This is a genomic window from Streptomyces sp. NPDC020807 (assembly GCF_040641575.1).
In the GTDB taxonomy this organism is placed as follows: domain Bacteria; phylum Actinomycetota; class Actinomycetes; order Streptomycetales; family Streptomycetaceae; genus Streptomyces.
Genome location: NZ_JBFADU010000014.1, coordinates 111,916 through 168,146, shown reverse-complemented (window position 1 = coordinate 168,146; position 56,231 = coordinate 111,916). Strand labels below are relative to the sequence as shown.

Below are 56,231 nucleotides of genomic sequence, written 5' to 3'. Positions count from 1 at the left end.
TCCAGCACGTCGTCCACGTGCCGTACGGCGCGAACGAGCTGCCCGACACGCTCGGCTGGGGCGAGCTGCTCGCCGAGCCCGGCGCCGCCGTGTTCGAGCCCGTACCGTTCGACCACCCGCTGTTCGTGCTGTTCTCCTCCGGCACCACCGGCATCCCGAAGGCGATCGTCCACCGCCACGGCGGGATCCTGCTCGAACACCTGAAGAACAACGCGCTGAGCTGGGACCTCAAGCCGGGCGACCGGATGCTGTGGTTCAGCACCACGGCCTGGATGCTGTGGAACACGCTGGTCTCGTCGCTCCTCGTCCGCGCCTCGATCGTCATGATCGACGGCAACCCCGTCCACCCCGACCTGCGCGCGCAGTGGCGCATAGCGGAGGAGACGGGCGCGACCCTCATGGGCGTCAGCCCCGGCTACCTGATGGCCTGCCGCAAGGCCGGCGTCCGCCCCGCCGAGGAGTTCGACCTCTCGCGCCTGCGGCAGCTCGGCGCGGCCGGCAGCCCGCTGGCCGCCGAGGGCTTCCGCTGGGTGGCCGAGCAGTTCGGCGACCAGGTGCTCCTGAACGTCGGCTGCGGCGGTACGGACGTGTGCACCGGCATCCTCCAGGGCAGCCCGCTCCAGACCGTGCGCGCCGGCGAGATCTCCGGCCCGTGCCTCGGCGTCGCCGCGTACGCCTTCGACAGCAAGGGCGAGCGGGTCGTCGGCGAGCTGGGCGAGCTGGTGATCACCGAGCCGATGCCGTCGATGCCGGTCGGCTTCTGGGGCGACACCGACGGGGCGCGCTACCGTGCCGCGTACTTCGAGGAGTTCCCCGGCGTGTGGCGCCACGGCGACTGGGTGCGGTTCGCCGAGGAGGGCCACTGCGTCGTCGCGGGCCGCTCCGACGCCACCCTCAACCGGGGCGGCGTCCGCCTCGGCACGGCGGAGTTCTACGCCGTCGTCGAGGACCTGCCGGAGATCGAGGACAGCCTCGTCGTCCACATCGAGGACCCGGAGGGCGGCAACGGCGAGCTGCTGCTGTTCGTCTCGGGCCCGGCCGAGCTCGACGACGCGCTCCGCAAGAAGATCGCCGTCGCGCTCCGCACCGCCCTCTCGCCGCGCCACGTCCCCGACGTCGTGGCCCGGGTGCCGCTGATCCCGCGCAACCGCACGGGCAAGAAGCTGGAGGTCCCGGTGAAGCGGATCCTCCTCGGCTCGACCCCCGAGTCCGTCGCGAGCAAGGACGTCCTCGCCGACCCGCGCTCGCTGGACAGCTTCGTCGCGTACGCCGCCGAGCGCGCGGCCACCGCCGCGAACGCCACCGGTAGCACCGCCGGGAGCGCGTCGTGAAGGTCGCCGTCGTCGGCAGCGGCGTCATCGGCGCCTCCTGGACGACGCTCTTCCTCCGGTACGGGCACGAGGTCGTCGCCACCGACCCCGCGCCGGGCGCCGAGGACCGGCTGCGGGCGGCCGTCACGGGCGACCAGACCCTGCTGACGTTCACGGCCGACGTCGAGGAGGCCGTCGCGGACGCCGGGTTCGTCCAGGAGAACGGGCCCGAGCGGCCCGAGCTCAAGGACGGGCTCTTCGCCGCGCTCGACGCGGCCGCCCCGCCGGAGACGGTCCTGGCGAGCAGCTCCTCCGGGCTGCTCCCCTCCCGGATCCAGCAGGCGTGCGGGGCCCACCCCGAGCGGGTGCTCGTCGGGCACCCGTTCAACCCGCCGCACCTCATCCCGCTGGTCGAGGTCGTGCCCGGCGAGCGGACCGGCGAGCCGGCCGTCGAGGCGGCCATGGCCTTCTACCGCAGCCTGGGCCGCAAGCCGATCCGGCTGCGTCAGGAGCTTCCGGGGCACGTCGCCAACCGGCTCCAGGCGGCGCTGTGGCGGGAGGCGTACTCCCTGGTGGACCGGGGCGCGGCGACCGTCTCCGACATCGACACCGCCATCGCCCACGGGCCCGGGCTGCGCTGGGCGCTGCTCGGCCCGTTCCTCAACCAGCACCTCTCGGGCGGCGCGGGCGGCATCGCGCACGTCCTGGAGCACCTCGGCCCGCCGATGGAGGAGTGGTGGGCCGACCTCGGTGCGCCGAGCCTGACGCCGGAGCTCGCGCACCGGATCACCGATCAGGTCGCGGAGGAGCTGGCCGGGACCGGCGTGGAGTCGCTGGTCGCCGAGCGGGACGCCCTGCTGACCCACCTCATCGAAGCCAAGAACCGGACCGAGCACCTGTGAGCCCCCGATGACCACCCTGAACACCAGCGGCCTGACGGCGATCGACTTCCACGTCCACGTGGAGCAGGACGCCCACGGCCACCTCGCGCTCGACGCCGAGCTGATGGACGCGTCGGCCGCGTACTTCAAGTCCGGCCAGGACCGCACCCCGACCGTCGAGCGGCTCGCCGAGCACTACCGCGAGCGGAACATGGCGGCCGTGATCTTCACGGTGGACGCCACGACGGGCCTCGGCCACCCGGCCCTGTCCAGCGAGGAGATCGCGCGGGCGGCGGCCGACCACCCGGACGTGCTCATCCCGTTCGGCTCCGTCGACCCGCACCGCCCGGACGCAGTCGAGCGGGCCCGCTCGCTCGTCCGCGACCACGGCGTGCGCGGCTTCAAGTTCCACCCGAGCCTCCAGGCCTTCGCGCCGAACGACACGGCGTACTACCCGCTGTACGAGGCGCTCCAGGAGCTGGGCGTCCCGGCCCTCTTCCACACCGGCCAGTCCGGCATCGGCGCGGGTCTCCCGGGCGGGCGCGGCATCAAGCTGCGCTACTCGGACCCGATGCTCCTCGACGACGTCGCCGCCGACTTCCCCGGCCTGACGGTCGTCCTGGCGCACCCGTCGGTGCCGTGGCAGGACGAGGCGATCTCGATCGCCACGCACAAGGCGAACGTGTTCATCGACCTGTCGGGCTGGTCCCCGAAGTACTTCCCGCCGCAGCTCGTCCGCGCCGCCGGCTCCTTCCTCAGGCACAAGGTGCTGTTCGGTTCGGACTACCCCGTGGTCACGCCGGACCGCTGGCTGCGCGACTTCGACACGCTCGACATCAAGCCCGAGGTCCGTCCGCTGATCCTGAAGGAGAACGCGATCCGGGTCCTGGGTCTCTGACACGCCCTCACGACACGGGCCCTTCCGAGGGGCGCCCTGCGCGCGCCCCTCGGAAGGGTGAACGTGTTTGCCAGCGTGATCCACCGCGCCCTACCGTTCTGACCTGCTGAAACGCTCATCACCTCAGGACAGAAGGGCGCCGTCATGGCTGCCGACCCGCGCGACGAAGACCGACCCGCCCGCGCGCTCGGCAGAGCGCTGCGCGACCTCCAACGCCGCTCCGGGTGCACGCTGAAGGACCTGGAGGAGAAGGTCCTCATCAGCGACTCCTCGCTCTCCCGGTACTTCCGGGGGACGACGGTGCCGCCGTGGGAGACCGTGCGCGACCTGTGCCGGGCGCTGGACGGCGACCCGTCGGCGTACCGGCACCTGTGGCTGGCTGCGGAGGGCGGGCAGCGGGACGGGGCGGCGCCCGCGCAGGCGCCGGAGGAGACGCGGGGACCCTCGGAGACGCGGGGACCCGAGGAAACGCGGGGATCCGAGGTGTCGCTGGGATCCGAGGTGTCGCAGGGGCCGGAGGAAGGGCGGGCACCGGAGGCGCCGCCGGTGCGTAGGGGGCGCGTGGCCTGGGGGCTGGCCGGGGCGGTGCTCGGTCTCGCGGTCGGCATCACGGGCACGGCGCTCGTCGTCCGGCCGGGGACCCCGCTTTCGCCGTCCGCCGGCGACAAGGCGCCACCGAGCGCCGGGAGGTCCGGTTCCGCCGCCTCCGACGTCCACCGGATCTTCGTGAGCCGCGCGACGGGCTCCTGCCTCGACGACAGTCTCGACAAGGGCACCCGTTCCTACGCGTGCAACGGCATGTCGTACCAGCGCTGGACGGTGCACACCACGGCGGACGGCGGGCTGGAGCTGCGGAACCACGCGACGGGCCGGTGCCTCGACCTCACCCCCGATGGCCCGTCGGCCCGGGACTGCGGCACGGCCGCGAGCCAGCGGTGGACCGTGACCGCACGGGACGACACGGCGGTGGAGGTGCGGAGTGCGACCTCCGCGCTCTGCCTGGACGACGGCACGGAGGGCCTGCGCGCGATCCCGTGCGACCGGTCGGTCCGTCAGCAGTGGGGTTAGGGCGTGTGTCGAAAGTGGCGCCGCCGGGCAGGCGCCACTTTCGACACACGCCTTAGCCGGCCGGCCCGACCCGCACGGCGTCCAGCTCCGCGTACCGCTCCCCCTTCGTGAGGCGGACGGTGTTCCATCCCCCGACCAGGTCGACCGGGACCTCGCGGGAGCGCCACGCGTCCCAGCCGGTGTACGGGTAGTCGACGACGCCCGCCGAGGTCCCGTTCACCGTGAGGAAGTGGGTGGCGGGCGCCGGAGCCCCGGCGGCGTCGAGGGATCCGTTGCCGTGACGGACGCTCAGGGTGTGCCGGCCCGCGTCGGTGGCGAAGACGCGGAACTCGACGAAGCTGTCGGGGTCGTCGATGTGGCCGACGGCCCGGTCGCCCCAGGCGTCCCTGGCCTGACGGACGGTCGCCCGGTGGATCCGGGCGAGCTCCGCCTCGTACGTGACCCTGTTGCCGGAGACGTACGGGCGGCCGTCCTCGAAGGTGAGCTCGGCGGCGTACAGCACCCGTCGGGAGCGTTCGGGGCCGACGTACCCGTGGAAGAGGATCCGGTCCCGGCCGTCGGGTCCCGTGACGACGTCCTGTCCGCCGGGTCCGCCCACGGCGTCCGCCCAGGAATCGGTGGTCATGAGGGGTGCGTCGCCCTTCGTGTACGGGCCGGTGAGCGCGTCGGCGGTGGCCCAGCCCGTCGCGTACCCGTCACCGCGGTAGTCGCCTGCCGAGTACAGCAGGACGTACCGGCCGTGGCGCTTCACGAGTGTGGGCGCCTCGACGAGTCCGTTCTCCCAGGGGCGGTCCTGCCGCACGAGCCGCACCGCCTCGCCGGTGACGCGGCTGCCGTCCCGGGTGACCGGCTGGAGGTGGAGCCAGGTGTCCAGCTCGCAGCAGTTGCCGTCGCTCTTCCAGAGCAGGTACCGGGTGCCGTGCTCGCTGTACGTCGACGCGTCGATGGCGCCGCCCGCCTCGGTCGGGCAGACGAGCGGACCGTCCCCGGTCGGGCGGAACGGGCCGCCGGGGGTGGCGGACAGCGCTGCGCCGACGCACTGGCGTCCGCCGGCGCGGTCGCGGGCCGTGTAGAGGAGGGTGAAGCCGTCGCCGTTGTCGAAGACCTCGGGCGCCCAGACGTGCCCGGGCGGGTCGAGGGTGACCCAGGCTCCGACGGTCGGCAGCACGTCGGCCGGGTCGACGGTCCAGTGGACGAGGTCGGCGGAGGTGGCGTGCTGGACGTTGCGGCCGTGGGCGTTGGTGGCGTAGGCGTGGAAGAGGCCGTCGGCCGCCCGGACGACGTCGGGGTCGGCGAAGTCCTGGTCGAGGACGGGGGCCGGGGGCCCGGCGGGGGGCGCGGCGGTGGGGGCGGGGGCGGCGCCGACCGGCACGGCCGCGACGCATGAGGCCGCGCCCAGTACGAGGGCCGCGAGGACCCTTCGCCGCAGGGGTCCGCGCTTCCGTCCGCTGCCGTGGGGCACGACCACACTCACTCCTCACCGTCGGGCGCCCGCGGGCCTGTCGCGCGGGCGCACCGGGACAACGACCGCGACGGCGACGCGTTGTGGTGCGAGCGCGCCTCCGTCCCCGCCGTCCCCCGTCCCGGGACGCGCCCGTCCCCGCAGGTCGGAGGGGGCGGGATCCCGACTTGCCGGGACCGCCCGGGACACGCTTGCGGTCGTGTTCCCGGCCCCCGCATGCTGCGGACGTCGGGCCGTCTCCGGTACCTCGGCCCCCCTCCCCCACCTCTCTCCGCGAGGAGTCCCATGCCCAGGCACCCCCGTGCCCGCGTCCTCACCGCGACCGCGCTCTCCGCACTCGTCGTGCTCCCCGCCCTCACCGCGCTGGCGCTCCTGGCCGGCCCGGACGGACCGGCGGACGAACGTCCGCCCCCGCCCCTCCCCCGCGCGACCGGGCCGGCGACGGCGGAGGACCGCCTCCTGCACGACGCGGAACAACGCCTGCTCCGCGACTGCATGGCCCGGCACGGCTTCGTGTACCGCGTCTTCCCGCTCGACGACGTGCCGGAGGCGAGGACCTTCGCGTACGTGCTCGACGACGCGGCCTGGGCCGGGAGGCACGGCTACGGCTCCGAGCTGCGCCGGCGGCAACGGGAGCTCGCCCGGACCGACCCGAACCGCGCCTACTTCGCCGCGCTGCCGGCCGCCCGCAAGGCGGCGGCCCTGGTGGCCGCCAACGGGCCCTCCCCGGACGGCCTGACGGTGCGGCTCCCGGGCGGCGGAACGGTCCGTCGCAGCGACCGCGGCTGCGTCGCCGAGTCGCGGCGGCTGCTGTACGGGGACGGTGGCGCCTGGTTCCGTGCGTCGAACCGGGTCGAGGCCCTGGAGCAGCTCCGGCGCGGCCGCGTCACGGCGGAGGCCGTCTACGGCGCCCGGCTCGACGCCTGGCGCGTGTGCATGCGGCGCGCCGGGCACCCGTACGCCGCCCCGGCCGACGCCCGCGACGCCGCGCTCTCCCCCGTACGCCCGCTCGGCGAGCGGCGGGAGGTCGCCCTCGCGCTCGCCGAGGTGCGGTGCGGCGCGGAGTCGGGGCTCGCCCGGACGGCGCGAGAGCTCGACGACCGGCACGGGAGGCTCCTGGCCCGCGAGTACCGCGCGGACGTCGAGACGCGCGAGCGGCTCAGGGCGGCGGCGCTGCCCCGGGCGCGCCTCGTCCTCGCCTCCGGGAGCTGACACCACCCCGAGACCCCGCCGCGCGGACGTCGCCCGGCGGTCGCTCCACCCGATCCACCCGATCCAGCCGATCCACCCATCCCAGAAGGAGATCCCTCATGCGCGTCAAGCGTGCCCTCGTCACCGTACTCACCGCCGGGGCGCTGGCCCTGGTGACCGGCCCGGGCGCCGGGGCGGCCGGAGCCGCGCCCGCCTCACCGGCCGTGTCGGCCCCCGCTCCCGACGGCTTCCTCTACGCCTGGGAGCAGCCGCACGCCGGCGGCTTCCACTGCCGCTGGACGGAGGACAACGCCAACTGGGCGGGTTGCCGCAACAAGGTCTCGGACGTCTGGAACAACGGCTTCCCGGGTCGCGGCGAGGACGTCCGGCTGTTCTACGGCCTGGAGTGGACCGGTTCCTGGGTCTGCCTCCACCGGGGCGACTCGTTCCCCGACCTGGTCAACGACGACGTGCGGTTCTTCAGCGCCGGCGCGGGCCGGGGCGAGCGGGTGAACGACAACGTCTCGTCGCACGACTGGGTCGACCGCTGCTGAGGTCAACCCCGCATCGGTGCCGGCCCGACGGGACCCCCCGTCGGGCCGGTGCCCCGTGCGGCGGCCAGACGGGCCTGGGTGAGCCGGTTGTAGGGGCTGTCGGGACGCAGGCCGCTGCGCTCGCTGAGGAGGGCGCGGGCGAGGTCGTGGCGTCCGGCGGCGAGCGCCGATTCCAGGAGGGTCTTCTGGACGGCGTCGCGCTGGGCGTGGCTGCCGCCGTACTCGTGGAGGCGGCGGCGGATCGGTTGGAGGATGTCGACGACGGCGGCGTGGTCGCCGCGGGCGTGGGCGAGCAGGGCGCGGCAGACGGGGAGGCCGATGTCGGCGGTCATGGCGCGGTTGGAGACGGTGAACTCGCCGGGGGTGCCCGGCTCTCGCAGCCATCGCTCCCGCTCGGCGATGAGCCGTTCGGCGGCGGCGGGGCGTCCGGCGCCGACGTAGGCCATGACGGCGTGCACGTCGTTGAAGGCGTAGAAGGCGGGGTCGTCCCGCAGGGCCCAGGCGTCGGCGAGCGCCTCCCAGCGTGCGGTCTGCTCGGCGCCGGCCAGATGGAGCCGCCACAGCAGGGCCGAGGCGTCGAGGAGTTGCATGGCGAGACCGGCGGACTCGGACGGGTGCAGGGACGTGTCGTGGACCCGCAGGGCGGTGGCGGTGTCGCCGGTTTCGAGCGCGAAGAGCGCGTAGTGCCACCAGTTGTGGACGCTGAGGAAGTTGCCGTCGGTCCAGTCGGCGGTGCGCGCGTCGAGATAGGCGACGCCGTCGTCGAACCGGCCGCGCATCTCGTGGGTGTGGACGACCGCGTGGATGGCCCACACGTCGCGGGGGTTGCGGTCCACGGCCTCCTGGCCGACGGCCTCGGCGCGGTCGTACTGCCCCGACTCCTCCAGGCCGAAGGCGTACATGCCGAGCAGCGGGCCCCGGTGGGGGTCGTCCGCGTCCCAGGCGGAGAGCGCGCCGCCGATCCGGTCGCGCAGGCGCGGGGCGTCCCCGGTGAGGAAGTCGAGCTGGTGCCCGACGAAGAGGGCGAGCGCGTCGCGCGGGTACGCGAGGGTGAGCTCCTCCAGCACGCCGGAGGCCCGTCCGAGGTCGCCCGCGAGGAGCGCCTCGGCGGCGGCGGTGTGCAGGCGCTCGCGCGGCGGCAGCGCCGTACGGTCGAGGCCCGAGGCGTACGCGTCGAAGCGTCGTCGCGCGGCGGCGGCGTCCGCGGGCTCGGTGCCGAGCACGCCCAGGTAGGCCGCGAAGGCCTGCCCGACGGGCGAGGCGGGGTCGGCGAGGAGGAGTTCCTCGACGGCCGGGCCCACGTCGGGCCGGAAGAAGAGCAGCGCCTCGACGGCCCGGTCCAGGTGGCCGGCCCCTTCCGCGGTCGCCTCGTGAAGGGCGTGGCCGTAGCGGTCGTTCACCAACGCGGATCACCTCACGTGTCGCCGGATGCCGTCGGGATCACTATGCCGCCATCCCGTCCTCCGGCGCGGGAGCGAACTCGACTTTCGCCGGGGCGACTTGAAGGTGACAGCCTCGCGACACAGGACTGCAATTTCACATGGCACGTGTGGTAGATCTGCACGTCATGCGTTCACGCCCGTCCCTCCGTGTCCCCGTCCGAGGCCGTTCCGGCCGCACCTCCCCACCCGGCGCCCGCTCCCCCGCCGACACCGGATCCGCGTCCGGTGCCGGATCCGCGTCCGACACCGGATCCGCGTCCGGCGCGTACCGGCGGGTGCTCGGCACGCCCGTGGTCACCCGCACGCTCGTGGCGCTGCTCTGCACCCGGCTCGCCACGCCGGTGCTGAGCCTGGCGCTGATCCTCGCGACCGCCGGGAAGTTCGGCTCGTACGCCGTGGCCGGACTCGTGGGCGCCGTGCACGGGGCCTCCCAGGCGCTGGCCGGGGGCCTGTCGGGACGGGTGGCGGGCCGGTACCGGCCGGACCGGGTGCTGACCGGGTACCTGCTGGCCCACGCCCTCGCCTACGTCGTCCTCCTGACGCTTCTCTGGTCGCCGGGACCGGCGCCCGCGGCGGTGGCCGTCGGGGCGGGACTGCTCGGCGCGACCGCCCCGCCGTTCAGCGCGGTCGTCCGCTCGGCCTGGCCGCGACTCGTCGACGCCGAGTCGCTGCACGCCGTCTACGCCCTGGACAACCTCACGAACGAGATGATGTTCGTCGCCGGTCCCCTGCTCGTCACCGTGGCCGAGCGGTGGATGACGGCCGAACTCGCCATTGCCGTCGCGGGGGCCGCCCTGGTGACCGGCGGCACCGCCCTGCTGCTGACCCCGCGGCCCGCCCGGGAGACGCTCCTCCGGCCTCCGCAGGAGCCGCCCTCGGGCACCGCGGTCTCGCGGTGGAAGGCCCTCGCGGGGCCCTTCTCCCACCGGCCGACGGCCGTCCTGCTCGCCGTCGCCGGTCTCGCCACCGCCACGTACGGGGCGCTGCGCCTCGGGGTCGTCGCCGACGCGGGGGCCACCGGGCACGAGGACCGGTCGGGGCTCCTCCTCGTGGCCCTCTCCGTGGGCGCCGTCGCGGGCGCGCTCTGGTTCGGGCGACGGCCGCGCGCCTCCCGGCGGCGCCTGCTCGTCCGTCTCTGCCTGGCCGGGGCGGTCACCTGCCTCGCGGCGGCCTGGTCCCCGGGGCTCGGGGCGCTCGCCGCGCTCCTCGCCCTCTTCGGCTTCGTGGAGGGCTCCCGCGGCTCGCTCGAACAGGTCCTGGTCGCCGACCACGCCCCGGCCGCGCTGCGCACCGAGTCCTTCGCGTGGCTGAACAGCATGCTCTGGCTGGGGTACGCGGTCGGCACGGCGGTCGCCGGTCCCTTCGTCGGCGCGACCGGCGGCGCCGCCGCGTTCGTGCTCGCCGCCGTCGTCTCGGCGGTCGCCGCGGCGGGGGCGCTCCTGCTCCCCCGCGACCGGGACCCGGACGGTACGGCCTGACGGACGCTCAGGCCCCGGGCGCCGCCGTCGACAGGGCGTGCAGCCGCAGGGCGAGCTGGATCTCCAGGGCGCGGGCGGGGGACTGCCAGTCCGCGCCCAGGAGACGGCCGACGCGTTCGAGCCGCTGGGCGACCGTGTTGACGTGGACGTGGAGGTCGTCCTTGGTGCGGGCGGGGCTCATGCCGCTGGCGAAGTAGGCGTCCAGGGTGCGGACGAGGTCGGTGCCCCTGCGGTGGTCGTACGCGACGACCTGGCCGATCGTCCGGTCGACGAAGCCGCCGATGTCGCGGCTGTCGGCGAGCAGCAGGCCGAGGAAGCCGAGGTCCTCGGCTGCGGCGCCCTCGCCGGAGCGGTGCAGCAGGCGGAGGGTCTCCAGGCAGCGGCGGGCCTCGGCGTACGCGACGGAGACCCGGTCCGCGTGGTCGAGGTGCTCCGGTACGGGCGCGGAGGCGCCGACGGTGACCGGTTCGCGGAGGGTGCCGCCGAGGTGGCGGGCGGTCTGGCGGGCTAGTTCGGCGGCGGTCTCGCCGGGGCCGAGCGGCAGCAGCAGGACCGTGCCCCCGTCGCGTACGGAGGCGAGGCCGCGGCGGGTGGCGGCGAGGTGCGAGGCGGCGGCGCCGAGGCGGCGGCGGTCGGCTCCCTCCCTGCGGCCGGCGTCGGCCTCGGTGGCGCCGTCGGCCCGGTCGACGCGGGCGGCGAGCACCACGTGGGGCGCGTCGCTGTCGGCGCGGAGCCGGGCGGCCCGCTCGCGCAGGAGGCGGCGGTCGCGGTCGGGGGCGTCGAGCAGGTCGTCGAGGAGCTCGCCCCGGACCCGCTGCTCGGCCTCGCCCGCCGAGCGGCGGGCGAGCAGCAGCAGGGAGGTGACGAGGGCGGCCCGCTCCAGGGTCCGCTGGTCGACGGGGTCGAGCTCGGGCCGGCCGCGCAGGACGAGGGCGCCGAGCGTCTCGCCCCCGACGGACACGGCGGCCACCCAGTCGTCGTCCTCGCGGACCACGTGGCCGTCGGCGCGGCGCGCGGATCCGGCGTCCGCCTCGGTGAACTCGACGGTGCCGCCGATGACCTCGGAGACGGCGTCGGCCACGTCGTGGACACCGCCGCCGTGCAGCACGAGCTCGGAGAGCCGGTCGTGGACCTCGGAGGCCCGCTCGATGACCGCGCTGTGCTCGCGGATGATGCCGTTGGCACGCTCCAGGCCGGCGAGGGCCGCGCGGGTCTCGGCGAGGAGGTTGGCCGTGTCGATGGCGACGGCGGCGTGCGCGGCGAACGAGCAGAGCAGGGAGACCTGCTCGCGCTCGAAGACCCTCGACCTGCGGTCGGCGGCGAAGAGGACGCCGATGACCTGGCTGCCGAGGCTCAGCGGCACGCCGAGGATGGCGACGAGGCCCTCGTCCCGTACGGCCGTGTCGATGGTGCGGGTGTGCTGGAAGCGGGCGTCGCCGAAGTAGTCGGCGGTGACGTAGGGCCGGGCGGTCTGGGCGACGAGGCCGCCGAGTCCCTCGCCCATGCCGAGTCGCACCTGCTGGAAGCGGGCGGAGACGGAGCCCTCGGTGACGCGCATGTACGTGTCCCCGGCGTCGGGGTCGTTGAGGCTGAGGTAGGCGACCTCGGTGCCGAGGAGCGAGCGGGCGCGCTGGACGATGGCGCGGAGCACCGCGTCGAGGTCGCGGAGGCCCGCGAGGTCGTGGGCGGTCTCGAAGAGCGCGGACAGCTCGGCCTCGCGCCGGCGTCGCCCTTCGAGGTCGGCGCGGACGCTCAGGGCGAGCGCCCTGGCCTCTTCGAGCGCGGCCAGCTCCTCGGGGCCCGCGCCGGTCGCACGGGCCAGGAGCACGGGCCGGTCGTAGGCCTCCGTGGCGGCTCCTCGGGCGAGGAGTTCCAGGTAGGAGACGTGTTCGTGGGACATGGACCTAGGGATACCTGGCCGGGGCGGGATCGCACCAGCCCCCTCGTGCCTGCCTGTGGACAACCGCGTCGGCGCCCGGCGGCGCAGCTCAGTGGGCGGTCCAGCCGCCGTCCAGGGTGAGCGAGGTGCCGGTGACGAAGGCGGCCCCCGGAGTGCACAGGTAGAGGACGGCCTCGGCGACCTCCGCCGGCTCGATGAGTCGCTTGAGCGCCGAGTCCCTGAGGAGGACCTCGGTGAGGACCCGGTCCTCGGGGAGGCCGTGGGCGGCGGCCTGATCGGCGATCTGCCGCTCCACCAGGGGCGTCCGCACATAGCCGGGGCACACACAGTTCGAGGTGACGCCGTGGGGCGCGCCTTCGAGGGCGGCGGTCTTGGAGAGGCCCTCCAGACCGTGTTTGGCGGCCACGTAGGCGGACTTGTAGGGGGAGGCGCGCAGGCCGTGGACGGAGGAGATGTTGACGATCCGGCCCCAGCCCTGGGCGTACATGTGGGGCAGGGCGCCCCTGATGAGCCGGAAGGGCGCCTCCAGCATCACGGTGAGGACGGTGTGGAAGACCTCCGGCGGGAACTCCTCGAGGGGGCGGACGAGCTGGATCCCGGCGTTGTTCACGAGGATGTCGGTGCCCGCGGCGACGGCCTCGGCGGCGTCCAGGTCGGTGAGGTCGAGCGTCTCCGGCACGACGGTCCCGGGGAGGCCGGGGATCGCGGCGGCCTCCTCGGCCAGGGCGGCGAGCCCGTCGGCCGCCCGGTCGACGGCCCTCACCCGCGCCCCTGCCGCGGCGAGCCGCAGCGCGCAGGCGCGTCCGATGCCGCCGGCCGCGCCGGTGACGAGCGCGGTGCGGCCGGTGAGGTCGAGGGCGATGGCGGTACCGGCGGGAGAGCCGGTGCCGGGCTCGGGAGTGGGGGCGCTCATGCTCCGCACCCTATGAACGGCCCCCTCCCCCACACATGTGCGGCGGGCCCATAGTTCAAACGGTGGCTGTGGGCCGGAACCATGTGGGTTCGTCGACCAGCGCCTTCTCGATCCGCCGGTTCGAGAAGCGCTTCATCTCCGGAAGGTCGTCCACGTCGAACCAGCCGACCTCGGTCGACTCGTCGTCGTTCACCCGCGCCTCGCCCCCGACGGCCCGGCAGTGGAAGGTCACGTCCATGTACTGGCAGGTGTCGCCGTTGGGGTACGTGATGGGCTTGGACAGGGTCTCGACGAGGAGGATCCGCTCGGGCACGCACCGCACGGCCGTCTCCTCGAAGACCTCGCGCACGGCGCAGTCGGCGGGCTGCTCCCCCGGCTCGACGATCCCCCCGATGACCGCCCACATCCCGTTGTCGGACCGCTTGCCGAGCAGGACCCGGCCCCGGTCGTCGAAGACGACCGCGCTGACGCCCGGCAGGAAGAGCAGCTGGTGGCCGGCCGTCCGGCGCAGTTCGCGGATGAAGTCAGGAGTAGCCATGGCCCCGACCCTAGGTCATCTCCGGGTCGGGGCCACGGGCTCGTCGCCGCAGGACGTGTCAGCGCCGCACGCTCACTCCGCCGGCGTGCGCCGGGCACGTACCGCGCGGGCTCCCGCCCAGCCGAGACCGGCCACGGCGAGGGCCGTGAGCAGCGCCTCGGGCAGGGTGCCCATGCGGGTCGCCGGGGTCAGCGAGGACCGCAGCGGCACCTTCTCGACGAGGACGTCCGGGGTGAACATCTTCGTCTGGGCGACGATCTCGCCGTCGGGCCGGATGACGGCGCTGACGCCGCTGGTGACGGGCACGACCACGGACCGGCTGTGCTCGACCGCCCGCACCCGCGACATCGCGAGCTGCTGGTAGGTCATCTCGCTGCGGCCGAAGGTGGCGTTGTTGCTGGGCACGGTGATGAGCTGTGCCCCGTCGGTGACGGTGTCGCGCACGGCCCAGTCGAAGGCGGCCTCGTAGCAGGTGGCGAGGCCGACCTTGGTGCCCGCGAGGTCGAAGACGCCGACCTTCGTGCCGGGGCCGAAGTCGCGGCTGACCCGGTCGACGTTGCTGTTGAAGAGGCGGACGAACGACCGCATCGGGATGTACTCGCCGAAGGGCTGGACGTGCCGCTTGTCGTACGTGGCGACCGGGCCCTTCCCCGGCTCCCACTGGATCAGCGTGTTGCGGAGCTTGCCGGTCGGCGGCGAGATGACGGCGCCGATGACCGTGGGCGCGTCGACGGCCCGCACGGCCTCGCTGATGACCTCGGCGGCGTCGGGGTTGGCGTACGGGTCGATGTCCGAGGAGTTCTCCGGCCACAGGACGAAGTCCGGCTGCGGTTCGCGGCCCTCCTTGACGGCCGCGGCGAGCTCGCGGGTGCGGGCGGCGTGGTTGTCGAGGACGGCGCGGCGCTGGGCGTTGAAGTCGAGGCCGAGGCGGGGCACGTTGCCCTGGACGGCGGCGACGGTGGCGGTGCCGTCCTCGGCGGAGTCGTCGACGAGCGGCAGGGCCGCGACGGCGCCGGTGACCGGGACGAGCACGGCGAGCGCGGCGGCCGCGAGCGGGCCGCGCGGGACGGTGCCGGTGGCGCGGTGGGCGCGGACCTGCCGGTACGTCTCGTAGAGGCCGAAGCCGCAGAGGGCGACGGCGAAGCCGAGCACCGGGGTGCCGCCGACGGCGGCGAGCGGGAGGAAGACGCCGTCGGCCTGGCCGAAGGCGATCTTGCCCCAGGGGAAGCCGCCGAACGGCACGCGCGCGCGTGCCGCCTCGCCGAGGACCCACACCCCGGCCGCGAGGAACGGCCACGCGGGCAGGCGGGAGACGGCGGCGACGCCGAGACCGACGGCGGCGACGAAGAGCGCCTCGACGGCGGCGAGGGCGATCCACGGACCGGGGCCCACCTCCTCGCCGGTCCAGACGAGGAGCGGCAGCATGAAGCCGAGCCCGGCCAGGTAGCCGAGGCCGAAACCGGCCCTCGGCCGACGGCCCCTGAGGGCCCAGCCGAGCAGGCCGAAGGCGGGCAGCGCGAGCCACCACAGGGGACGCGGCGGGAAGCTCAGGAAGAGCAGGATTCCGGACAGCAGGGCCGCTCCGGGCCGCACGAACCGCCGCAGCCGGGAGCCCGCGGAGGGCTTGCTCCCGGCTTCCGCTTCCGCGGCGGGCGCGCCCGCGCTCGCGGGCGTGGGCTCGCCGTCGGGTCCGGGTTCGTCGACTGGGGTGATGGTGGCGCTCACCTTGCGGAGTCTACGTCGCGCCCCTGTGGGCCAGAAGGCGGGACCTGCACGCCCCGCGCGGGTCTCACCCGCCGGGTGCGACGGCCCGTGCGGCTGCGCCGTGGACCGATCGGATCCGGCCACACCCGCGCGGGCGCCGACGCTCAGGCGCCCGTGGGCGCGGGCGGCGCGGCGGGACCGGAGGTGGCGGGGCCGGACTCGGCGGGGCCGGACGCGGGCGGCGGCACGGGCGGCCGCGCGCGCAGGAGCTCCTCGATGACCCGTACCGCCGCGGCGGCGTCGTCCACGGTGACCGTGAACGTACGGCCGTCGTCGAGCCGCAGGACGAGGCCCTCGCCGCCGCGGACGATCACGCCGGTGCCGTGGTCGGGGCGCCAGCGGTAGCCCCAGCCGCCCCAGTGCCGGGGCGTGACGCTCGGCACGTGGGCGACCCCGGTGACCCGGGCGAGGGGAATGCGGCGGCGCGGCAGCCCCACGTGGCCGCAGCGGACCTCCATGGCGCGGTCGTCGACCTTGACCGCCACGTGGACGAAGGCGAGTGTGCCGAAGAGGACGAGCAGTCCGGCCGCCAGGCAGCCGACGACCGCCATGACCAGGGCGGTGATGCCGGAGGTCCACGCCGACTCGACGGCCAGCGTGATGCCGAGGGCCATGAACGCGGCGCCCGCGACGGCGGCGAGCCACTGGAAGCGGTTGGTGGCGCGCCCGGCCCACACGGTCGGCCTGTGCCCGCCGTGGTGCGCGCGGCCCCGGGAGGGGTCCCGGGAGTGCTCCCTCATACCGAGAACGGTACCCGCGTTCCTCCGGGGCAGCGCGCCGGAGAGCGATCACGCACCCACGGTCAGTGAGCGGTGGCCGCGGCTCCCAGGATGCGCGCCTCGGGGTAGGTGAGGGCGGCGGCGGGGAGCGTGCCGGGCCGTCCGCTGAGGAGGACGGAGAGGCGGCCGGTGGGCTCGGCGTCGGGCGCGGGCTCGGCGCCGATGCGGCGCAGCGCCTGCGCGGCGACGGCCTCGGCGGAGCCGTGGAAGACGACCCGCGGGAGTCCGGCGGCGCGGCCGCGCGCTTCGAGGGCGGCGAGGATGCGGTCCTCGACGAGCTCGTAGTGGGTGCAGCCGAGGACGACCGCGCGGACGTCGTCGGAGGTGAGGGCGGCCGCGGCGGCGACGGCCAGGTCGACGGCCTCGGGGTCGGCGTGCTCGACGGCGTCGGCGAGTCCCGGGCACGGCACCTCGGTGACCTCGGCGCCGTCGGCGAAGTCGCGGATGAGCCCGCGCTGGTAGGCGCTGCCGGTGGTGGCGGGGGTGGCCCAGATGGCGATCTTGCCGCCGCCCGCGGCGGCGGGCTTGACGGCGGGGACGGTGCCGATGACCGGGATCTCGGGTTCGAGGGCGGCGCGCAGGGCCGGGAGGGCGTGCACGCTCGCGGTGTTGCAGGCCACGACGAGGGCGTCCGGCCGGTGGTCGGCGGCGGCGAGGGCGACGGCGAGGGCGCGCGCGGTCAGGTCCTCGGGGGTACGGGGCCCCCAGGGCATGCCGTCGGGGTCGTTGGAGATGAGCAGATCCGCGTCCGGCCGCAGCCGGCGCGTCGCGGCAGCCGCCGGGAGCAGGCCGATTCCGGAGTCCATGAGCGCGATCTTCACCCGGTCACCCTAGCCGATGGGCCTCTCCACCCCGGCGAACTGGGGCAGACTGCGACGAATGACCACCCTCGCCTGGTGCGCGTCCGTCTCCCTGGCCGTCTGGGTCTGGCTGCTGTTCGGCCAGGGCTTCTTCTGGCGCACGGACCAGCGTCTGCCGCCCGCGCCCTCCGCACCGCCGGACGGCTGGCCGCGCGTGGTGATCGTCGTGCCGGCCCGGGACGAGGCCGGGGTGCTCCCCCTCAGCCTGCCCTCGCTGCTCGCACAGGACTACCCGGGCGAGGCGGAGGTCGTGCTCGTGGACGACGGGAGCACGGACGGTACGGGCCGGGTGGCCGCGGAACTGGCGGCCGGGGCCCCGGGGCGCGGCGGGGGGCTGCCGCTCACCGTCGTGTCGCCGGGCGAGCCGGAGCCGGGCTGGACGGGGAAGCTGTGGGCGCTGCGGCACGGCATCGCGCTCGCACGCGCGCGTGGGCCGGAGTTCCTGCTCCTGACGGACGCGGACATCGCCCACGAGCCGGACAGTCTGCGGCTGCTGGTGGCGGCGGCCCGGGGGAACGGGCTCGACCTGGTATCGCAGATGGCCCGGCTGCGGGCGGTGAGCCCGTGGGAGCGGCTGGTCGTGCCGGCGTTCGTCTACTTCTTCGCTCAGCTCTACCCCTTCCGCCGGATCAACCGGCCGGGCGGCCGGGTGACGGCGGCGGCGGGCGGCTGCGTACTGCTGCGGACGGAGACGGCGGTGGCGGCCGGGGTGCCCGAGGTGATCCGCCGGGCGGTGATCGACGACGTGTCCCTCGCGCGGGCCGTGCGCCGGGTGGGCGGGCGGATCTGGCTGGGGCTCGCGGACCACGTGGACAGCGTCCGCCCGTACCCGGGGCTCGGGGAGCTGTGGCGGATGGTGTCGCGGAGCGCGTACGCGCAGCTGCGGCACAACCCGCTGCTGCTCGCGGGCACGGTCGCGGGTCTGGTGCTGGTCTACCTGCTGCCGCCGGTGGCGCTGGTCGTCGGCGTGGTGGCGGGTGACGCCCCCGCGGCGTGGGCGGGGGCGGCGGCCTGGGCGGTGATGACGGGGACGTACCTGCCCATGCTCCGCTACTACCGGCAGCCCCTCGCGCTCGCGCCGCTGCTGCCGTTCACCGCGTTCCTCTACCTCCTGATGACGGTGGACTCCGCCGTCCTGCACTACCGGGGCAGGGGTGCGGCGTGGAAGGGGCGGACGTACGCGGCGCCGGGGGCGACGCGGGGCGCGGAGCAGCGGTTGGGCGGGGGCGCCGAGTAGCGGTCGGTCGGCGGGCGGGGCCACGGCCTCGGATCGTCCGGCCCGCATCCCCGGGGCTTACGTCAACGCCGTTGACCCTCGACGGGGGCGGCGGTTCGATGCTGCCAGCGCGGCGGCCGACCGCCCGCGACACGTACCCCCGCTCCAGGAAGGCACCTGCCATGACCGACCCCGGCGACCTCGCCTACATGCCGGCCTCCGAGGCCCTCGCCCGCTTCCGCGACCGCTCGCTCTCCCCGGTCGAGCTGATGACCGCCGTCATCGAGCGCGCCGAGGCGGTCGAGTCCAAGGTGAACGCCCTCGCGGAGCGGACCTTCGAGGAGGCGCTCGCCGCCGCGCGCGCGGCCGAGGCGCGGTACGCCGGCAAGGGCGAGGCGCCCCGCGCCCTGGAGGGGCTCGCGGTCGCGACGAAGGAGGAGCAGCCGATCGCGGGCCGCAGCGCCACGGACGGTTCGCTGGCCTTCCGCGACGAGATCGCCGAGGAGACGCACCCGGTGGTCGACCGCGTCCAGGCCGCGGGCGGCATCGTGCACGCGCGGACGACGACGCCGGAGTTCAGCTGCGCGGCCTTCACGCAGTCGCGGCTGTGGGGCGTGACGCGCAACCCGTGGAACCCGGAGTTCAGCCCAGGCGGTTCCTCCGGCGGCGCCGGCGCCGCGCTCGCGGCGGGCGAGACGACGCTCGCTACCGGCTCGGACATCGGCGGCTCCATCCGCATCCCGGCCTCCTTCACCGGCACGGTCGGCTACAAGCCGCCGTACGGCCGGGTGCCGGCGATGGCGCCGTTCAACCTCGACACGTACTGCCACGACGGCCCGATGGCGCGGTCCGTCGCCGACGTCGCGCTGCTCCAGAACGTGATCGCGGGCCCGCACCCGCTCGACGCGGTCTCCCTGCGCCCCAAGTTCACGCTGCCGGAGCGGTTCGAGGGCGTCGAGGGCATGCGGGTGGCACTCTCGGTGACGCTCGGGGACTGGCCGGTCGACCCCGACGTCGAGGCGAACACGCGCGCCGTCGCCGGCGCCCTGCGGGCGGCGGGGGCGATCGTCGAGGAGGTGGAGGTGCCGATCCGCCGCGCCGACGTCATGGAGGCGGCGAACATCCACTTCGGCTCCATCTTCGGCCCGTACGTCACCTCGGTCGCCGCCGAGCACGGCGACCTGCTGACCGGGTACGCGCTGGAGTTCGCCCGGACGACCGCCGAGGCCGCGAGCGCGCCGGGCAGCATCATGCGCGGTCTGGAGATCGAGGCGCGTATACAGGCGACGCTGGGTCTCCTCCTCGACCGGTACGACGTGCTGCTCTGCCCCACCACCGCCATCCCGGCACTCAAGGCCGACGACGACTACCTGTCGACGAAGGTCGTGATCAACGGCGTCGAGCTCGACTCCTACATCGAGGCCGCGATGACGACGGTCTTCAACATCGCCAGCCGCTGCCCCGTCCTGAGCGTGCCCTCCGGTCTCGCGTCGAACGGCGTCCCGACGGGCGTCCAGGTCGTCGGCCGCACCTACGACGACACGAGCGTCTTCCGGGTGGCCACCGCGATCGAGGCCGTGCGGCCCTGGAGCACCCGCCCGAGCCTCTGATCGATCGGAGTGATCGATCAAAAGGCCTTTTCCGGGGGTTGCAGTTACTGACGGTATCCCCTCGATAATCCTGCGTTTCGAACGCGCGGGAGCGAATGCCGTCCGCCCGCGCACGAGCGGGCGGACGGCACGTTCACTTCACCTTCCGCGCACAGGAAATCCCTCGTTGTTAACACAGTCTTTATCAATGTTTCGGCAGGTCAGGGCGGCAAAACCCGCGTAAATCGGATCGGCCGAAGATGGGGACTCCCCAACCGGCACATCGTGGGCTTAACTTATGTGCCATGACCTCCCCCCGTGCCACCTATGGAGGCGGTTTCCACACCGCGCCGTCCTTCCCGGACACCCCCATCTACGACTCCTTGGTCGCGGAACGGGGTACGCCTCAGATCGCCCCGATCCGAGTGCCCTCCGCCTACGACACCGGCGGCTTCCCCGCCCCCGCGGGCGGCTCCTACCTGCCGGCGCTCCCCTCGGCACTGCCCGCCCTCCCGGCCGCGCCCGTCCAGCAGCAGCACGCTCCCGTCTACGGCGGCGGTTACGGCTACCCGCAGCCCGCCCCGCAGATGGCCCCGGCGCCGCTCCAGCAGGCCCCCGGCCCGTACATCCCGCAGCAGCCGGTGGCCCCGCGCGGCTACCAGGGCTCGCCGTACCCGCAGCAGCCCCGCCCGGCCGCCGCCGGATACGAGGCGATGCGCCCGGCCGCCCCGCGGCCCGTACCGGCCCAGGTTCCGGCGCCCTCTCCGTACGACGACCCGTACAACCGCCCCTACCAGGGCGGGGGTTACTGACCCGCACGGCGATCCCCACGGCGATCCCCACGGCGACCCGCACGACGAACGGCACGACGAACGGCACGTGCCGAACGGGCGTCAGCAGGCCGGAGCGGCTGGCAGGATGACCGCATGTCCATACCTGTACTCCGCTCCGTCCACATCCACCCCGTGAAGGCCATGCGCGCGCTGTCGCGCACGGATGCCGAGGTGCAGCCCTGGGGGCTCGCCCACGACCGTCGATGGACCGTCGTCGACGGCGCGGGCAAGATCGTGACCCAGCGCAAGCACCCGCGGCTCGCGCTGGCCTCGGCGGAGCCGACGGCGGACGGCGGTGTCGTGCTGTCCGCGCCCGGGCACCCCTCTCTGGAGGTCGGGGTGCCCGACGCCGCCCTGGGGACGATCACCACGGAGGTCTTCGAGGACCTCGTCGAGGCCGTCCCCGCCGGACCCGAGGCCGCCGCCTGGGTCTCCGCCTACCTGGGGATCGACGCCCGCCTCGTCCACATGGACGCCCCCGAGCACCGCCGTCCGGTCGCCCCGAAGTACGCGCTGCCCGGCGAGACCGTGACCTTCGCCGACGGCTATCCGGTGCTCGTCGCCACCTCCGCCTCCCTCGACGCCCTCAACGCGCTCATCGCCCAGGGCGACCACGCCCACGAGGGCCCCCTGCCGATGTCCCGCTTCCGCCCCAACCTGGTCGTCGACGGGACCGAGGCCTGGGCCGAGGACGGCTGGACCCGGCTCTCCGTCGGCGAGGTCACCTTCCGCGTCGCCCGCGACTGCGGCCGCTGCGTCGTCACCACGACCGACCAGGACACCGCCGCACGCGGAAAGGAACCGCTGCGCACCCTCGCCCGGCACCGCACGGTCAACCGGCGGACCATCTTCGGCCAGCTGCTCGTCCCCGAGCACCGCGGCACGGTCCGCGTCGGCGACCCCGTGAAGATCCTCGACTGACATCCCGTCGCACGCGCGCGTGCCCCTCCGGCCGTCCCCGCCGCCGGCATCTCCCGGCCGCCACGCCGACTCGCCCGACGGGCGGGGAACGGTCGCCCGGTGCACACTCGTTGGAGCAGTGGCGATCAACGAGGGGGTCTTGCCGTGCCCGCAGCGACCGGAGTCTGGCGTTGGCGGCGCAATCCCCTGCGCCGCACCACCGACCTCATAGAGGCCTGGGTCGGCCTCGCCTCGATAGGCCTGCTCTGCGTCCTGGTGCCGCTGGCCGGCTGGGCGGCCGGTTCCACCGCGCACGCCTCCCTCCAGCGCGCCGTCAGCGCCCAGCAGGAGCAGCGGCAGCCGACGACGGCCCAGGTGGTGCGCCGCGACGAGACGCCCACGCGGGGCGGTTCCACCGCCGGGGCCCTCGGCGAGGAGCGGCTGCGCGCGTCCGTCGTGGCGCGCTGGACCGCTCCGGACGGCACGAGCCGTACGGGCACGGTGTCCGCCGTCCGTGAGGAGCCGCGCCCCGGCGACACCTTCACCCTCTGGACCGACCGGGAGGGGCGCCCCGCGGCGGCGCCGATGCGGTCGGGCACGGCCAAGGCGCACGCGGCGGTCGTCGGCGTGACGGTCGCCGTGCTCGCCGCCCTCCTCGTCGACACGGTCCGCCGTCTCGCCGTGCGCCGCCTGGTGCTGCGGCGGTACGCGCGCCTGGACCGCGCGTGGGCGTCGGTCGGCCCCGACTGGGGCCGCGCGGACACCGGCAGCTGATCCGACCGGATTCCCGCGCCCCCACCCGTACGGGTCAGCCCCCGCGACCCGTCAACCCCCGGGCCCCGCGCGCGCTACGGTGGGACATCGGTTCAACGGCTAGGCGCGAGGCGGGGGCAGGGCACACCCATGGCACAGGGCACGGTCCAGGTGACGCACACCGGCACATCGCGGTGGCGGCGCCGCACGGGCGAGTACGCCACGCTCGCCGCCGCCCTGGAGGCCGCGAGCGAGGGCGACGTCCTGACGGTCGCGCCCGGCACCTACCGGGAGAACCTCGTCGTGCGGCGCGCGGTCACCCTGCGCGGCCCGGAGGGCGGGCTCGGCTCGGTGCGGATCGCGCCGCCCGACGGCGTACCCCTGACCGTACGGGCCTCGGTCACGATCCAGGACCTGCACATCGAGGGACAGGACGTCGCGGCTCCCGCGCTGCTCGTCGAGGACGGCACCCCCGAACTCCTCGACCTGCGGATCATGACCCGCTCGGCCGCCGGGATCGAGGTGCGGGGCTCGGCCCGGCCGACGGTCCGCCGCTGCACGGTCGACAACCCGGCCGGGGTCGGCATCGCCGTCGTCGACGGCGCGGGCGGGGTCTTCGAGGAGTGCGAGGTGGTCTCCGCCGGGCAGGCGGGCGTCTCGGTGCGCGGCGGGGCGCACCCGCGCCTGGAGCGCTGCCGGGTGCACCACGCCTCCGGCGCCGGGATCGCCGTCTCCGGCGAGGGCAGCGGCCTGGAGGGGGTGGGCTGCGAGGTGTACGAGATCAAGGGCGCCGGCCTGCAGATCGCGGCCCGCGGGACCGCGCACCTCACCGACTCCTCGGTGCACCGCACGTCGGCGGACGGCATCACGCTCGACACGGACGCGGTCCTGACGCTCTCGGACTGCGACATCCACGACGTGCCGGAGAACGCGGTCGACCTGCGCTCGCGCTCGGTCCTCACGCTGACCCGTTCGACGGTCCGCCGCTTCGGCCGCAACGGACTGTCGGTGTGGGACCCCGGGACGCGGGTGGACGCCAACCAGTGCGAGATCCACGACAGCACGGGCGACTACCCGGCGGTGTGGGTGAGCGACGGGGCGACCGCGGTGCTCGACTCCTGCCGGGTGCACGACGTGCCGGACGCGCTCTTCGTGCTCGACCGGGGTTCGCGGGTCGACGTGGTCGACAGCGACCTGTCGCAGGTGCGGAACACGGCGGTGTCGGTCAGTGACGGGGCGACGGCCCAGCTCGACGACTGCCGCATCCGGGAGGCGTCGACGGGCGCCTGGTTCCGGGACCACGGCAGCGGCGGCACGCTCGCCGGATGCACGATCGACGCGGTGCAGACCGGGGTCATCGTCACCAAGGGGGCCGACCCGACGATCGAGCGGTGCACGGTCACCGGGCCCGCCGAGGCCGGTTTCTACGTCTCCGCCGAGGGCCGCGGCTCCTTCCACGGCTGCCGGGTCTCGGGCAGCGGCGGGTACGGCTTCCACGTGACGGACGGCTGCCGGACGCAGCTCCGGAGGTGCCGTACGGAGCGGTGCGCGCGCGGCGGGTACGAGTTCCCGGAGGAGGGCGCCGTCGCGGAGGGGTGCACCAGCGACGAGAGCGCGGTCCGCTCGTCCGTGCCGGAGGGCGGCACGGTCCTCACGGCGACGCAGGCCGCCCCGACGGTGCTCGGGGCGGTTCCCGTGCCGCGTACCGCCCCCGCCGTCGCCGTCGCGCCGGTGGTCGCGGAGACCGCCGCCGAGGCCCGCTCCTCCCAGGACGTGCTGGGCGAACTGGACGCGCTGGTGGGCCTGGAGAGCGTCAAGCACGAGGTGCGGACGCTGACGAACATGATCGAGGTGGGCCGCCGCCGTCAGGAGGCGGGGCTCAAGGCGGCGCCGGTCCGCCGCCACCTCGTCTTCACCGGGAACCCCGGCACCGGCAAGACGACCGTCGCCCGGCTGTACGGGGAGATCCTCGCCGCCCTGGGCGTCCTGGAGCGCGGGCACCTGGTCGAGGTCTCCCGGGTGGACCTGGTCGGCGAGCACATCGGCTCGACCGCGATCCGGACGCAGGAGGCCTTCGACCGGGCGCGCGGCGGGGTCCTGTTCGTCGACGAGGCGTACGCGCTGTCGCCGGAGGACTCGGGGCGCGACTTCGGCCGTGAGGCGATCGACACGCTGGTGAAGCTGATGGAGGACCACCGGGACGCGGTCGTGGTGATCGTCGCCGGGTACACGGCGGAGATGGAGCGCTTCCTCACGGTCAACCCCGGTGTGGCGTCCCGTTTCTCCCGCACCATCAGCTTCGCCGACTACGTGCCGGAGGAGCTGGTGCGGATCGTCGGCCAGCAGGCCGACGAGCACGAGTACCGGCTCGCCCCGGGTCTCGACGAGGCCCTGCACACGTACTTCGAGAAGCTGCCGAAGGGCCCGGCCTTCGGCAACGGCCGTACGGCGCGCCAGACGTTCGAGTCGATGGTGGAGCGGCACGCGGGCCGGGCCGCCGCGCTCACCGAGCCGAGCACGGACGACCTGACGCTGCTCTACCCGGAGGACCTCCCCGAACTCCCCTGACGTTCCCGCCCGTCGGGGTCGCGCGGGCTCGGCACGGCGGGCAGGAGTCCGTCGAGGAGGGTGGCGCGGCGCCGGGCGAACTCGGGGTCCGCCTGGTAGTCGGAGTGGCCCAGGAGCGGTTCGGGAAGCGGGTGCTCGTGGGTGCGGCCGTAGGCGACCGGGTCGAGCAGCACGGCCCCGTCGACGTCCGGCCGGCCGTCCTCGGCGGGGACGCGGACCGGTCCGCCGATGGGGTCGGTCGCGCGGTACAGGTTCGACCAGCAGTCGACCGTGCGGTGCAGGGCGCGCAGCGCGTCGGGGCCGAAGTAGGCGGGGAACCAGCGGCCGTAGAGCCGCTCCAGCGGTGACCCGTAGGTGAGGAGCGCGACCCGGCCGCGGGTGGCGGGCGGCAGCTGCCAGACGGCCGCGGCGGCGAGGACGCTGCCCTGGGAGTGGCCGGAGATGACGAGCCGGCCGCCGGTCGTGCGGGTCCAGGAGCTCATGCGCCAGGTGAGGTCGGGGACGGCCCGTTCGGCGTAGCAGGGCGGGGCGAAGGGGTGGGCGGCGCGCGGCCAGAAGGTGCCGACGTCCCAGAGGATGCCGATGGTGCGGCGTGCGGAGGCGTCCTTGTAGGCGCGGCGGCCCCAGGTGACGAAGAGCAGGAAGCCGACGCCGACGAGCCAGGAGCCGAGGGCCTGGGCGGCGGAGGCCGCGGAGGCGACGGCGGGGTGGGCCCCGTCGAAGGCCCTGCCAGGAACGTTTCCGCTGGCCCAGGCTCCGGCGACGGCCGCGGCGCCGAGGAGCAGGGTGGCGCCGGAGACCACGCCGACCAGGACGGGCGCGGAGTCGGTGAGGCCCGCGCGGGCCCGGCCGGACGCGATCTGCGCGGTGCGGACGGGGTCGGGCGCGTCCGCGGCGCCGTACTCGGCCTCGACGACGGGGCCGAGCCGTCGCGCGGCGAGCAGGGTCCGGACGACGAGCAGGGCGGCGGGGACGAGCAGGAGGAGGAGCAGGACGGGAATGACCGACGCCTGCCAGCTGAGGAGGACCGGCGGGGCGATGCCGGCTCCCGCCCCGGGGCCGTCGGCGGTGTCGAGCCAGTCGGCGACCCACTGGGCGACGCCGCCGGACATGACGCCGGCGAGGGCGCAGGCGAGCATGGCGACGGCGGGCCCGCCGAGTCCGCGCAGGGCGGTACGGGGGTCCGCGTCGGCGCGCCCGAGGAGCAGGGCCACCACGCCGAGGGCGAGGACCAGGACGCCCTGGGCGAGGGTGAGGGTGCCGAAGGCGGCGTCGCCGGGGAGGGTGCCGGACGAGACCCGGCCGGGGCGGGACCACGCCGTGTGCACGACGGTGGCGGCGAGCAGGGCGAGCGAGGTGGCGGGCAGCACGGCGACGACGCGCCCGACCCGCAGGTCGACGCGGCGCTCGCTGCGGCCCCGGCGGCAGACGACCCACAGGACCACGAGCCCGAGGCCGGCGGCGGCCGTCAGCAGGCCGAGCCCGAGGACGGCGAGGACGCCGGTGTCGTGGCGGGCGGTGGCGGAGGCGAGGGCGGCGGCGACGGTGAGGAACCCGGCGGCGGTGTGCGCGGCGCGCAGGCGGGCGACGAGCCGGCGCCCGTACCAGAAGCCGGGGCGGCCGAGGGCGGGGCGGGGGTCGGCGGGCGCCGTGGCGGCGGGTGCGGCGGAGGCCCCGGCGCCGGTGGGCGGACGCTGGGCCTCGTACGCGCTCCAGGTCCGGGTGGAGAGGTACCAGAGCAGTCCGACGAGCGCCGTCGGCACGAGGGCGGCGAGCGCGAGGCGGCGGCCCGGCGCGGACCACCAGCCGCCCCGGTCGGCCGCGAGGAATCCCAGCCAGGGCGAGCCCTCGGCGCACGCGGCCGTACCGGCGCACTGCCAGGCGGTCAGGTCGAGCGCGACCTCGCAGGCGGCGGCGGTGAGCAGCACGGTCAGGGTGAGGGCGACGAGCCGGACGAGGACCCCGTACAGCCGGACGAGGACCGGACGGCCGGGGGCGGGCGGGCGCATCCAGTGGGCCAGGTTGGCGACCATGAAGGGCAGGAGCAGCAGCCAGAGCGCGCGGGCGCCGTCGCCGGAGGTGAGGTGGGACCAGCAGTACGCCTCCGGGACCGGCCCCGCCGCGTACCGCTCGGGGTGGTCCTCGGCGTCGACGTCCTCGGTGCGGCGGTGCACGGCGGCGGTGGCGTCGCCGGTGACGCGGACGGTGCTCGGGGCGTCCAGCATGGACTGCGGGGTGGCCCCGCCGACGCCGTGGACGAGGAGTTCGAGCGCCGCGCCCGCGGACTGCGGGGCGGGTGTGGCAGGGGACACTTAGGGGACTTCCTCTCTGGATGGGAGGATGCGGAGTCGGGACCAGGATCGCGGACGGTGGTCGCACGCGCACCGCCCTCGCCGATTCCGGTCCGACTTCTCCCCTCGCTCCCTGCGGAAGGACCGGCCCCGGCGGTGACTGACAACCAGAACCTCCTCGCGGAACAGCGGCGCGCCCTGATCCTCGACGAGGTCCGGCGGCGCGGCGGCGTGCGGGTCAACGAGCTGACCCGGCGGCTCAACGTCTCGGACATGACGATCCGTCGCGACCTCGACGCGCTCGCCCGGCAGGGCGTCCTGGAGAAGGTGCACGGCGGGGCCGTGCCGGTGGTCGAGGCGAGCACGCACGAGCCCGGTTTCGAGGCCAAGTCGGCGCTCGAACCGAGCGCCAAGGACGACATCGCCCGCGCGGCCGCGGCGCTCGTCGCGCCCGGTTCGGCCATCGCCCTGTCGGGCGGGACGACGACCTACGCGCTCGCCCGGCACCTGCTGGACGTGCCGGAGCTGACCGTCGTGACGAACTCGGTGCGGGTCGCGGACGTCTTCCACGAGGCCCAACTGGCGGGCGGCGGGGGCGAGGCGCGGCGCGGGGCGGCGACCGTCGTCCTCACGGGCGGCATGCGGACGCCGTCGGACGCGCTCGTCGGTCCGGTCGCGGACCGGGCGATCCGCTCGCTCCACTTCGACCTGCTCTTCCTCGGGGTGCACGGCATCTCGGCCGAGGCGGGGCTCTCGACGCCGAACCTGGCGGAGGCGGAGACCAACCACTGCCTGATGCGCTCCGCGCGCCGGGTCGTGGTGGCCGCCGACCACACCAAGTGGGGGACGGTGGGCCTGAGTTCCTTCGCCGACCTTACCGAGGTGGACACCTGGGTGACGGACCGGGGCATGGACGAGGGCGTGCGGGCCGAGGTCGCGGAGCACGTGGCCGAGCTGGTGGTGGCGGGCGAGGAGCCGGCGAGGTGACGCTGTTCCGGGTCGAGCGGGCCGCGCCGCGGGCGCCGGAGGAGACGTGGGCGCGGCTCACGGACTGGCGGGCGCACGGCCGCCAGGTCCCGCTGACGCGGACGACGGTCCTCACGCCGGGCCCGAACGGGCCGGGGACCCGTTTCACCGCGCGGACCGGGATCGGGCCGCTCGCCTTCGACGACCCGATGGAGGTCGTGCGATGGGAGCCGCCGGAGGCCGGGGGGCCGGGCGCCTGCCGACTGGTGAAGTCGGGCCGGCTCGTCCGGGGTTGGGCCCTGGTCGAGGTCGTGGCGGCGCCCGGCGGCGGCTCGCGGGTGGTGTGGACGGAGGAGCTCTCCGTACGCGGCCTGCCGCGCCTCTTCGATCCTCTGCTCGCGCGGGCGGGGCGGTTCCTGTTCGGTCGGGCGGTGGACGGGCTGCTGCGGGAGCGCTGAACCGGCCGGGTGGCGCGCGATGCCGGGGCGGCGCTGTGTTCATGACATGACGTCAGTTAAGGTGCTGCTCCGCTGCCGTCCCAGGGGAGGTCCGGTCCATGGCACGCCGACTGAGGCCGGTGGAGCTCGACTTCACCGCGTCCGCGCCCGTCCGCCTGGCGTTCACGACGACGCTCGCCGCGCCCCCTTCGGCCGTCTACCGGGCGGTGGCCGTCGAGGTGGGCAGCATGCCCGCCTGGTTCACCGCCGTCTCCTCCGCCGTCCCGACCGGCGACGGGGCGGGCCGCACGGTCCGCCTGCGGGGCGGGATCCGCTTCGAGGAGACGGTCCTCGCCGCGGAGCCCGGTCTCCGCTACGCCTACCGGGTGGACGCGACCAACGCGCCCGCCGTGGCCGCCATGGCCGAGGAGTGGTCCCTCTCCCCCTCCGGGAAGGGCACGCGCCTGCGCTGGGTCATGGCCGTCGACGGCCCGGCGCCGTTCCGGGTCGCGCTGCGCCTCGCCGGTCCCGGCCTCGGGCTCTCGTTCCGGGACGCGGCGCGACGCCTGGACCGGCGGCTCACTCCGGCCAGACCCCCGTCGCCAGGAACCGCTCGATAGCCACGCTGTACGGGGCGATGTCGAGGCCCTGGGCCGCGAGCCACTCGTCGGAGTAGTACTTGTCGAGGTACCGGTCGCCCGAGTCGCAGATCAGCGTGACGACGCTGCCGGTACGTTCCTGCTCGACCATCTCGGCGATGATCTTGAAGGCGCTCCAGAGGCCGGTGCCGGTGGAGCCGCCGGCCTTGCGCCCTATGGCGGCCTCGAGGGCCCGGACCGCGGCGACGCTCGCCGCGTCGGGGACCTTCATCATGCGGTCGATCGCGCCGGGCACGAAGCTCGGCTCCATGCGCGGGCGGCCGATGCCCTCGATGCGCGAGCCGCAGTCGGCGGTCGCCTCCGGGTCGTCGTGGGTCCAGCCGTCGAAGAAGCAGGAGTTCTCCGGGTCGGCGACGCAGATCCGGGTGTCGTGCTGCATGTAGTGCACGTAGCGGGCGATGGTCGCCGAGGTGCCGCCGGTGCCGGCCGTGGCCACGATCCAGGTCGGCTCCGGGTACCGCTCCAGACGCAGCTGCTGGTACATCGACTCGGCGATGTTGTTGTTGCCGCGCCAGTCGGTGGCCCGCTCGGCGTAGGTGAACTGGTCCATGTAGTGGCCGCCGGTGCGGGCGGCGAGCGCCGCGGCCTCCTCGTACATCGTCCGCGAGTCGTCGACGAAGTGGCACTCGCCGCCGTGGAACTCGATGAGGCGGCACTTCTCGGGGCTGGTCGTACGGGGCATCACGGCGATGAACGGGACGCCGACGAGCTTCGCGAAGTAGGCCTCGGAGACGGCGGTCGAACCGCTCGACGCCTCGATGACGGGCTTGCCGGGCCGGATCCAGCCGTTGCAGAGACCGTAGAGGAAGAGGGAGCGGGCGAGGCGGTGCTTCAGGCTGCCGGTGGGGTGGGTGGACTCGTCCTTGAGGTAGAGGTCGATGCCCCACTTCTCGGGGAGCGGGAAGCGCAGCAGGTGTGTGTCGGCGGACCGGTTGGAGTCGGCCTGGACCTTGCGCACGGCCTCCTTCAGCCAGCTCCGGTACGCCGCGTCGCTGCGGTCGACGTCGACGGTCGACGGCGCCGCGATCACACTGTTCTCGGTGGTGCTCATCCGTCCCACTCCTCGTTGCCTGGCACCGGTCCTCGCACGGGCGCCTGCACTCGACGATACCCCTCTCACCTGGGCAAACGTTCTCTTTGATGTTCCATAGGAGTTGCTTGTGGACCGGCCGCTGGTGCGGTTGCGAGCCACCCGGCACACTGGTAAGTCGGCAGCGGACGAGAGGGGTGGACCGGCATGGCGGAACCCGAGTTCAGCGCGCGGGGCGTACGGATCGCACGGTGGCCCCGCTCGCTGACGCGCGCGGGCGAGGTCCGGATCGAGGACGGCAGACTCGCGCTGCTCACGAGCTACGGGAGCGAGATCGACAGCGCCCCGGTGACCGCCGTGCGGGCGGGGCGGCCGTGGTTCGCGAAGGCGGACGAGGCGGTGGCGACGGTGAACGGCACGCGGTACCGGCTGACGGGCGGGAAGGGGTTCTTCGCCGCGTTGAAGCGTGCGGCGGACGAGCGCGGCTGACCTGCGCCGCGTCGCCGCGGGTTGCGACTCGGTCACCGCTGGTTCACGCTGGTCGGGAGATCCGCATCTTCGTCTTCTTCCGGACTACTTCGGGGAGTCGCAGCCGTGATCAGCGAGCCCAGCAGGTACTACGCGGTGGAGCTCCACGCCCTGCCGTCACGGATCGGTCAGATCCGCAGAATCGTCAGCGCGCATCTGCGCCACTGGCGGCTCGACGCTCTCGTCGACGCCGCCGCGCTGGGGCTCACCGAGCTCCTGAGCAACGTCCACCGGCACGCGCGGCCGGACAAGCGGTGCACGGTCGAGATCGAGCTGCTGCTCGACCGGCTGACCGTCTCGGTCAGGGACCACGACCCCCGAATACCGGAGGCCGGGACCCTCTTCGACGACACGGAACTCGACGCCGCGGACCTCGACGGTCCGGACGCGTTCGAGGCGCTCGCCACCTCCGGCCGCGGCCTCGCCATCGTCGGTGCGATCAGCGAGAGTTGGGGCGTGCGCCCCTGCCGTGACGCGGGCAAGGTCGTGTGGTTCACGCTGGCCGCGCCGCCGTCGCCCGCCCCGACCGAAGGGCACGCCCGAAGGGCGCACGCCCCCGCGGCCGAGATCCTGTTCACGGAGTGCGACCTGCCGTCGACGGCCGGGCGTCCCGTTCTCGCCGGTCGCCACTCCTGACGCACCGCCGACTCCGCTACTTCTTGCCCCTGTTCACGCCGGCACGGCCGAACTGCTCCTCCAGGACGGTCAGTCGCCGCCAGTACTCGTCCTCGTCGATCTCCCCGGCGGCGAAGCGGTGCCCGAGCAGGGCGATGGGCGACCGCTCGTCCGGGCCTTCGCCGCGGAAGGCCCGGCCGCCGCGCCCGCGCCACCCGGCACGGCGGGCCAGACGGACGAGCCCGAAGACGACGGCGGCCCAGACGAGCGGCACGAAGCGGACCCACGGGCCGGGTCCCGCGGAGGCGCGGGTGTTCATCACGGTTCAGCTCCTCGATGCGATGCGATGCCGCGGACGTGCGGTGATGTCCGCGGTTCCACGGTCGCGCGAGGAGGGGGTGCGGGTCGTCGTACGGTCAGCGGCTTCGCGTGTACGACGGCGGGAGTACGGGGCGGGAGTACGGGGCGGGGCCGGCGGCCGGGATCAGGCCACGGCGACCAGGGTGAGGTAGGCGATGCCGAGGACTCCCCGGTAGCCGTTCAGCCAGGAGGAGCGCTGCCGGTCGACGCGCTCGCGGGTCTCGTCGGCGAGCGGGTGGCCGGGGTTCGCGGCGAGCCAGAGCTCGGTGTCGTACCGGTACCCCGACTCGAACTCCTCCCACTCGTCGACGCCCGCCGTCTCGATCCACGCGGGCCGGAAGCCCGCCCCGATCGCGAGCTCCACGAGGGCGCCGAGCGAGAGGTGGTCGCCCACCTGGGCGCCGGGCCACATCCGGGCCAGCTCCTCGTCCGTCGGCGTGCGCTCCCAGAAGCCCTCGCCGAGCACGACCCGGCCACCCGGGCGGACCAGGCGCCGCAGCTCGCGCAGGACGGCTGCGGGGTCGTACGGCTGCTCGGGGTCTCCGAGCGCCTGGCTCGACCCGAGGCAGAGGACCGCGTCGACGGGTCCGCGGTCGGTGCCGAGCGCCGACTCCTCGACGAAGAGGACCCGCCCGCCGAGACCGCGCTCGTCCGCGAGCGCCCGGCCGCGTTCCAGGTCCTCGGCGTTGATGTCGATCCCGACGCCCGTGGCGGCCGGTGCGTGTTCCAGCACGCGCAGGAGCAACTCGCCCCAGCCGCAGCCGATGTCGAGCACGTCGACGGGTCGCGTGGCGGCGAGCCGTCCGATCATGCGCGCGGCGCGGGCCTCGGAGAGGGGGCCGTGGAAGGTGAGGCTGCCGAGGCGCGGGGGAAGCGAGGAGGAGGCGTCGGTCTTGGGAGTGATCATGAGGGCGAAGCGTACGGGGCGGGTGCGCCCGGTCCCACCGGTTTTCCGCCCGCCCCGACCGGGCCCCGGAAGGGGGACCGCTCGGTGCCGGCGATCAGACCGGTTCGCGGCCGAGGGCGGTCAGGGGGTCGTCGAGGACCGGCTGCCAGGCGAGTTCCGCCGCGCCGACGAGGCTGTTGTGGTCCAGGGTGCACGGCAGGATCGGTACGCCTCCGCTGCGGCCCCACAGGCTGCGGTCGGCGACGACCGCGCGCAGGCGCTCGGGGTCGGCGTCGAGGAGTTCGCGGTGGAGCCCGCCGAGGATGATCCGGTCCGGGTTGAGGATGTTCACGAGGCCGGCGAGACCGAGGCCGAGGCGGTCGATCAGTTCGCCGACGGCCACCCGTACCCCGGGGTCGTCCGGGTCCGTCCGCAGCAGGTCGCGGGCCTGCTGGAGGAGCGAGACCTCGGGGCCGGGGTCGCGGCCCGCGGCGAGGAGGAAGGCCAGCGGGTCGGTCTCGACGTCGAGGCAGCCTCGGCTGCCGCAGTGGCAGGGCCTCCCCTCGGGGTTGACCGTGAGGTGTCCGACCTCCAGGGCGAGGCCCGAACTCCCCGTGTGCAGGCGCCCGTCGAGGACGAGCGCACCGCCGACGCCACGGTGTCCGGTGGCCACGCAGAGCAGGTCGCGGGCGCCGCGCCCGGCGCCGTGGCGGTGCTCGGCGAGGGCGGCGAGGTTGACATCGTTGCCGGTGAAGGAGGGGCTGTCGATGCCCGCGGCCCGTACCCGCTCGGCGAAGATCTCGCGCACCGGGGCCCCGGCGGGCCAGGCGAGGTGGAGCGGGTTGAGGGCGGTGCCCTCGGGTTCGGCGACCGCGGAGGGCGCGGCGAGTCCGGCGCCGACGCAGCGGCGGCCGCTCTCGCGGAGCAGGGCGGCACCCGCCTCGACGACGGCGCCGAGGACCTGCGCCGGGTCGGCGGAGACGGTCACGTGGCCTGGGGCGGTGGCGACGATCGTGCCGCCGAGGCCGACGAGCGCGGCGCGGAAACCGTCCGCGTGGACCTGGGCGGCGAGGACGACGGGGCCCTTCTCGTCGACGGCGAGCCGGTGCGAGGGACGGCCCTGGGAGCCGGCGGCGGCACCGGGGTTGGAGTCGACGCGGATGAGTCCGAGGGCTTCGAGCTCGGCGGCGACCGCGCCGGCGGTGGCGCGGGTGACCCCGAGTTCGGCGGTGAGGACGGCCCGCGTCGGCGCCCTGCCGGTGTGCACCAGCTCCAGCGCGGGACCGAGCGCGTTGCGCCCTCTGTCCAGCCGTGTCCGGGTCGTCGTCGCCTTGCCGTTCATGGGGGCGAGTCTCCCATGATCAGGCCCGGCACCGGACCCGAACCCCGGCCGCCGGCCCCTCGCCTGCGCCGCGGGGGCCGTGTCCAGGCCATTTGTTTCCGGGGCCCCGTGCCCCCTATCCTGAGTTTGTGCCGCTACTAAACAAAGTACGGACGGCCGCATCGGGGGGCTACGTCGGAGACACCGACGCCGACACCCCGACCCGCCTCCGCGTCGCCCTGACCGCCTTCTTCGCCCTCGACGGCTTCCTCTTCGCCGGCTGGGTGGTCCGCATCCCCGCCGTCAAGCAGCAGACCGGCGCCTCCGCCGGCGACCTCGGCCTCGCGCTCCTCGGCGTCTCGGCGGGCGCCGTCGTGACGATGACGCTCACCGGCCGGCTCTGCCGGCGCTTCGGCAGCCACGCCGTGACCGTCGCCACCGCCGTCCTGCTCTCCCTGTCGGTCGCGCTCCCCGCCCTGACCCGCTCGCCGCTGGCACTCGGCCTGGTCCTGCTGGTCTTCGGCGCCGCGTACGGCGGGATCAACGTCGCCATGAACAGCGCGGCCGTCGACCTGGTGACCGCCCTGCGCCGCCCAGTCATGCCGAGCTTCCACGCCGCGTTCAGCCTCGGCGGGATGCTCGGGGCGGGCCTCGGCGGCCTCCTCGCCGGGAGCCTCTCCCCCACCGCCCACCTGCTCGGCCTCACAGTCGTCGGACTCGCCCTGACGGCCGCCGCCGGACCCGTCCTCCTGCGGCACACCGCCCCCGCCCCGCCCGAGTCGCTCCCCCACGCCGCCGGGGCCGGTCGCAACGGCGGTACGGGCGGCACCGGCGGCCCGGGGAAGCCCTCGCGTGCGGCGCGCCGCACCGTCGTCGTCTTCGGCGTCATCGCGCTCTGCACGGCGTACGGCGAAGGGGCCCTCGCCGACTGGGGCGCCCTCCACCTCGCCCAGGACCTGGACGCCCACCCGGGCGTCGCCGCCGCCGGGTACTCCGTCTTCGCCCTCACCATGACCGCCGGACGCCTCTCCGGAACGCTGCTCCTGGAACGGCTCGGCCAGACCCGTACGCTCGTCGCCGGCGGCGCCACCGCGGCGGCCGGGATGCTCCTCGGGGCACTCGCCCCGACCGTCTGGGCCGCGCTCGTCGGCTTCGCCGTGACGGGCCTCGGGCTCGCCAACATCTTCCCCGTCGCCGTCGCCCGCGCGGGCGCCGTCGCCGGCCCCGCCGGCGTGGCGACCGCCTCCACCCTCGGCTACGGGGGCATGCTCCTCGGTCCGCCCACGATCGGCTTCCTCGCCGACTGGTTCTCGCTGCCGGTGGCGCTGACCACGGTCGCCGTCCTCGCCGCCGGGGCCGCCGCCATGGGGTACGGGGCGAGGAACGCGGGCGCGTGATCCCGGGCCGGGGCGGCGCGGACCTGCCACAATCCGCATCGGAGATCCGTACCGGCGTCCCGCCCGTGGACGCGGAGACTGGGGGAACGATGAAGACCGCGGAGCACCTCGACGTCCTGGAGGCGGCCGGCCGGGCCCTGGCCGACGCGGCCGCCGCAGCCGGCACCGACGCGGAGGTGCCGACCTGCCCGGGGTGGCGGGTCCGCGACCTCCTCCGGCACACGACCGCCGTGCACCGCTGGGCCACGTCCTTCGTGGTCGAGGGACACACCGCGCCCCGGCCGCTCGGCGACGAGACGCGGCTCGACGGGGACGAGCTGCTCGCGCACTACCGCGAGGGCCACGCGGACCTGGTCGCCGCGCTCCGCGCGGCACCGGAGACGCTGGAGTGCTGGGCCTTCCTGCCCGCGCCCTCTCCGCTCGCGTTCTGGGCGCGGCGGCAGGCCCACGAGACGGCCGTGCACCGGGTGGACGCCGAGGCGGCGCTCGGGGGCGAATCCGCGGCCTTCGAGGCGGAGTTCGCCGCCGACGGGATCGACGAGCTGCTGTCCGGCTTCCACGCGAGGGACCGCAGCCGGGTCCGTACGCCCGAACCGCGCACCCTGCGCGTTCGGACGACGGACACGGGCGACGTGTGGACCGTACGGCTCTCGGCGGAGCGGCCTCCCCTCACCGAGCGCGGCACGGAGGGGCCGGCGGACACCGAACTCACCGGCACAGCCGAGCGGTTGTACCTCACGCTGTGGAACCGCCTGCCGGTGGAACCGGTGACGGTCACGGGCGACGAGGCCCTCGCCCGGCTGTGGCGCGAGACCTCCGGGATCGGCTGAACGGGGGAGCCTCCGGGATCGGCTGACCCGGGGAACCTCCGGACCGGCTGACCCGGGAGCCTCCGGGACCGGCTGGGCCAGGAGCCCCTGCACCGGCCGGTCCGGGAGCTCCCGGACCGGCTGGACCGCGAGCTCCCGGACCGGCTGGACCGCGAGCTCCGGATCAGCTCACCAGGTGGATCCTCGGCCCAGCCAGCCGGGTCGCACGAGGCCCGACTCGTACGCCGTCACGACGAGTTGGGCCCGGTCGCGGGCGCCGAGCTTCACCATCGCGCGGCTCACGTGCGTCTTCGCGGTGAGGGGGCTGACGACGAGCCTGCGGGCGATCTCCTCGTTCGACAGGCCGATCCCGACGAGCGCCCTCACCTCCCGCTCGCGGTCGGTGAGCGCGGCGAGGGCGGCCGTCGCCGCCGGGGCCTTGGAGCGGGCCGCGAACTCCTCGATCAGGCGCCGGGTCACCCCCGGGGAGAGCAGCGCGTCCCCGTCGACGACGGCCCGCACCGCCCGCAGCAGCTCCTCGGGTTCGGTGCCCTTGACGAGGAAGCCGGAGGCGCCGGCGCGGATCGCCTCGAAGACGTACTCGTCGAGCTCGAAGGTGGTCGGCATGACGACCCGTACGCCCTCCCGGGACGGGTCGTCCGTGATGCGGCGGGTGGGTCGAGGCCGTCGACCCCCGGCATCCGGATGTCCATGAGGACGACGTCCGGCCGCAGCGCGGCCCGGCGTACTTGGCGGGGAGCAGGAGGACGGGCCCCGACGCGGGCCGGCCCGGGCGGACGGCGGGCGGACGGCGGGCGGAGGGTGGAGGGGGCGGAGGGCGGGCGGCCGAGGGCGGGCGGCCGAGGGCGGGCGGCCGAGGGCGGGCGGCGGAGGGCGGGCGGAGGCGGTCAGGTGCGCGGGAGGAGGCCGACGTCCTGGCCGAGGCGGCGGGCGGCGTGGGCGAAGAAGGTGTCGCGGTCCTCGACGACGTGGTGGAACTGGCCGAAGACCTCGAAGGAGACCAGGCCGAAGAGCTGCGACCAGGCGGCGACGAGCGCGACGGCGAGGGCCGGCGGGAGGTCGGGGGCGAGGTCGGCGGCCATGCGGGCGGCCTCGGGGCGCAGGCCCTCGGGGAGCGGCGGGAGGGCGACGCCCTCCCCCGCGTGGGCCTGGCGGACCAGGTCGACGAGGACGAGCCCGACGCGGGCGGCGGGGGCGACGGTGTCCTGGGGCGCGGTGTAGCCGGGGACGGGGGAACCGTAGATGAGGGCGTACTCGTGCGGGTGGGCGACGGCCCAGGCGCGGACGGCGCGGCAGACGGCGGTCCAGCGGGCGAGGGGGCCCTCGGCGCGCGTGTCGGCGGCGGCCTTCTCCGCGGCGGCGCCGACGGCGTCGTAGGCGTCGACGATGAGGGCGGTCAGGAGGTCGTCGCGGCTGGGGAAGTAGCGGTAGAGAGCCGAGGAGACCATGCCGAGCTCTCGGGCGACGGCGCGCAGCGACAGCTTGGCGGCGCCTTCGGCGGCGAGCTGGGCGCGGGCCTCGCCCTTGATGGCTGCGGTGATCTCGATGCGGGCGCGGGCGCGGGCTCCGGTGACGGCGGCGGTCATGGAGAGCAGTGTGCCATTAACGGAGCATCGATCCAATTCGAGAGCACTGCTCTTGCATGAGAGCAGTGCTCCGTGCAAACTGGACCCACGAAAGCGAGAGCACCGCTCACGCTTCACCCTCGAAGGAGCGCCCATGTCCGCCCACGCCGCCACCCACGTCATCAAGCCCGGCTGGTTCACGGTCAACGTGTTCAACCGCGCCGTCGCCTGGTTCACCCGCCGGGGCATCAGCCTCCGGGGCTCCCGCGTCCTCGCGGTCCGCGGCCGGAAGAGCGGCGAGTGGCGCCGCACCCCCGTCAACCCCCTGACCGTGGACGGCGTCGAGTACCTCGTCGCCCCGCGCGGCCACGTGCAGTGGACCCACAACATGCGGGCCGCGGGCGGCGGTCAGCTGCTCCTCGGCAAGCGTGCCGTGGAGTTCACCGCCGTCGAGGTGACCGACGACGAGAAGCCCGCCCTCCTCCGCGCCTACCTCAAGCGCTGGAAGGCCGAGGTCGGCGTCTTCTTCGACGGCGTCGGACCCGACTCCTCCGACGAGGAGCTCCGCGCCATCGCGCCCAAGCACCCCGTCTTCCGCGTCACGACGACGGGCCCCGCCTCCACGCCCGCGTGATGCGGCCGAGGAAGCGGAGCCCGTACGACGTCCCGCGGGGGGAGCCGATCCGTCAGGACCGCTCCGAGCCCTCCGGCAGCGAGTCACCGGAGGACTCTCCGGCCGCCGCGTCCGCCGCTCCGGCCGCCACCGCTCCGTCCGTCGCTCCGTCCGTCGCTCCTGCCGTCTCGTCCGCGCCGCGCTCCCGCCCGCCGACGCCCCGGCCCGCCGGACCGACGCCCGTCGTGGTGTCCATCCGCTTGTCGAGGATCTCCAGGGCCCGTCGGGCCATGCCGTTCGAGCGGACCATGCCGCCGAGGGTGGCCGCGCCGCGGGTGATGTCGGCGAACGCGTTCCACGCGGGCCGGAAGCCCGTGAGGGTGGCGTGCAGCAGCCCGGGGCGACGCTCGAAGAGGGCGAGCATCCGCCGGCCCACGGCCATCTCCACGCCGAGCCCCGCCTTGATGGCGAAGGCGTAGTTGAGCGCCTGGCGGCGCGCGTCGACCGCGTCGTTCGCCTCGGCGACCCTGACCGCCCACTCCCCCGCGAGCCGGCCCGAGCGGAGCGCGTACGAGATGCCCTCGCGGGTCCACGGCTCCAGGAGTCCGGCCGCGTCGCCGCAGACGAGGACCCGGCCGCGCGAGAGCGGCGAGTCGTCGTCGCGGCAGCGGGTCAGGTGGCCCGAGGAGATCGTCGGCTCGAAGCCGGAGAGGCCGAGCCGCGCGACGAAGTCCTCCATGTACCGCTTGGTGGCGGCGCCCTCGCCGCGCGCCGAGATGACGCCGACGGTCAGCGTGTCTCCCTTGGGGAAGACCCAGCCGTAACTGCCGGGCATCGGGCCCCAGTCGATGAGGACGCGGCCCTTCCAGTCCTCGGCGACGGACGGCGGCACCGGGATCTCCGCTTCGAGGCCCAGGTCGACCTGGCCGAGCTTCACCCCGACGTGCGCCCCTATCCGGCTGGCGCTGCCGTCGGCACCGACGACCGCGCGCGCGAGAACGGTCTCGCCGTCGGCGAGGACGACCGCGACCGTCCGCCGGTCCGGCACGGACGGGCCGTGCTGCTCCACCCGTGTCACGGTGGCGCCGGTGCGGAGCTGGGCGCCGGCCTTCTGCGCGTGCTCGACGAGCTGGGCGTCGAACTCCGGCCGGTTGATGAGACCGAAGAGCATGCGGCGCGAGCGGCGGGTGCGGGCGAAGCGGCCGTCGAGGGAGAAGGTGACGGCGTGCACCCGGTCCTGGAGCGGGAGTTCGAAGCCCGGCGGGAGGGAGTCACGGGAGGGGCCGATGATGCCGCCGCCGCAGGTCTTGTACCGGGGCAGCTCGGACTTCTCCAGGAGGAGGACCCGGCGTCCGGCGACCGCGGCCGCGTACGCGGCGGACGCGCCGGCCGGACCGGCGCCGACGACGACCACGTCCCAGACATCGGCCTCGCCGGATCCCTCGACGGCGGAGCTCTCGACGACGGAGCTCTCGACGACGGCCTCCGCCGCCGCCACCGCCACGACCTCGGCCGCCTCCGTCGCCTCGGGCTCGGCACCGGCCGCGTTCTCGATACCGGCGTTCTCTGCGTGCTCGCTGCTCACGATGTGCTTCTGCTCCTGATCCGACCGGTGAAGTCTGCTCTCGACGCATCCTACGGCGCGGTAGCCCGGGCCCCGCGCCGTAGGATCGACCGTGCGTTCGCCGTACCACGACCTACGACGAACGTCCCCCGTATGTCGTAACGTCGCACCCACCAGGAGCGTGCCCATGACCGCCCATCCGATCGCCGAGACCGTCCGGTCCCTCATGCCCCGGGCCAAGGCCGAGCTGACGGAGCTCGTGGCCTTCGAGTCGGTGGCGGACGAGGCCGTGGCACCGCGCAGCGAGTGCGAGGCCGCGGCGAACTGGGTCGCGGACGCGCTGCGCGCGGAGGACTTCCAGGACGTGGCGCTGCTCGACACGCCCGACGGCTCCCAGGCCGTGTACGGCATCCTGCCCGGCCCGGCCGGCGCGCCGACGGTGCTCCTGTACGCGCACTACGACGTGCAGCCGAAGCTGGACGAGTCCGCGTGGCTCACCCCGCCGTTCGAGCTGACCGAGCGCGACGGCCGCTGGTACGGGCGCGGCACGGCCGACTGCAAGGGCGGCTTCATCCTGCACCTGCTCGCGCTGCGGGCCCTCAAGGCCAACGGCGGCGTCCCGGTGACGGTGAAGATGATCGTCGAGGGTTCTGAGGAGCAGGGCACCGGCGGTCTGGAGCGGTACGCGGAGCAGCACCCGGAGGTGCTCGTCGCCGACACGATCGTCATCGGCGACGCGGGCAACTTCCGCGTGGGCCTGCCGACCGTGACCGCGACCCTGCGCGGCATGACGATGATCCGCGTGCAGATCGACACCCTGGAGGGCAACCTGCACTCCGGTCAGTTCGGCGGCGCCGCCCCGGACGCCCTCGCCGCGATGATCCGGGTCCTCGACTCGCTGCGCGGCCCCGACGGTTCCACCGTCATCGACGGCCTTCCGGCCGAGACGGCGTGGGACGGCCTCCAGTACCCCGAGGAGGACTTCCGTCAGGACGCGAAGGTCCTGGCGGGCGTCGACCTGCCGGGCTCCGGCACGGTCGCGGACCGCATCTGGGCCCGCCCGGCGGTGACCGTCGTCGGCATCGACTGTCACCCGGTGGCCGGCGCGACCCCGTCGATCCCGGCGTCGGCGCGCGCGCAGATCAGCCTGCGGGTGCCGCCCGGCCAGGACGCGGCCGAGGCGACGAAGCTGCTGTTCGCCCACATCGAGAAGCACACGCCGTGGAACGCGCGGGTCTCCTTCGAGCAGGTCGGCCAGGGCCAGCCGTTCCAGGCGGACACGTCGAGCCCGGCGTACGCCTCGATGGCCGAGGCGATGCGGGTCGCGTACCCCGGTCAGGAGATGCAGACGGCGGGCATGGGCGGCTCGATCCCGCTGTGCAACACGCTGGCCTCGCTCTACCCGGAGGCTGAGATCCTCCTCATCGGGCTGAGCGAGCCGGAGGCGCAGATCCACGCGGCGAACGAGTCGGTGTCCCCGGAGGAGTTGGAGCGGCTCTCGGTCGCCGAGGCGCTCTTCCTCGTCAACTACGCCCGCTCGAAGCAGGCCTGACGCGCCCTCGGGCGCTCCCCGGGACCGTTCAGCGCTGGGCGGAGCTCGCCCAGCGCGTAGAACCGGGCGGCGGACCCGCGCGGACCGTAGGTTCGCCGCATGGAACTCATCCCGATCAGCCCGCGCCTGCACCTCCTCGACTACTCCATAGGCCAGGCCTACCTGTGGCAGGACGAGGAGGAGTTGACCCTCGTCGACGCCGGCTGGGCCGGCACGGCCGACGGGACGGCGGCGGCGATCCGGTCGGCCGGCCTCGACCCGGCCCGGCTGCGCCGGATCGTCCTGACCCACTGCCACCTCGACCACGTGGGCTCGGCGCGGGAGCTGGCGGACCGGTACGGCGCGGAGGTCGTCGCGCACCGCCTAGACGCCCCGGTGATCCGGGGCGAGGCCCCGGTTCCCGAGCCGGATCTCCTCGACTGGGAGGTCCCGTTGTACGCCCACGGGCTCACCGTCCCCGAGGCGCCGCCGACCCGCGTGGACCGCGAGGTCGAGGACGGCGAGGAGCTCGGCTTCGGAGACGGCGCGGTGGCCCTCCACACCCCCGGCCACACGCCCGGCTCGCTCGCTGTCCATCTTCCGCGCCACGGCGTCCTGTTCACCGGAGACACGGTCGCGACGGTGCGGGGCGTCACCTTCGGCGTCTTCCACGTCGACCGCCCGTTGGCCATGGAGTCGATGCGCCGCCTGGCGGAGCTGGAACCGTCGGTCCTGTGCTGCGGCCACGGCGCACCGGTGACCACGGACACGGCGGCCCGGCTCACGGCAGCCGCCGCGGCGACGACCGCGACGTGACCCGCCGAGTCCGGCCGACGGCCGGAGTCCCGTCGCTCCGCCCCCGACGGGTCTCGCACTCAGCCGACCGGTACCCCCGCCTCCAGGTTGAGCACCGTGCCGCGTTCGCGGGCGCGCAGCGCCCAGCGGAGGCGGTGGTAGCGGACGGGCGGGAGGAGTTCGGCCGCCTCCTCCTCGGTGACGAAGCGCCAGGCGCGGAGTTCGGCACCGGGCAGGCGGAGGCGGCCGGTGTCCGCGGGTGCGAGCCTGCCGCCGTCGAAGAGCAGGCGCAGCCCGCCGTAGCCGGGCGGCTCGGGGCGTTCCCAGTCGACGAGCAGCAGGCGGGGTACGGCGTCGAGTTCGAGCCCGATCTCCTCGGCGACCTCGCGCATGCCCGCCCGCGCCGGGGGCTCGCCCGGCTCGACGACCCCGCCCGGGAACTCCCATCCCGGCTTGTACGTCGGGTCGACGAGCAGGAAGCGGTCCTCGTCGTCGAAGAGGAGCACCCCGGCGGCCAGGGTCTCGCCGGTCGGTTCGGCGGTCTGGACGATCCCGCAGGGCGCGGCCACGTCCGTCCGGACCGCGTCGGCGACGGTCCGGGCGGCCTCGGCCACGGTGAGCTTCGAGTTGTCGACGACGTACGCGTCACGGGCGAGCCAGGCGCGGGCGGCGCGGTACGGCGGGACGCGGCCGTGGCACCACTCGCGTACCCGTGCGTCGGCATCGGGATCGCCGAACTCGCTCCGGCCGTCGATCCGCTCCCGCAGGATCGTTTCCGCTGGGTCGAGCAGGATGTGCCGCACCTCGATGCGGCGGGCCGCGAGCCCGCCGAAGATCTCGTCCCGGTACTCCTGCCGGAGCAGCGTCATCGGCACCACGAGCACCCCGCCGACCTCGGCGAGGAGCGCGGCGGCCGTGTCGACGACCATCCGCCGCCACATCGGCAGGTCCTGGTAGTCCTCGACCTCGCCGAGCCGTTTCGCCGGCAGCAGCCGGGTCATGGAGCGGCCGATCAGCTCGGGGTCGAGCAGGGTGCTGTGCGGGATCAGATCGACCAGTTCACGCGCGGTACTCGACTTCCCCGCCCCGAACGCACCGTTGATCCAGACGATCACGATTCCCCCCTCTTCGGTAGCCCCCAGTGGCTTGCCCGCAACACCCTGCCACGGAAACCCCGCCCGCACGCCGAGGCGGGGCGCGCCCCGGAGCGCGGGGGCGCGCACCCGGAGCGGGGCCGGAGCGAGGCCGGTGACCTCGGGTTTCGCCCGCTCGATCCGCCTTCCGTACGGGTCGGGTCACCGCGCGGCGGGCGGCCGGGGGGCCGACCGCCCCGCCACGAACCGCCGTTACGCCCCCGCGAACGCGGCCGCCGCCGCGCCCAGGAGGCCCGCGTCCGTGCCCGTCTCGGCGGGGACGACGCGGAGGTCCCGGACGAAGGAGAGCGTGGCGTACTCCGCGAGGTTCCGGCGCAGCGGGGCGAAGAGGACCTCGCCCGCGCCCGCCACCCCACCGCCGACCACCGCGATGTCGAGCTCGACGAGCGTGGCCGTGGCGGCGATGCCCGCCGCGAGGGCCCGCGCCGCGCGGTCGAAGGAGGCGAGGGCGATCGGGTCGCCCGCCCGAGCGGCGGTGGCCACGCCCGCGGCGGAGGCGTCGCCGTCGGGACCCGGGCGCCAGCCGTTCTCCAGTGCGCGCCGGGCGAGGTGCGGTCCCGCGGCGATGCGTTCGACGCAACCGCGGCTGCCGCAGGCGCAGGGCTCGCCGTCGAGGTCCACGACCATGTGGCCGAGGTGACCGGCGTTGCCGGTGGGGCCGGTGTGGAGCCGGCCGCCGAGGACGAGTCCGCCGCCGACGCCCGTGGAGACCACCAGGCACAGCGCGTTGTCGTGGCCGCGGGCCGCGCCGAGCCAGTGCTCGGCGGCGGTCATGGCGACGCCGTCGCCGACCAGCGTCACCGGTCGGCCGCCGACCACCCGCCGAACCCGTTCGACGAGCGGGAAGTCCCGCCACCCCGGCACGTTCACCGGGCTCACCGTCCCCCGCGCGGCGTCGACCGGGCCCGCGCTGCCGATCCCGACGGTCTCCGCCGCCGCCCACAGCGGGGAGGCGGCGAGCTCGCCGACGACCTCCTCCACGGCCCGCATCACCGTCTCGCCCGACTCCCGCGCGGGCGTCGCCCGACGCGCCCGGACGTGCGGCCGGCCCTCGCCGTCGACGAGCGCCCCGGCGATCTTCGTACCGCCGATGTCCAGCGCGACGGCGAGCCCTGCGGCCGGGAAGGGGGCCGGGGAAGCGGCCGGGGAGGCGGCGGCAGCGGGGTCGTGGGAGAGGGGCAAGGGCACGGAGCCTCCAGGCGGTGGCCGGATCGGGCGGGTGGGCTCCGCACAGTCTCCCCTGCCCTCGACGATCTGACAACGTTGTCTACCGCTTATGATCGGCCCACTCGCCCATCCGCTCCCGACTCGCCGACTCCCGACGCCCGACGGAGGAACCCCGCACCGTGGCCGACATCGCCCGCCGCCTCGAACCCCACCGCTACGGCAACCGGCCCACGATGAAGGACGTCGCCGCCCGCGCGGGCGTCGGCCTCAAGACGGTGTCCCGGGTGGTGAACGGCGAGCCCGGCGTCACCCCGGAGACCGGCCGCCGCGTCCTGGAGGCCATCGAGGCCCTCGGATTCCGCCGCAACGACAGCGCCCGCGTGCTGCGCAAGGGCAGGACCGCCACCGTCGGGCTGGTCCTGGAGGACCTCGCCGACCCGTTCTACGGCCCCCTCAGCCGCGCCGTCGAGGAGGTCGCCCGCGCCCACGGCACGCTCCTCATCAACGGGTCGAGCGCCGAAGACCCGGACCGCGAGCAGGAGTTGGCGCTCGCACTCTGCGCGCGCCGGGTCGACGGCCTCATCGTCGTCCCCGCCGGGGACGACCACCGCTACCTCGAGCCCGAGATCAGGGCGGGCGTCGCCACCGTCTTCGTCGACCGGCCCGCCGGGCGGATCGACGCCGACGCCGTCCTCTCCGACAGCTTCGGCGGCGCGCGCGAGGGCGTGGCGCACCTCATCGCCCACGGGCACCGCCGGATCGGCTTCGTCGGCGACCGCCCCGGCATCCACACCGGCGCCGAGCGGCTGCGCGGCTACCGCGCGGCGATGGAGGACGCGGGGCTCCCGGTCCACGAGGCCTGGGTGTCGCTCGGGTCGACGCACCCGGAGCGGGTGAGCCGAGCGGTACGGGAGCTGGTGACCGGCCCCGAGCCGGTGACGGCCCTCTTCGCGGGCAACAACCGCGTCACCGTCACCGCCGTCCGCACCCTCGCCGCGCACCCCGCGCCGGTGGGCCCGGTCGCCCTCGTCGGCTTCGACGACATCGAGCTCGCCGACCTGCTCGGCATCACCGTCGTCGCCCAGGACCCCGCCGCGCTCGGCCGGACCGCGGCGGAGCGGCTGTTCCGCCGCCTCGAAGGGGCCGGCGGGGCGCCCGAACAGGTCGTGCTCGGCACGACGCTGCTCGCCCGGGGCTCGGGCGAGATCGCGCCGTCCCGCACCTAGGTGCGCGGCTCAGCAGACGCGCAGACCGTCCACCGGACCCCCCGAGGCACCGCCGGACAGGTGCAGGACGCTGAGGTAGACGTTCGTGTTGCCGCTGTCGTCGTCGGTCCTGGCGAACCAGCGGCTGGTGACCCCGCCGTACGACTCCGTGCGGTCCAGGTCCACCTGGCAGAAGAAGACGTGCGGGCCCGCGCCGATGGTCCCCATCTCGCCGCCGTCGTAGCGGGTCGTCGTCGCGCTCCGCACGACCTGGCAGGTCGAGGAGGAGCCGGAGGACGTGCAGCCGGAGGACGGCGCCGGAGCCTCGGTGGTCGGCGCGGCGGTGCTGCCGCCCGTACCGCCGGCGCCGGGCTCGGTGGTCGTCGTGCCGCCGGAGGCGGGGGCGGTGGCTCCGGTCGTCCCGCCGGAGGCCGTACCGCCGCCGGAGTCGGAGCCCGAGCCCGTGGTGGAGCCCGAGGTGGAGCCCGTCACCGTGCCTCCGCCGCCGGCTCCGGAGTCGGCACCGGTGCCGGTGTCCGTGCCGGAGGAACCCGATCCCGAGCCCGTGGCCGATCCGGCCCCTCCTCCGCTCGTCGTCGTGGCGCCACCGTCGCCGCCCCCGGTCGCCGTCGCCGCTCCCCCGCCGGAACCGTCGCCCGCGCCCGTAGCGGAGTCCGCGCCGTCGCCTCCGACGCCCCCGGCGGCCGCGCCGCCGCCGTCAGGGCCGGGGGACGCCGCCGTGGAGGGATCCGTACCGTCGGATGCCGAGGCGGAGGGCGCCGCGGACCCGCTCTCCGTACCGGACGGGGGCGCACCGGGACTTCCCGGGTCCATGACACGCCCGTCGTCCCCGCCCGTGCCGCCGCCGTGGCCGCCGTCCGCCGGGCCGCCGCCCGCGGTCTGCCGCTGCCCGGGGTCGCCGCTGACGAGGGTGTACGTGATGCCGCCCCCGGCCAGGAGGACGGCGGCCACGGATGCGGCGATCAGGACGGTCCGCCGCCGTCCGGCGGTACGGGCGGCGCGACGGCCGGGCGCCCCCGACCGCAGGGGCGCGACCTCGACGACGGGATCCGGCGTCACGACAGCCTCGGGCACCCCGGATACCCCGGGCGCCACAGGCGCCCCGGACGCCACGGACTCGGCAGACCCATCAGGCACCACGGGCACGACAGGCACCACGGGCACGACAGGCACCACCGGCGCCACAGGCGGACCGAACCCCTCCGGCGCCCCGACCGCCCCAGCGGCCCCGGCGCTCCCAGCGGTCCCGGCGCTCCCAGCGGTCCCGGCGCTCCCAGCGGTCCCCGCAGACCCCGCGGCCTCCCCGGACCCCACGGCCCCCACCGCCGCCAGCAGCCCCGCCGCTTCCCTCGCCCCCGGCCGCGTCGCCGGGTCCTTGTCCAGGAGTCGCAGGAGGACCGGCGTCAGCGGCCCCGCGCGCCGGGGTTCCGGCAGCGGCTCGGTGACGATCGCGGCGAGCGTCGACCAGGTCGACGTACGGCGGAAGGGCGAGGCGCCCTCGACAGCCGCGTACAGGGTCGCGCCGACCGCCCACACGTCGGACGCGGGTCCCGGGTCCTGACCGCGCGCCCGTTCCGGTGCGAGGAAGTCGAGCGAGCCGATGATCTCGCCGCTGCGCGTGAGGTGGGTGGCGGAGCCGTCCCCCGGGTCCTCCATGGTCGCGATGCCGAAGTCGGTGAGGACGATCCGGCCGGACCGGTCGAGCAGGATGTTGCCCGGCTTCACGTCCCGGTGGAGGACGCCGACGTCGTGCGCGGCGGCGAGCGCCTCCAGGACGTGGGCGCCGATGCGGGCGGCCTCGGCCGGGTCGACGGTGCCGCGTTCGGCGAGGACGTCGTCGAGGGACGGGCCGTCGACGAGCTCCATGACGATGACCGGCCGGCCCTCGTGCTCGGTGACGTCGTGGACGGCGACGACTCCGGGGTGGCGGACCCGGGCGGCGGCGCGCGCCTCCCGGGTCATCCGCAGGCGCAGGTCGGCGAGTTCGGGCGCGCCCGCGTCCGAGTACGTGCGGAGTTCCTTGACGGCGACCTCGCGGCCGAGGACCTCGTCGACGGCCCTCCAGACGACTCCCATGCCTCCGCGCCCGAGTTGGCGCACGATTCTGTACCGGCCGGCGATCCGACCGCTCTCCCCCGAAGACACCGCTGCCCCGTTCCTCTGTCGAACACGATCACGATCATGTGAACTCGACAAGAGTACGGGGCAGTTGGCCGAAAACTCAGCCCTTACCGGTCGGAGGCGGTGAGGTCTCCCCGACGCGGGGCGGCGAAGCGGTCCAGGGCGGCGCGGGTCATGCCGGTGAGCGCGTCGACCTCGGCCGTGTCGAGGGCGCCGCAGTCGATGCCGCGCAGCAGGTAGGAGGAGAGGGCCTTGGCGGTGGCGGGCTCGTCCATGACGTCGCCGCCTGCGTGGTTGGCGTACGCGGAGAGGCGCTTGGCGGCGGCCTCGAAGCCCTCGCGGTAGAAGGCGAAGACGGCGGCGTAGCGGGTGGGGATGTGGCCGGGGTGCATGTCCCAGCCCTGGTAGTAGGCGCGGGAGAGGGCGCGGCGGGTGAGGCCGTAGTGCAGGCGCCAGGCCTCGTGGACGTGCTCGGTGGAGCCGACCGGGAGGACGTTGGTGGAGCCGTCGGAGACGCGGACGCCGGTGCCGGCGGCGGCGACCTGCATGATCGCCTTGGCGTGGTCGGCGGCGGGGTGGTCGCTGGCCTGGTAGGCGGCGGAGACGCCGAGGCAGGCGCTGTAGTCGAAGGTGCCGTAGTGCAGTCCGGTGGCGCGGCCCTCGGCGGCGCCGATCATGCGGGCGACGGCGGCGGTGCCGTCGGTGGCGAGGATGGACTGGCTGGTCTCGATCTGGATCTCGAAGCCGAGGCGGCCCGCGTCGAGGCCGTGGGCCTTCTCGAAGGCCTCCAGGAGGCGGACGAAGGCGGTGACCTGCTCGGGGTAGGTGACCTTGGGGAGGGTGAGCACGAGGCCGTCGGGGAGGCCGCCGTTCTCCAGGAGGCCGGTGAGGAAGACGTCGGTGGTGCGGATGCCTCGGTCGCGCACGGCGGCCTCCATGCACTTCATCCGGATGCCCATGTACGGGGCGGCGGTGCCGCCGGCGTACGCCTCCGAGACGAGGCGCGCGGCCCGGGCGGCGTCCTGGTCCTCGTCCGCCCCGGCGTAGCCGTCCTCGAAGTCGACCCGGAGGTCCTCGATCGGTTCACGCTCCAGCTTGGCGCGGACCCGGCCGTAGACGTCCTCGGCGAGGTCGTCGGAGAGGCCGAGGACGGCGGCGAAGGCGGCGGCGTCGGGGGCGTGCTCGTCGAGGGCGGCGAGGGCCTGGTCGCCCCAGGAGCGGATCGTTCCGGCGTCGAAGACGTTGCCGGGGACGTAGACCGTGTGGACGGGCTGGCGGGTGCCGGGGTCACCCGGGTAGCGGCGGTCCAGCTCGGCGTCCACCTCGGCGAGGGAGGCGCTGATGCCCTCGCTGACGGCGCCCGCGAGACTCGTCGACACCTTCTCCTGCTGACCCATCCGAACACCCTCCAGTTTTCCGCTTCACGGAATCAACAATCCGTATAGCGAAGTTAATGGTCGTCCCGGACCTGAGTCAATGCTTACCCGACTTCCCGCGAAACGGCCGGGGGCCGCGCGGCGACGAATCGCCACGCGGCCCCCGGGACCGTACAGACGCGCAGGTCAGCCCTTGCGGGCCTGCACCTCGGCGGTCAGCTGCGGGACGACGTCGAAGAGGTCGCCGACCACGCCGTAGTCGACGAGGTCGAAGATCGGGGCCTCGGCGTCCTTGTTGATGGCGACGATGGTCTTCGAGGTCTGCATGCCCGCGCGGTGCTGGATCGCGCCGGAGATGCCGGAGGCGATGTACAGCTGCGGCGAGACCGACTTGCCGGTCTGGCCGACCTGGTTGGAGTGCGGGTACCAGCCGGCGTCGACGGCGGCGCGGGAGGCGCCGACGGCGGCACCGAGCGAGTCGGCGAGCGCCTCGATGATCGCGAAGTTCTCGGCGCCGTTGACGCCGCGGCCGCCGGAGACGACGATCGCGGCCTCGGTCAGCTCGGGGCGGCCGGTGGACTCGCGCGGGGTGCGGGAGGTCACCTTGGTGCCGTGCGCCTTCTCGGAGAAGGAGACGGCGAGCGCCTCGACGGCGCCGGCGGCCGGGGCGGCCTCGACGGGGGCCGAGTTCGGCTTGACCGTGATGACCGGGGTGCCCTTGGAGACACGGGACTTGGTGGTGTACGAGGCGGCGAAGGCGGACTGCGTGGCGACGGGGCCCTCGGCACCGGCCTCCAGGTCCACGGCGTCGGTGATGACACCGGAGCCGATGCGGACCGCGAGGCGGGCCGCGATCTCCTTGTTCTCACCCGAGGAGGGGAGCAGCACGGCGGCCGGGGAGACGACCTCGTACGCGGCCTGGAGGGCCTCCACCTTCGGGACGACGAGGTACTCGGCGAACTCGGGGGCGTCGGCGGTGAGGACCTTCACGGCGCCGTGCTCGGCGAGCGCGGCGGCGGTGTCGGCGGCGCCGTTGCCGAGGGCGACGGCGACGGGCTCGCCGAGGCGGCGGGCGAGGGTCAGCAGCTCCAGGGTGGGCTTGCGGACGGCTCCGTCGACGTGGTCGACGTAGACGAGAATCTCAGCCATGGGACGTCAATCTCCTGCGAACGATAGGGGCGGCGGTCTGGTGGGCTCGCGCGGGCCGGGAACGGGATCCCCGGCCCGCCAGGCTGAGTCCTAGATGAACTTCTGGCTCGCGAGGAACTCGGCGAGCTGCTTGCCGCCCTCGCCCTCGTCCTTGACGATCGTGCCGGCGGTGCGGGCCGGACGCTCGGCGGCGGAGTCGACCGCGGTCCAGGCGCCTTCCAGGCCGACCTCTTCGGCGTCGATGCCGAGGTCGTCCAGGTCGAGGGACTCGACCGGCTTCTTCTTGGCGGCCATGATGCCCTTGAAGGACGGGTAGCGGGCCTCGCCCGACTGGTCCGTCACGGAGACGACCGCCGGAAGCGCGGCCTCCAGCTGCTCGGACGCGCTGTCGCCGTCGCGGCGGCCCTTCACGACGCCGTCCTCGACGGAGACCTCGGAGAGCAGGGTGACCTGCGGGACGCCGAGGCGCTCGGCGAGGATCGCGGGCAGGACGCCCATGGTGCCGTCGGTGGAGGCCATGCCGGCGATGACGACGTCGTAGCCGACCTTCTCGATCGCCTTCGCGAGCACGAGCGAGGTGCCCATGACGTCGGTGCCGTGCAGGTCGTCGTCCTCGACGTGGACGGCCTTGTCGGCGCCCATGGAGAGCGCCTTGCGCAGCGCGTCCTTGGCGTCCTCCGGTCCGACCGTGAGCACGGTGACCTCGGCCTCGTCCGCCTCCTCGGCGATCTGCAGGGCCTGCTCGACCGCGTACTCGTCGAGCTCCGACAGCAGGCCGTCGACGTCGTCGCGGTCGACCGTGAGGTCATCCGCGAACTTCCGGTCTCCGGTCGCGTCGGGCACGTACTTCACACAGACAACGATCCTCAAGCTCACGCCGGCTCTCCTACTGCATCGTCATAACTGGGCTGCCTTGTTGCTCGCAGCATAGGCGCCTGAAGGGCGGGTTTCCGGTCGGGGCGCCGGACGCCCCGACCGAAATATTACTCGCCAGTACACCCAGTTCGTGACCAGTAAGCAAGCGCTCAGCCATGTGACCTTGCCAACGCGCCGAGCGCGGCGCGAACGGGAACTCTCAGTCGCGCAGGGCGTTGAAGCGCCCGTGGTGGTAGAGCAGCGGCCGGCCCGCCCCGTCGGGGTCGCCGGCGACGGCCTCCGCGATGACGATCCGGTGGTCACCGGCGGGTACGCGGGCGATCACCCGGCAGACCAGCCAGGCCAGGACGCCGTCGAGCACGGGCACGCCCTCGGGGCCCACGCTCCAGCCGGTCCCCTCGCCGAACCGGTCGGCGCCGCTGCGCGCGAAGGTGGCGGCCAGCTCCTGCTGGTGCTCGCCGAGTATGTGGACGCCGATGTGCTCGGCCTCGGACACCACCGGCCAGCTGGAGGAGCCGGTGCCCACGCCGAACGAGACGAGCGGGGGCTCGGCGGCGACGGAGTTGAGCGAGGTGGCGGTGAAGCCGACGGGACGCTCGCCGTACGCGGTGACGACCGCGACGCCGGCGGCGTGGCGGCGGAAGACGGAGCGGAGGAGCTCAGGGCCGGCCTGGAGGCCGGGGGTGACCCGGAGATCGGGGGAAACCGTCATGGAGTTGTCCTTCTGCGAGGGCGGCATGGAAGTGGTCCTGCGGTGGTCAGACACCGGGACAGCGCGCGCTCGCGTTGCGTGCCAGGTCGACGTGGACCCGGCCGTAGAGAAGGAGTTCATGGGGCACTCCGTCAGGGTGACGACGCGTGTGGGGCACAGTCAAGTGCGTACCGCGATATGGGAGGAGCGTCACTGCGCCACAGCGGTACGTGAGCGGCCGGCCGTGCGGGCGTCGTGCGGGGCCGCCGTGCGGGCTGTCGTGTGTGTGGGGGGGGGGGCCGCCGTGCGGGCTGTCGTGGCGGGGCCGCCGTGCGGGCCGTCGCGGGGGGGGCGCCACGCGGGCCGTCGCCACGTCAGACCGCCCGCCCCAGGGCCGCGATGACGTCCGCCCTGCGCGGCTGCCCCGCCGCGCGGCGGACGACCCGTCCCGCGCGGTCGAGCACGAGGACGGTCGGCGTCCGGACGATGCCCAGTTCCCGTACGAGGTCCAGCCGTTCCTCGGCGTCGATCTCCACGTGCCCCACGCCCGGCACCATGGCGGCGACCTCGGCGAGGGTGCGACGGGTGGCGCGGCAGGGCTGACAGAAAGCTGACGAGAACTGGACGAGGGTGGCCCGCTCCCCCAGCTCGGCGCCGAGCACCTCCGGCCCCAGGACCTCGCTCATTCCACTCCTCGTCGTTCGCGTGTTCCTCGGGGTCAGCGTCCCACGCCCGCGTTCGATTCCCGTTCCGGTCGCTTTCCGGCCACCGCGAGTGACGAGAATCTCCCCGTGCGAAGGCGTCTGGACTGGTCTCGGGGGCCCACATGGGGCACGATCTGCCCAAAGCCGAAAACCTACGGCCGCGTAACTTCGCCGGGAGCACCCGCTCCGGGCACACGAAGAAGAGGTTCCTCTCCGATGGCAGAACTCGTCTATCGACCGGTCGTCGGTGCCGCGCTCACCCTGTTCAAGGCGCTCGACCTGAAGATCGACACCCAGGGTTCGGAGCACATCCCGCGCACCGGTGGCGCGGTGCTCGTGAGCAACCACATCAGCTACCTGGACTTCATCTTCACGGGTCTCGCGGCCCTGCCCCAGAAGCGCCTGGTCCGCTTCATGGCGAAGGACTCCGTCTTCAAGCACAAGGTCTCGGGGCCGCTCATGCGCGGCATGAAGCACATCCCCGTCGACCGCTCGGCCGGCGAGCACGCCTACAAGCACGCGCTCGAGTCCCTGCGGGCCGGTGAGATCGTCGGCGTCTTCCCCGAGGCGACCATCTCGCAGTCCTTCACGCTCAAGGGCTTCAAGACGGGTGCGGCGCGCCTGGCGCAGGAGGCGGGCGTCCCGCTGATCCCGATGGCGCTCTGGGGCACCCAGCGCCTCTGGACGAAGGGCCACCCCAAGAACTTCAAGCGCAGCCACATCCCGGTGACGATCCGCGTCGGCGAGCCCGTGGAGGCCCCCGCCGACCAGTACGCGGGCGCGATCACCCGGCGGCTGCGCGAGCGCGTCCAGGAGCTCCTGGAGGCCGCGCAGCGCGCCTACCCGGTCCGCCCGAAGGACGCCGACGACACGTGGTGGATCCCCGCCCACCTCGGCGGCACGGCTCCGACGGCGGCGCAGGTCAAGGAAGCGGGCTGAGCCGCCGCCGGTAGGGCATCGGAGGGTCAGAGCTCCGCGGGGAGCGTCCGCCAGAGGTACGGGCCGTCCGGGGCCGCCCTCAGGGTGTCCAGGACGGTCGCGTGCGGAGCGGCGTACAGCCCGGGGTAGTCCACCTCGCCGAGCTCGGGGCGCACGGTCCACACGAGCCGTTCCTCCCCGACCGAGAACCGGGAGTCGAGTCCGGGCCTGTTCCCCCGTACGTCCTGCCGGGCCCAGGCGCTCTCGCCCGGCAGCAGGACGGCGACGAGGCCGTGGACGACCGGGTCGGAGCCGTCGTCCTCGGTGAGCCGCTGGTAGCAGAGGGCGGCGGGGATGCCCCGGGCGCGCAGGAGCGCGGTGTAGGCGATCGACTTGGCGTAGCAGATCCCGGTGCGGTGCTCCAGGACGTCGGAGGCCCGCCAGGTGACGCGGGGGTCGCCGGTGTCCATGGAGTGCGGGACCTCGTCCCGGACGTACGCGAAGGCCGCCTCGGCGTATGAGTATGCGTCCGGGTGCGCCCGGGCAAGCCGGTCGGCCACGGCCCTGACCCGCGCGTGCTCGTGGTCGACGGCCTCACTCGCGGCCAAGTAGGCAGCAATGTCAGGGTCTTGCTGGTGGAGTTCCATGCGGGACGACCCTACGGACACGGCCGGACGGAAGTCAATGACTTTCCGTCCGGCCGTATTTTTATGCAGTCGATGCCTTCGGCCGAGGGCCGCTCCCGGCTAGCGGGCGAGCTCTTCCTTCAGCGCCTGGAGGAACGCGTCGATGTCGCCCTCCGTCGTGTCGAAGGAGCACATCCAGCGCACGACGCCGGCGGCCTCGTCCCAGAAGTAGAAGCGGAACCGTTCCTGCAGGCGACGGCTCACCTCCTGCGGGAGAACCGCGAAGACCGCGTTGGCCTGGACCGGGTAGAGGATCTCCACCCCGTCGAGGTCCCGCACGCCGGTCGCGAGACGCTGGGCCATCGCGTTGCCGTGGCGGGCGTTGCGCAGCCACAGGTCCCCGGCGAGGAGCGCCTCCAGCTGCACCGACAGGAAGCGCATCTTCGACGCGAGCTGCATGGACAGCTTGCGCAGGTGCTTCATGTGGCTGACCGCGTCCGGGTTCAGGACGACGACGGCCTCGCCGAAGAGCATGCCGTTCTTCGTCCCGCCGTACGACAGGACGTCGACGCCCACGTCGGTGGTGAACGCGCGCAGCGGCACGCCGAGCGAGGCGGCGGCGTTGGCGATGCGGGCGCCGTCGAGGTGCACCTTCATGCCCTTGGCGTGGGCGTGCTCGACGATCGCGCGGATCTCCTCCACCGTGTAGAGGGTGCCGAGCTCGGTGTTCTGGGTGATCGAGACGACCTGCGGCATCGCGCGGTGCTCGTCCTCCCAGCCCCAGGCCTGCCGGTCGATGAGCTCGGGGGTGAGCTTGCCGTCCGGGGTGGGCACGGTGAGCAGCTTGAGGCCGCCCATCCGCTCGGGCGCTCCGCCCTCGTCCACGTTGATGTGCGCGGACTCGGCGCAGATGACGGCGCCCCAGCGGTCGGTGAGCGCCTGGAGCGCGGTCACGTTGGCACCGGTGCCGTTGAAGACCGGGAAGGCCTCGGCGGTGGGGCCGAAGTGGCTCCGCATGACCTCCTGGAGGTGCTCGGTGTACTGGTCCTCGCCGTACGCCACCTGGTGGCCCTCGTTGGCGAGGGCGATGGCCGCGAGGATCTCGGGGTGCACGCCGGCGTAGTTGTCGCTGGCGAAGCCCCGGACCGACGGGTCGTGGCGCCGACGCGCGTCGGTCGGCGCGGCGGTGGTCTCGGTCACGGCTTGGGAGTCAGCCACAGGCGCTGTCCGTTCACTTCCTGGGCGGGCTTGTCCCACAGACCGGCGATCTCGTCGGCCAGGTCCTTCACGTCGGTGAAGCCCGCGAACTTCGCATCGGGGCGCTCCGCGCGCATCGCGTCGTGCACCAGTGCCTTGATCACCAGGATGGCAGCCGCGGCCTGCGGACCGTCCTCGCCCCCCAGCTTGCGGAAGGAGTCGGCCATGGCGAGCGTCCACGCCTCGGCCGCCGCCTTGCCCGCGTTGTACGCGGCGTTGTTGGCCAGCGGCTTGTGCGCGCCGACCTGGCTGACCAGCGCGTACCGGCCGCGGCCACCGGCGGCCAGCAGGACGTCGTGGAAGGCGAGCGAGGTGTGCTGGACGGTGCGGATGAGGAGCTTCTCCAGGAAGTCCCAGTCCGCGAGGTCGGTCGTGGTGAAGGACTTGCTGCCGCGCCAGCCGCCGACCAGGTGGACGAGGCCGTCGACGCGGCCGAAGTCCTTCTCGATCTTGGCGGCCCAGTCGCGGGTCGCGTCCAGGTCGAGGAGGTCGACGGTGTCGCCGACCACGGTGGCACCGCCGTGGGCGTACCGGGCGGCGTCGACGGCCTCGGCGAGGCGCGCCGGGTCGGCGTCGGAGCCGACCACGATCGCGCCGGCCTCGGCGAGGCGCATCAGGGTGGCACGGCCCGCGGGGCCGGCCGCGCCGGCCACCGCGATGACGGCACCGTCGAGCGGTCCG

51 protein-coding genes and 1 pseudogene (2 of these 52 only partly in view) are annotated in these 56,231 nt (G+C 74.6%); 25 read left to right on the top strand and 27 right to left on the bottom strand.

Translation table 11 applies throughout. The annotated features are described in order from the left end of the window. The 4 genes from AB0G79_RS21380 to AB0G79_RS21365 form a co-directional block, all read left to right on the top strand. Positions 1-1,331 carry the 3' portion of an acetoacetate--CoA ligase gene (locus AB0G79_RS21380; RefSeq protein WP_360808670.1) on the top strand. It extends 718 nt beyond the left edge of the window, so 1,331 of the gene's 2,049 nt are visible here — the last part of the coding sequence; its start codon lies off the left edge, out of view; it ends in the stop codon at positions 1,329-1,331. Beyond that, a complete protein-coding gene (locus AB0G79_RS21375; RefSeq protein WP_360808668.1) occupies positions 1,328-2,212 on the top strand; it encodes a 3-hydroxyacyl-CoA dehydrogenase NAD-binding domain-containing protein in 885 nt (294 codons plus the stop codon). Before AB0G79_RS21380 ends, AB0G79_RS21375 begins: the two co-directional genes overlap by 4 nt. A gap of 16 nt (positions 2,213-2,228) precedes the next feature. Then, positions 2,229-3,089, top strand: coding sequence for an amidohydrolase family protein (locus AB0G79_RS21370; RefSeq protein WP_360808689.1), 861 nt, complete (start codon positions 2,229-2,231; stop codon positions 3,087-3,089). 144 nt (positions 3,090-3,233) lie between these two features. Beyond that, positions 3,234-4,157: an XRE family transcriptional regulator gene (locus tag AB0G79_RS21365; protein ID WP_360808666.1), complete on the top strand. Its 924-nt coding sequence runs from the start codon at positions 3,234-3,236 to the stop codon at positions 4,155-4,157. A gap of 52 nt (positions 4,158-4,209) precedes the next feature. On the opposite strand, the gene AB0G79_RS21360 is transcribed toward AB0G79_RS21365, so the two are convergent. After that, complete coding sequence (locus AB0G79_RS21360) at positions 4,210-5,625, bottom strand: family 43 glycosylhydrolase (RefSeq protein ID WP_360808664.1); 1,416 nt, start codon at positions 5,623-5,625, stop codon at positions 4,210-4,212. Between the two features lie 279 nt (positions 5,626-5,904). On the opposite strand from AB0G79_RS21360, the gene AB0G79_RS21355 reads away from it, so the two are divergent. Next, positions 5,905-6,831: a hypothetical protein gene (locus AB0G79_RS21355; RefSeq protein WP_360808662.1), complete on the top strand. Its 927-nt coding sequence runs from the start codon at positions 5,905-5,907 to the stop codon at positions 6,829-6,831. A 98-nt stretch (positions 6,832-6,929) separates the two neighbouring features. After that, positions 6,930-7,364 carry a peptidase inhibitor family I36 protein gene (locus AB0G79_RS21350; protein WP_360808659.1) on the top strand — a complete coding sequence of 145 codons (435 nt, stop codon included), beginning with the start codon at positions 6,930-6,932 and terminating at the stop codon, positions 7,362-7,364. Between the two features lie 2 nt (positions 7,365-7,366). On the opposite strand, the gene AB0G79_RS21345 is transcribed toward AB0G79_RS21350, so the two are convergent. Next, positions 7,367-8,767, bottom strand: a complete 1,401-nt coding sequence (locus tag AB0G79_RS21345; protein ID WP_360808658.1) for a tetratricopeptide repeat protein — start codon at positions 8,765-8,767, stop codon at positions 7,367-7,369. Between the two features lie 137 nt (positions 8,768-8,904). On the opposite strand from AB0G79_RS21345, the gene AB0G79_RS21340 reads away from it, so the two are divergent. Beyond that, positions 8,905-10,284, top strand: a complete 1,380-nt coding sequence (locus tag AB0G79_RS21340) for an MFS transporter (RefSeq protein ID WP_360808656.1) — start codon at positions 8,905-8,907, stop codon at positions 10,282-10,284. Between the two features lie 7 nt (positions 10,285-10,291). Here AB0G79_RS21340 and AB0G79_RS21335 read toward each other — a convergent pair whose 3' ends face one another. From AB0G79_RS21335 to AB0G79_RS21310, 6 genes are all read right to left on the bottom strand, one after another. Then, the gene (locus AB0G79_RS21335; RefSeq protein ID WP_360808653.1) at positions 10,292-12,184 is read right to left on the bottom strand and encodes a GAF domain-containing protein; all 1,893 of its coding nucleotides are present in this window, start codon (positions 12,182-12,184) and stop codon (positions 10,292-10,294) included. Between the two features lie 88 nt (positions 12,185-12,272). Continuing rightward, positions 12,273-13,097 carry a 3-hydroxybutyrate dehydrogenase gene (locus AB0G79_RS21330; RefSeq protein WP_360808651.1) on the bottom strand — a complete coding sequence of 275 codons (825 nt, stop codon included), beginning with the start codon at positions 13,095-13,097 and terminating at the stop codon, positions 12,273-12,275. A gap of 55 nt (positions 13,098-13,152) precedes the next feature. Next, the gene (locus AB0G79_RS21325) at positions 13,153-13,635 is read right to left on the bottom strand and encodes an NUDIX domain-containing protein (RefSeq protein ID WP_360808649.1); all 483 of its coding nucleotides are present in this window, start codon (positions 13,633-13,635) and stop codon (positions 13,153-13,155) included. Positions 13,636-13,707: 72 nt separating this feature from the next. Further along, on the bottom strand, positions 13,708-15,360 hold the full coding sequence (lnt, locus tag AB0G79_RS21320; protein WP_360808647.1) for an apolipoprotein N-acyltransferase: 1,653 nt from the start codon (positions 15,358-15,360) through the stop codon (positions 13,708-13,710). A gap of 143 nt (positions 15,361-15,503) precedes the next feature. Continuing rightward, positions 15,504-16,139, bottom strand: coding sequence for a hypothetical protein (locus AB0G79_RS21315; protein ID WP_360808645.1), 636 nt, complete (start codon positions 16,137-16,139; stop codon positions 15,504-15,506). A 62-nt stretch (positions 16,140-16,201) separates the two neighbouring features. Next, the gene (locus tag AB0G79_RS21310; protein ID WP_360808643.1) at positions 16,202-16,999 is read right to left on the bottom strand and encodes an aspartate/glutamate racemase family protein; all 798 of its coding nucleotides are present in this window, start codon (positions 16,997-16,999) and stop codon (positions 16,202-16,204) included. A gap of 58 nt (positions 17,000-17,057) precedes the next feature. On the opposite strand from AB0G79_RS21310, the gene AB0G79_RS21305 reads away from it, so the two are divergent. From AB0G79_RS21305 to AB0G79_RS21280, 6 genes are all read left to right on the top strand, one after another. Further along, entirely contained in the window at positions 17,058-18,275 is a 1,218-nt protein-coding gene (locus tag AB0G79_RS21305) for a glycosyltransferase (RefSeq protein ID WP_360808641.1), read from the top strand. A gap of 161 nt (positions 18,276-18,436) precedes the next feature. Further along, positions 18,437-19,864 carry an amidase gene (locus AB0G79_RS21300; RefSeq protein ID WP_360808639.1) on the top strand — a complete coding sequence of 476 codons (1,428 nt, stop codon included), beginning with the start codon at positions 18,437-18,439 and terminating at the stop codon, positions 19,862-19,864. A 284-nt stretch (positions 19,865-20,148) separates the two neighbouring features. Beyond that, positions 20,149-20,655, top strand: coding sequence for a DUF6643 family protein (locus AB0G79_RS21295; RefSeq protein WP_360808637.1), 507 nt, complete (start codon positions 20,149-20,151; stop codon positions 20,653-20,655). Between the two features lie 114 nt (positions 20,656-20,769). Next, positions 20,770-21,597, top strand: a complete 828-nt coding sequence (locus tag AB0G79_RS21290) for an MOSC N-terminal beta barrel domain-containing protein (protein WP_360808635.1) — start codon at positions 20,770-20,772, stop codon at positions 21,595-21,597. Between the two features lie 144 nt (positions 21,598-21,741). Beyond that, positions 21,742-22,350, top strand: a complete 609-nt coding sequence (locus AB0G79_RS21285) for a hypothetical protein (protein WP_360808633.1) — start codon at positions 21,742-21,744, stop codon at positions 22,348-22,350. Between the two features lie 129 nt (positions 22,351-22,479). After that, entirely contained in the window at positions 22,480-24,897 is a 2,418-nt protein-coding gene (locus tag AB0G79_RS21280) for a right-handed parallel beta-helix repeat-containing protein (RefSeq protein WP_360808631.1), read from the top strand. Here AB0G79_RS21280 and AB0G79_RS21275 read toward each other — a convergent pair. Continuing rightward, entirely contained in the window at positions 24,867-27,209 is a 2,343-nt protein-coding gene (locus AB0G79_RS21275; protein WP_360808629.1) for a hypothetical protein, read from the bottom strand. The genes AB0G79_RS21280 and AB0G79_RS21275 overlap by 31 nt on opposite strands. Positions 27,210-27,344: 135 nt before the next feature. Between AB0G79_RS21275 and AB0G79_RS21270 the strand changes: the two genes are divergently transcribed. From AB0G79_RS21270 to AB0G79_RS21260, 3 genes are all read left to right on the top strand, one after another. Further along, complete coding sequence (locus AB0G79_RS21270; protein WP_360808627.1) at positions 27,345-28,175, top strand: DeoR/GlpR family DNA-binding transcription regulator; 831 nt, start codon at positions 27,345-27,347, stop codon at positions 28,173-28,175. Next, positions 28,172-28,612, top strand: a complete 441-nt coding sequence (locus AB0G79_RS21265; protein ID WP_360808625.1) for an SRPBCC family protein — start codon at positions 28,172-28,174, stop codon at positions 28,610-28,612. Before AB0G79_RS21270 ends, AB0G79_RS21265 begins: the two co-directional genes overlap by 4 nt. A 98-nt stretch (positions 28,613-28,710) precedes the next feature. Then, on the top strand, positions 28,711-29,211 hold the full coding sequence (locus tag AB0G79_RS21260) for an SRPBCC family protein (RefSeq protein ID WP_360808623.1): 501 nt from the start codon (positions 28,711-28,713) through the stop codon (positions 29,209-29,211). Here AB0G79_RS21260 and AB0G79_RS21255 read toward each other — a convergent pair. After that, a complete protein-coding gene (locus AB0G79_RS21255) occupies positions 29,171-30,301 on the bottom strand; it encodes a PLP-dependent cysteine synthase family protein (RefSeq protein WP_360808621.1) in 1,131 nt (376 codons plus the stop codon). The genes AB0G79_RS21260 and AB0G79_RS21255 overlap by 41 nt on opposite strands. A gap of 186 nt (positions 30,302-30,487) precedes the next feature. On the opposite strand from AB0G79_RS21255, the gene AB0G79_RS21250 reads away from it, so the two are divergent. Both AB0G79_RS21250 and AB0G79_RS21245 read left to right on the top strand, forming a co-directional pair. After that, entirely contained in the window at positions 30,488-30,769 is a 282-nt protein-coding gene (locus tag AB0G79_RS21250; protein WP_360808619.1) for a hypothetical protein, read from the top strand. A gap of 105 nt (positions 30,770-30,874) precedes the next feature. Further along, positions 30,875-31,444 carry an ATP-binding protein gene (locus tag AB0G79_RS21245; RefSeq protein WP_360808617.1) on the top strand — a complete coding sequence of 190 codons (570 nt, stop codon included), beginning with the start codon at positions 30,875-30,877 and terminating at the stop codon, positions 31,442-31,444. Positions 31,445-31,460: 16 nt separating this feature from the next. On the opposite strand, the gene AB0G79_RS21240 is transcribed toward AB0G79_RS21245, so the two are convergent. The 3 genes from AB0G79_RS21240 to AB0G79_RS21230 form a co-directional block, all read right to left on the bottom strand. Further along, positions 31,461-31,742: an SHOCT domain-containing protein gene (locus AB0G79_RS21240; protein ID WP_360808687.1), complete on the bottom strand. Its 282-nt coding sequence runs from the start codon at positions 31,740-31,742 to the stop codon at positions 31,461-31,463. Positions 31,743-31,907: 165 nt separating this feature from the next. Beyond that, positions 31,908-32,690: a class I SAM-dependent methyltransferase gene (locus tag AB0G79_RS21235; RefSeq protein ID WP_360808615.1), complete on the bottom strand. Its 783-nt coding sequence runs from the start codon at positions 32,688-32,690 to the stop codon at positions 31,908-31,910. Positions 32,691-32,784: 94 nt separating this feature from the next. Next, positions 32,785-34,011 (bottom strand): ROK family protein, encoded by a 1,227-nt coding sequence (locus tag AB0G79_RS21230; protein ID WP_360808613.1) that lies wholly within the window; start codon positions 34,009-34,011, stop codon positions 32,785-32,787. A 128-nt stretch (positions 34,012-34,139) separates the two neighbouring features. On the opposite strand from AB0G79_RS21230, the gene AB0G79_RS21225 reads away from it, so the two are divergent. Further along, the gene (locus AB0G79_RS21225; protein WP_360808611.1) at positions 34,140-35,387 is read left to right on the top strand and encodes an MFS transporter; all 1,248 of its coding nucleotides are present in this window, start codon (positions 34,140-34,142) and stop codon (positions 35,385-35,387) included. Positions 35,388-35,476: 89 nt separating this feature from the next. Beyond that, a complete protein-coding gene (locus AB0G79_RS21220; protein WP_360808609.1) occupies positions 35,477-36,217 on the top strand; it encodes a maleylpyruvate isomerase family mycothiol-dependent enzyme in 741 nt (246 codons plus the stop codon). Positions 36,218-36,385: 168 nt separating this feature from the next. Here the strand turns inward: AB0G79_RS21220 and AB0G79_RS21215 are convergent. Further along, positions 36,386-36,957 (bottom strand): annotated as a pseudogene (locus tag AB0G79_RS21215) (response regulator transcription factor); the annotation flags it as partial. Positions 36,958-37,104: 147 nt separating this feature from the next. After that, positions 37,105-37,803: a TetR/AcrR family transcriptional regulator gene (locus AB0G79_RS21210; protein WP_360808607.1), complete on the bottom strand. Its 699-nt coding sequence runs from the start codon at positions 37,801-37,803 to the stop codon at positions 37,105-37,107. 133 nt (positions 37,804-37,936) lie between these two features. Between AB0G79_RS21210 and AB0G79_RS21205 the strand changes: the two genes are divergently transcribed. After that, positions 37,937-38,416: a nitroreductase family deazaflavin-dependent oxidoreductase gene (locus tag AB0G79_RS21205; protein ID WP_360808605.1), complete on the top strand. Its 480-nt coding sequence runs from the start codon at positions 37,937-37,939 to the stop codon at positions 38,414-38,416. Between the two features lie 52 nt (positions 38,417-38,468). On the opposite strand, the gene AB0G79_RS21200 is transcribed toward AB0G79_RS21205, so the two are convergent. Beyond that, complete coding sequence (locus AB0G79_RS21200; RefSeq protein WP_360808685.1) at positions 38,469-39,809, bottom strand: geranylgeranyl reductase family protein; 1,341 nt, start codon at positions 39,807-39,809, stop codon at positions 38,469-38,471. 337 nt (positions 39,810-40,146) lie between these two features. On the opposite strand from AB0G79_RS21200, the gene AB0G79_RS21195 reads away from it, so the two are divergent. Then, positions 40,147-41,511 (top strand): dipeptidase, encoded by a 1,365-nt coding sequence (locus tag AB0G79_RS21195; RefSeq protein ID WP_360808603.1) that lies wholly within the window; start codon positions 40,147-40,149, stop codon positions 41,509-41,511. A 99-nt stretch (positions 41,512-41,610) separates the two neighbouring features. Further along, complete coding sequence (locus tag AB0G79_RS21190; protein ID WP_360808601.1) at positions 41,611-42,306, top strand: MBL fold metallo-hydrolase; 696 nt, start codon at positions 41,611-41,613, stop codon at positions 42,304-42,306. 59 nt (positions 42,307-42,365) lie between these two features. Here the strand turns inward: AB0G79_RS21190 and AB0G79_RS21185 are convergent, their stop codons facing one another. After that, a complete protein-coding gene (locus AB0G79_RS21185; protein ID WP_360808599.1) occupies positions 42,366-43,400 on the bottom strand; it encodes an NUDIX domain-containing protein in 1,035 nt (344 codons plus the stop codon). A gap of 231 nt (positions 43,401-43,631) precedes the next feature. Next, positions 43,632-44,537 carry an ROK family protein gene (locus tag AB0G79_RS21180; protein ID WP_360808683.1) on the bottom strand — a complete coding sequence of 302 codons (906 nt, stop codon included), beginning with the start codon at positions 44,535-44,537 and terminating at the stop codon, positions 43,632-43,634. Positions 44,538-44,785: 248 nt separating this feature from the next. On the opposite strand from AB0G79_RS21180, the gene AB0G79_RS21175 reads away from it, so the two are divergent. Then, entirely contained in the window at positions 44,786-45,832 is a 1,047-nt protein-coding gene (locus AB0G79_RS21175; protein WP_360808597.1) for a LacI family DNA-binding transcriptional regulator, read from the top strand. Between the two features lie 9 nt (positions 45,833-45,841). Here the strand turns inward: AB0G79_RS21175 and AB0G79_RS21170 are convergent, their stop codons facing one another. The 6 genes from AB0G79_RS21170 to AB0G79_RS21145 form a co-directional block, all read right to left on the bottom strand. Further along, on the bottom strand, positions 45,842-47,977 hold the full coding sequence (locus AB0G79_RS21170; RefSeq protein WP_360808595.1) for a serine/threonine-protein kinase: 2,136 nt from the start codon (positions 47,975-47,977) through the stop codon (positions 45,842-45,844). An 83-nt stretch (positions 47,978-48,060) separates the two neighbouring features. Further along, positions 48,061-49,350, bottom strand: a complete 1,290-nt coding sequence (locus AB0G79_RS21165; protein WP_360808593.1) for an aldolase/citrate lyase family protein — start codon at positions 49,348-49,350, stop codon at positions 48,061-48,063. A 165-nt stretch (positions 49,351-49,515) separates the two neighbouring features. After that, positions 49,516-50,478 (bottom strand): electron transfer flavoprotein subunit alpha/FixB family protein, encoded by a 963-nt coding sequence (locus AB0G79_RS21160; RefSeq protein WP_360808591.1) that lies wholly within the window; start codon positions 50,476-50,478, stop codon positions 49,516-49,518. 90 nt (positions 50,479-50,568) lie between these two features. Beyond that, positions 50,569-51,354 carry an electron transfer flavoprotein subunit beta/FixA family protein gene (locus tag AB0G79_RS21155; protein ID WP_360808589.1) on the bottom strand — a complete coding sequence of 262 codons (786 nt, stop codon included), beginning with the start codon at positions 51,352-51,354 and terminating at the stop codon, positions 50,569-50,571. A 199-nt stretch (positions 51,355-51,553) separates the two neighbouring features. After that, positions 51,554-52,066 carry a flavin reductase family protein gene (locus AB0G79_RS21150; protein WP_360808587.1) on the bottom strand — a complete coding sequence of 171 codons (513 nt, stop codon included), beginning with the start codon at positions 52,064-52,066 and terminating at the stop codon, positions 51,554-51,556. 353 nt (positions 52,067-52,419) lie between these two features. After that, positions 52,420-52,731: a thioredoxin family protein gene (locus AB0G79_RS21145; protein ID WP_360808585.1), complete on the bottom strand. Its 312-nt coding sequence runs from the start codon at positions 52,729-52,731 to the stop codon at positions 52,420-52,422. A 234-nt stretch (positions 52,732-52,965) separates the two neighbouring features. On the opposite strand from AB0G79_RS21145, the gene AB0G79_RS21140 reads away from it, so the two are divergent. Continuing rightward, a complete protein-coding gene (locus AB0G79_RS21140) occupies positions 52,966-53,688 on the top strand; it encodes a lysophospholipid acyltransferase family protein (RefSeq protein WP_360808583.1) in 723 nt (240 codons plus the stop codon). A gap of 26 nt (positions 53,689-53,714) precedes the next feature. Here the strand turns inward: AB0G79_RS21140 and AB0G79_RS21135 are convergent, their stop codons facing one another. From AB0G79_RS21135 to AB0G79_RS21125, 3 genes are all read right to left on the bottom strand, one after another. Then, positions 53,715-54,314, bottom strand: coding sequence for a transglutaminase family protein (locus AB0G79_RS21135; RefSeq protein WP_360808581.1), 600 nt, complete (start codon positions 54,312-54,314; stop codon positions 53,715-53,717). 99 nt (positions 54,315-54,413) lie between these two features. Further along, complete coding sequence (locus tag AB0G79_RS21130) at positions 54,414-55,493, bottom strand: low specificity L-threonine aldolase (protein ID WP_360808579.1); 1,080 nt, start codon at positions 55,491-55,493, stop codon at positions 54,414-54,416. Then, positions 55,490-56,231: the 3' portion of an SDR family oxidoreductase gene (locus AB0G79_RS21125; protein WP_360808681.1), read on the bottom strand. Its footprint extends 26 nt past the window's final position; 742 of the gene's 768 nt are visible here — the last part of the coding sequence; its start codon lies off the right edge, out of view; its stop codon occupies positions 55,490-55,492. The genes AB0G79_RS21130 and AB0G79_RS21125 overlap by 4 nt, the downstream gene beginning before the upstream one ends.

What these genes read in the sequence shown, in the direction of transcription:
- AB0G79_RS21365 (WP_360808666.1), top strand. Translation starts at nt 3,234, where the DNA reads ATGGCTGCCGACCCGCGCGACGAAGACCGACCCGCCCGCGCGCTCGGC.
- AB0G79_RS21355 (WP_360808662.1), top strand. Translation starts at nt 5,905, where the DNA reads ATGCCCAGGCACCCCCGTGCCCGCGTCCTCACCGCGACCGCGCTCTCC.
- AB0G79_RS21350 (WP_360808659.1), top strand. Translation starts at nt 6,930, where the DNA reads ATGCGCGTCAAGCGTGCCCTCGTCACCGTACTCACCGCCGGGGCGCTG.
- AB0G79_RS21340 (WP_360808656.1), top strand. Translation starts at nt 8,905, where the DNA reads ATGGCACGTGTGGTAGATCTGCACGTCATGCGTTCACGCCCGTCCCTC.
- AB0G79_RS21335 (WP_360808653.1), bottom strand. Translation starts at nt 12,184, where the DNA reads ATGTCCCACGAACACGTCTCCTACCTGGAACTCCTCGCCCGAGGAGCC.
- AB0G79_RS21330 (WP_360808651.1), bottom strand. Translation starts at nt 13,097, where the DNA reads ATGAGCGCCCCCACTCCCGAGCCCGGCACCGGCTCTCCCGCCGGTACC.
- AB0G79_RS21325 (WP_360808649.1), bottom strand. Translation starts at nt 13,635, where the DNA reads ATGGCTACTCCTGACTTCATCCGCGAACTGCGCCGGACGGCCGGCCAC.
- AB0G79_RS21315 (WP_360808645.1), bottom strand. Translation starts at nt 16,139, where the DNA reads ATGAGGGAGCACTCCCGGGACCCCTCCCGGGGCCGCGCGCACCACGGC.
- AB0G79_RS21305 (WP_360808641.1), top strand. Translation starts at nt 17,058, where the DNA reads ATGACCACCCTCGCCTGGTGCGCGTCCGTCTCCCTGGCCGTCTGGGTC.
- AB0G79_RS21300 (WP_360808639.1), top strand. Translation starts at nt 18,437, where the DNA reads ATGACCGACCCCGGCGACCTCGCCTACATGCCGGCCTCCGAGGCCCTC.
- AB0G79_RS21295 (WP_360808637.1), top strand. Translation starts at nt 20,149, where the DNA reads ATGACCTCCCCCCGTGCCACCTATGGAGGCGGTTTCCACACCGCGCCG.
- AB0G79_RS21290 (WP_360808635.1), top strand. Translation starts at nt 20,770, where the DNA reads ATGTCCATACCTGTACTCCGCTCCGTCCACATCCACCCCGTGAAGGCC.
- AB0G79_RS21280 (WP_360808631.1), top strand. Translation starts at nt 22,480, where the DNA reads ATGGCACAGGGCACGGTCCAGGTGACGCACACCGGCACATCGCGGTGG.
- AB0G79_RS21260 (WP_360808623.1), top strand. Translation starts at nt 28,711, where the DNA reads ATGGCACGCCGACTGAGGCCGGTGGAGCTCGACTTCACCGCGTCCGCG.
- AB0G79_RS21255 (WP_360808621.1), bottom strand. Translation starts at nt 30,301, where the DNA reads ATGAGCACCACCGAGAACAGTGTGATCGCGGCGCCGTCGACCGTCGAC.
- AB0G79_RS21250 (WP_360808619.1), top strand. Translation starts at nt 30,488, where the DNA reads ATGGCGGAACCCGAGTTCAGCGCGCGGGGCGTACGGATCGCACGGTGG.
- AB0G79_RS21240 (WP_360808687.1), bottom strand. Translation starts at nt 31,742, where the DNA reads ATGAACACCCGCGCCTCCGCGGGACCCGGCCCGTGGGTCCGCTTCGTG.
- AB0G79_RS21235 (WP_360808615.1), bottom strand. Translation starts at nt 32,690, where the DNA reads ATGATCACTCCCAAGACCGACGCCTCCTCCTCGCTTCCCCCGCGCCTC.
- AB0G79_RS21230 (WP_360808613.1), bottom strand. Translation starts at nt 34,011, where the DNA reads ATGAACGGCAAGGCGACGACGACCCGGACACGGCTGGACAGAGGGCGC.
- AB0G79_RS21220 (WP_360808609.1), top strand. Translation starts at nt 35,477, where the DNA reads ATGAAGACCGCGGAGCACCTCGACGTCCTGGAGGCGGCCGGCCGGGCC.
- AB0G79_RS21210 (WP_360808607.1), bottom strand. Translation starts at nt 37,803, where the DNA reads ATGACCGCCGCCGTCACCGGAGCCCGCGCCCGCGCCCGCATCGAGATC.
- AB0G79_RS21205 (WP_360808605.1), top strand. Translation starts at nt 37,937, where the DNA reads ATGTCCGCCCACGCCGCCACCCACGTCATCAAGCCCGGCTGGTTCACG.
- AB0G79_RS21195 (WP_360808603.1), top strand. Translation starts at nt 40,147, where the DNA reads ATGACCGCCCATCCGATCGCCGAGACCGTCCGGTCCCTCATGCCCCGG.
- AB0G79_RS21190 (WP_360808601.1), top strand. Translation starts at nt 41,611, where the DNA reads ATGGAACTCATCCCGATCAGCCCGCGCCTGCACCTCCTCGACTACTCC.
- AB0G79_RS21165 (WP_360808593.1), bottom strand. Translation starts at nt 49,350, where the DNA reads ATGGGTCAGCAGGAGAAGGTGTCGACGAGTCTCGCGGGCGCCGTCAGC.
- AB0G79_RS21160 (WP_360808591.1), bottom strand. Translation starts at nt 50,478, where the DNA reads ATGGCTGAGATTCTCGTCTACGTCGACCACGTCGACGGAGCCGTCCGC.
- AB0G79_RS21150 (WP_360808587.1), bottom strand. Translation starts at nt 52,066, where the DNA reads ATGACGGTTTCCCCCGATCTCCGGGTCACCCCCGGCCTCCAGGCCGGC.
- AB0G79_RS21145 (WP_360808585.1), bottom strand. Translation starts at nt 52,731, where the DNA reads ATGAGCGAGGTCCTGGGGCCGGAGGTGCTCGGCGCCGAGCTGGGGGAG.
- AB0G79_RS21140 (WP_360808583.1), top strand. Translation starts at nt 52,966, where the DNA reads ATGGCAGAACTCGTCTATCGACCGGTCGTCGGTGCCGCGCTCACCCTG.
- AB0G79_RS21135 (WP_360808581.1), bottom strand. Translation starts at nt 54,314, where the DNA reads ATGGAACTCCACCAGCAAGACCCTGACATTGCTGCCTACTTGGCCGCG.